The organism is Neobacillus sp. NRS-1170, from assembly GCF_050468025.1.
Genome location: NZ_JBITPF010000089.1, coordinates 1 through 40,798 on the forward strand (window position 1 = coordinate 1; position 40,798 = coordinate 40,798).

Below are 40,798 nucleotides of genomic sequence, written 5' to 3' on the forward strand. Positions count from 1 at the left end.
ACTCCTGCGGGAGTACGGGGAAGGGGAGACCCAGCAGGCGCCAAAGCGCCGAGGAGGCTCCCCGGCACGCCCGCGAACCGCAAGCGCCTGGAGCGTAAATCAACAACAAAGCCTATATTTAAATAAACCTTCGTTTAAAATATATTTCCTTGAGGAGAAATGTCGCTTACGGTATACTTTTTCTATAATATTATTTTCTCCATTTAATAAACTAAGGGGATTCTAGATGAAAACGGTTTATGAAATTCAACAATTTTTAAAGAGATTTGGAACGATTATTTATATCGGGGATAGAGTAGCAGACCTAGAACTCATGGAAGCGGAATTAACGGAGTTGTTTCAAGCCCAGTTAATCGAGCAAAGGGAATATCAAACAGCCCTTTTAATTTTAAGACAAGAAATACAATTTCAAAAAGAAAAAAGTCAATCATAAAGATAGGTGAGATAAATGTCAGGTCAGTGGATCGCAGGTGTTGATTTGGGTGGAACAACGACTAAAATTGCTTTTATATCAATGGATGGAGTTATCGTACATAAATGGGAAATTCCAACAGATAATTCGAACGAAGGTCAAAACATCACTTCCAATATTGCAAAATCAATCAATGAAAAACTGAATGAGCTTGAAGCCAACCTAGAACAATTAGTTGGAATCGGAATGGGAGCACCAGGTCCAGTAGATTATGAATCTGGAATCATTTTAAATGTTGTCAACCTTGGCTGGAAGGATAACTACCCGCTTAAAGAAAGCTTAGAGGCAGCAACTTCCTTGCCAGCAGTAATTGAAAATGATGCAAACTGTGCGGCATTAGGAGAAATGTGGCAGGGTGCAGGTAATGGAGCGAAGGACCTGGTTTGTGTCACCTTAGGAACAGGTGTTGGCGGAGGCGTCATTGCAAACGGAAATATTGTTCAAGGGGTTAACGGTGCTGCAGGAGAGATTGGTCATATTACCGCCATTCCATTTGGCGGGGCTCCTTGTAATTGTGGAAAAACAGGCTGTTTGGAGACCGTTGCCTCAGCAACTGGCATCGTTCGTTTGGCTAATGAAGCACTTTTAAAAGGCGAATCAAATGGAGAATTAGCTGAAAAGCATGCAGCAAATGGAAATATTACGGCAAAAGATGTTTTTGATTCTGCCCGAAATGGAGATTTATTGGCTAAAAAGGTATTAGAAGATGTTTCATTCCATTTAGGATTTGTTTTGGCAAATATAGCAAACACCCTTAATCCTGAAAAGATTGTTCTGGGCGGCGGTGTATCAAAAGCTGGTGATATTTTATTAAAGTCTGTCAGAGAAAACTTTGAAAAATATGCTTTCTCATCTGTAAAAGATTCTACTAAGCTAGCGGTTGCTACATTGGGAAATGATGCTGGAGTACTTGGAGCGGCATGGCTCATAAAAAATAAATTAAACCTATAAGATAATTTGGATTAAGCCTGCATATTTTGCAGGTTTTTTCTTTTGAAATCATTTTTTCTAATCTCTTTCATATGTTCATATAAAATGGAGGGAGATATTATGGAGATAATTGTACGCTCCGGAGATACCTTGTCATATTTGAGTAATTTGTTTATGGTACCGCTCGACCTCATAATCGATTCCAACCGGGGTGTTGACCCAGTTCATTTAAAAGTCTCTGAAAAAATACTTTTGCCGGGATTTATTTCTGTACCATATACCATTAAAAAAGAAGATACCTTTTGGAAAATAGCCCAATCTAAAAATTTAGCCTTTGATGCCATTCTTTTATTAAATCAAAACCTGGATTCTAAACAGTTAATAGTGGGTGAAACGATTTACTTGCCTGAAAGGATTACTAAACCCTATTTATCAGCAAAAGCAGGCTGCGATTATAAGAGTTTAGTTAAAATAATTAATCATTTTCAAAAGGTATACCCATTTATAAACGTTTCTGCAATTGGAAGCAGTGTACTTGGAAATTCGATTAAGGAAATCCGGATTGGAAAGGGTACTAAAAAAGTACATATGAATGCCTCTTTCCATGCGAATGAATGGATTACTACTATAGTGCTGATGCATCTGTTAAATCAGTATCTTCTTTCATTAACAAATGGAAGCTTAATGGGAGGAAGGAATACTCTTGAATTATATCAAAATGTTGAATTGTCTATCGTTCCAATGGTTAATCCTGATGGCGTGGATCTGGTTTTAAACGGAGCTCCTACTGGTTTAAGGGATGAAGTCATCAGCATTAATGAAGGTATTGATGATTTTATTCATTGGAAAGCAAATATTCGAGGCATTGATTTAAATAATCAATTTCCGGCTAACTGGGATATTTGTAAACAAAACAAGCGGCCCAAATCACCAGCGCCAAGGGACTATCCAGGCAATTTGCCGTTAACGGAACCAGAAGCCATAGCCATGGCTGATTTGGCAAAAAATAACCTATTTAATCGTGTATTAGCGTTCCATACCCAAGGTGAGGAATTTTATTGGGGCTATGAGGGCTTTGAACCTGCTGAATCAGAGACGATTGCTAAAGAATTTGAAAAAGTCAGCGGATACAAGGCGATTCGCTATGTAAATAGCCATGCAGGTTATAAGGACTGGTTTATCCAGGAGTTTAAACAGCCAGGTTTTACGTTGGAGTTAGGAAAGGGAATAAACCCCCTGCCGCTATCGCAATTTCCAGAAATATTGAAACGTACCGAAGCAATATTTTTAGCAGCCCTTTATTTATAAAATTAATAAGCTCAATACTTGTATTGTCCGTTTATTCTCATTAAAATTAATAACATTAATAAAAAAGCCGAAGAGAGATACAAGGAGGGGGAAGATGATTCAGTTAAAGCGAATAAAGTCCTATCAAAACCATACTTTGTTCATTATATTGATTGTGATGACCCTCCTTGTAAGTGCCTGCACGAATAAGGGCCCGCAGAAATCAAAAACTTCAGCCAAACCTAATAAGAGCCAAACTCCTACTACTGAGCAAAGAACAGAATGGAAGTTGCCAGTATCACCACCAGAAGGTGAATTTTACAAGTTTGCCGGGTGGTTCTCAGATACCGAAGTCCTCTATATAACAAACGTCGAGCAGACTTCCAATGTCTACCGATATCATTTATTAACAGGCAAAAGTGATTTAATTTATAAAAGTGAGCATCCAATCGTTACAGTTGAAATAAGTCCATCAAAAAATTATATATTGATTCATTCCTCTCCATCTTCGTATGAGGGCTTAGTAACAATAATCGATGCTAAGGGTACACAAAAACTAAATAAATCATTTTCATCCCATGAGTTAGAGTTTGATTGGAATCCTTATAACGAATCACAAATACTCGTTACCAAATTTGCTGAAGATTGGACTTTCTCAGTTTCATTACTAGACTTCGAAAATTCAAAAACAAAAGAGCTGTCCATACCACAGCCATTTATAAAATGGATGAATGAGAAGGAGATTGTTTTCTTAAATTGGGATGAAAATAATCCTGCTTTATTTGCTCCACTAATCAGGATGAACCTGGATAATAAAAGTGAGAAACCTATATTTCCATCAGCCATTCATTTTTCAACATTTCGCAATTTACTTATGACCATCACGGTGAATAAGCAGGATCAATCGAGGGCTGTCTATTCCTTCTATGACCAAAGGAATAAAGAAATATATTCATTCTCAATTCCGCAATTGACTAAGTTTTCTGATTGGCTAGTTCCTTTTTATGATTACAATGAGAGTAAAAGACAATTTATTACTCTCCAACCGCTGAGCAGTGGTGAAATTGATTCTTATTCGAGTGGTTTTCAATTAGCATTATATGATGTTAAAAAGGGGAGCAACAAAGTAATTATGGAGGGTTTAGATAACGAGCCCATCACTATTTCACCATCAGGCGACGCCTTGTTATTTGGAAACAGTTTTGAAAATATTATCGATTTAAAAGCAAAGAAAATATATAAGATGATAAAAGAATGACACAAAAAAAGACTGTCGAATGACAGTCTTTTTTTAATGTGTTCCAGTTGGGAAACCGTGTTCAACAATAGTCATAACGGTAAACCAGCCGAAAACAAGAAAGGATGCTACACCCCAAAATGCAGCTAGCATATTTTTATCCTTTAGTGACCTTAATCCTCCAAATGCAGCGAGCAAGGTAACAAGAGCAAAAATGATAACCAAACCCATGAGAAATCCCCCTTTATAAGTAATAAGCAGGCATGAAGCCTAAGTTTGAAAGAAAATTATGTAACAATATTATATACATTCGATACCTATTTTATATTTTTTTCTTTCATTTGTCGAGGGCAAAAGTGACAACAATCTGATATGCCCTGGCAATTTTCTGAATCAGTTCAATATTGTTCTTCTCAATAAAGAATAAGGCAGATCCATTTTCCATTGTTTCAAACACCAAATGCTCCTCAAATTGATACATCGCCATTTGAATGTCATTTTGATTTCCCCCGGTAATAAAGAAGGGAATAATATCAGACGCAAATAGACCGCAATGGTCTTCGTCAAATACAAGTGCATAATCCTCAAAAGTTGTGCTCTTTTTACCATTTGCCACAACGAGTATCGGGTGAATATGTTCAAAAAGAACAGCAACCTCTAATAATTCTTTAGCAAGGTTCGCCTCCTCATCTTTAAGGTAAATAAAAAAGTTTCCAACATTCCAATCAATGTTGGTCTCTTGAAATAACAAATCATGAAATTCTGGGAAATCAGCAATTTCAGAGTTAGCTTCGACTGCCAACGCTCTTATCATTTAAGTATCCCCCTTTTTAAGGCAATTCTTCCGCCTTCCTAATTAATAGTGTAAAATAATTGTATCTCAATTCCAATTTGGAGGAACAATGAAAATGAAATGGCAGCAAATACCCTTAGGAAGTATTCAGACCAATTGTTATATTGTTGAAAATTCGGATCGTAATTGTTTAATTTTCGACCCAGGCGGTGAAGGGAAAAAACTGATCAATGTATTAACAAAGAGAGGCTTAAAGCCTGCTGCAATCCTGCTTACCCATGCGCACTTTGACCATATTGGCGCAGTAAATGAAGTAAGAGATTTTTATAACATTCCCGTATATGTCCACAAACAAGAAGAAAAATGGCTCGGAGACCCTGGGCTAAATGGATCAGCTTTCTTTAGGCTAATTGAAGAAATTCGGGTAAATCCCGCCGACCATCTTATAAAAAATGAAGGCGTAATGAAAATCGATAATTTTGAGTTTACTGTTTTTCATACACCAGGTCATTCACCAGGAAGTGTTTCTTATTATTTTGAAAAAGACGGATTTGTCATCTCAGGCGATGCTTTATTTCAAGGCAGTATCGGTCGTACAGATCTTCCAGGGGGAAATCAGGACCAACTGCTAAAAAGTATTCATGACAAGCTCTTATCATTACCCGAAGAAACCTATGTATTATCCGGACATGGGCCAGCAACAACGATTGTTGATGAAATGGACGGTAATCCGTTTTTGAATGGCTTCTAACTAAAGAATTGTAAATAGTCATCGTTAATTTTGATAATCTGTTGAATGGAGCGAAGCGTCTGGAGCGCAAATCAACAGCCAAGTTTAACCTAAATAGAAAGACCCTTCTCCTTAGGAGAAGGGTCTTTCTGGGGGATGCTCTATTCATAATAATGGGAGGGGATATTGTTAAGCTACTAACTTTACAATATAATAAAGTTTTCACTATGTCAATAGTGTTAATTTAAAGGAGCAAAGATGGATACATATTTAAAGCATCTAATTTCTAATTCACCAAGTCGTCTTATATCCTTTGCTGACTATATAGGTGCAGCCCTTTATCATCCGCAATTCGGATATTATATGAAAGATAAACAAAAGATTGGGCGGCAAGGCGACTTTATTACCACGAGTAATATCTCAGATGTATATGGCAGATTAATCGCCAACTGGTTTTCGCGATTATGTAAGACAGCGATCATCGAACCTATATTTTGCGAAATTGGGGCAGGTAATGGCCGATTTGCTCAATCTTTTCTGAAGGAATGGCATGACACAATCAATACACCATTACAATACATCATTGTGGAAACAAGTCCCTTCCACCGAAACTTGCAAAAGGAATTATTAAAAAATTATCCATCGGTGATCCAAATAGAGAACTTGATGGAGCTTCAAGCCTTTGAAGGGGTGATTTTTTCCAATGAACTCTTTGATGCACTACCGGTCCACGTCATTGAAAAAAGGCATGGACAGTTATTCGAAGTTATGGTCGGTTATCAAAGTGAGGGTCTTGTAGAGCAAATGATACCTTTAGAAAATGAAGATATTCTCCGCTTTTTACAAGAAAGCGATATGATGCTGAGAGATAATCAACGGATGGAGATTCCCATAGTGATGGAAAAAATGTTGCAGAATATCTCGAATGTACTTACCAAAGGATTTGTTGTGACGGCGGATTATGGTTATACAAATGAAGAGTGGATGAACCCCCGGAGGGCTGAGGGAAGCTTGAGAGGATATCATCAACATAGGATGATAGATAATGTCCTAGAAAATCCAGGTGAAATGGATATTACCACGCATATCCATTTTGATTATCTTATCCAAAAAGGGGAACAAGTAAGTTTACAATTGTTAACAAAACTTAGGCAGGATGAATTTTTAGTTAAATCCGGTATTCTTAAGGAACTAGAAGACCATTATGACCCCAATCCTTTTTCAGAGGTTAGCAAAAGGAATAGGGCTATACGCAGTTTGATAATGCCATCGGGAATGAGTTCTTACTTTCATGTTATTATTCAACAAAAAGGTCTTCATATGAGTGAAAGTGAACTATTCTCCTTATAAAAAATAAAAACGCCGGTTTTAACGGCGTTTTTATTTTTTCTTATTCTCCTCCACCAAGTGGCATCATGAACGTTGTCCAATATGTAAAGCCAGCGAAGAAAATAGTTAAATATGCTCCGAAAACATACAAATACATACGCTCGGAAAGTTTAAGATAACTTAACAGAACGAAGAATCCTGTTTGGGCTAAGAAAAGCAGAGCTGTCTTATCCAAATCACCAAGATATAACATAACGGTGAAAATGCCCGTCCAGAAACCACAAACTCTGAACATGCGATCCATATGTATCCCTCCTTTTACCCTACGATACCATCATTACAATATTATAAAGAAAAGGAGGTGCAATGTAAATAATGGTTTCGAATTAGTTTGTAACAAATGCTTGATAAGAACAGGTTTCACAACCGGAAATCATATTTTCTCTTTCAATTAACTCTACCGATTCAAAAAGAGCTCCAAACATTCCTTTTAAAAATTCATGGTGCATACTGCAAACTGTTTCCGTATGCTCTTCAGCCACTTCTTTAAAAGGACAATTGAAAATTTGGAAGTATATTTTGGTTTTTTCACCATTTGCTTCAAATTCCGGATAGAAACCTGCGAGTGTTGCTGCACTCTTTAATATATTTAGCTTTTGCTCGAATTCTAATTCTTCACCAATTGATCTTTTTGCCATTTCCTGCTCAATAATTTCTGCACCAAAGCGTTTTCCTGTTAAGAAAAGGGCTTCTCTGCCAGCTTCCCCAAGGGAAATCATGGTTTGAATCGCCACCTTCGAAAGGAGCATATAGTCCCGGTATGGAAAATGCAGCTGAATGACATCATCAGATAAGCGATATAATCTGCTTGGTCTGCCGCCTTTGCCCGTTTTTTTTGTTTCAGATGCCAACATGTTTACATCTTCAAGCTTTGATAAATGCAACCTTGCCACATTTGGATGAATATTAAAATTATCCGCTACTTCTTGGACAGTTACTTCTTGATGACGTTTCGTAATGTATTGATAAATGTAGTACCGCGTTGGATCTGACAAAACGTTTGTAATCTTTAAAGTTTGTTCCATCTCTTGTTCACCTCGGACCCCCATAATTTATTCCATTATAATACAGCAATAATAAACAGGGAATGAGGTTAACAAGGTAAACACTATATGTTTAGAAAATGTTCACAATTATGGACTTTATATTGTAACAATATAGATATTTGGGTTGAATTTGAAGGGGAAGGTATAAAGTCAATGTGATTTTATTGGAATGCTTGGTAAAAAAGAGAAGCGGTCATGAACGACCGCTTCTTACATTTTCCTTCTTTTCTTAACTTCGGAGTATAGGATATAAGGGAGAATTCCAAACCATCGATACCAAAAGGAAGCCCTTCCGTCTTTACGCTCTTGACGTATACGTTGCCTTTCCTCTTTTGGCTGGTCTGCATATTTAACAATGGTTTGTGTCATATATTTTACATAATCATTCGTTTTCATGGACACACCTGCCTTTTTGTACACATATAAGTATGTCCAAGATTTATTTTTTCAAACAAATTAATTCATTTCTATCCATTTTATTAACTTTTTTGTTCTCGTCTCAAAATATCCTATCCCATATGCAGTTTCTCCAGAGTATAGGGTAAGCGTAAAATTGACCTTTTGAACATACCCTGCTGGCGTTTCGGCCTGATATCCCATATTGCCCTTTTGATAAACGAGCGTTCCTTTTAAAGGAATCGCTCCGACAGATTGGAACAGATTCTCCATTTTTTTCACAGCTGAAAGGAAATAATATTCTTCCTGCAGGATTGTGCCCGTTTCATGAACCATTTTTCTTTCGGTTAGTAATTGTTCAACATGGATTGAGAAAAAAATAAGAAAAAGGATGAGCAGGCAAAGTGTTAAAGGATAAGTAAATCCACTTTGACTATTTTTCATGGAGCCGCATTCCAAGTTACTAAGGAATAAGCAATCACCGAATAATCTTTTCCTGAAAGATCCTTAACCGTTACTTTTACCGAATTGTTTTGGATGGTAAAGGAATACTGAGCTACATTTTGCAGAAGAATTTCATGTCCGGTGGAATTGACCCTCCTGCGCAGATCGGAGTCATATTTCTCATACTGAATCGTATCTGCGTCCTTTGTCAGGATTAATCGGCCAGAAATTACTTGGGCCTTTGTGGACAATCGGATTTCTTTTTTTATCTGACTGCAAAAAACTTCCCACTCCATTGTTTGTAATTCTGCTTTCGAATCGTTACTGTTAAGCAAAATTTGAAAAATAGGCATCATAAAAAAAGCAAGGACAGAAAAGATGGAAAGGGCAATGAGCACTTCGATGAGCGTAAAAGCTTTATCATTCAAGTTGGCTGCATATTTCGGTTTGTTTATGGAGTGAACTGTCATCAACTCTTACGCACACCTCCTTGGACTTGCTGTTTTCAGTCCAATTGATTTGGTACTCAATGCTATTGTGATTAATTGAATAATTTACAAAAACTGGATTATCGACTAATTTTGCTTGTAGTTCCTCAAACATGATTTGCCTGGCCTTTTTTTCAATTTCCAGTGTTCTAGATTGAGCTCTTATATCAATGAATAACGGTATAAAAAACAGACAAATCATTAAAAGGGCTGAAAGCGATAATAATAGTTCCAGCAAAAAAAATCCATTATTGTTCCGTAACATAAAACCGTCCCTTTCCAATCAAAACGGTCATGACATAATCATTTTTTTGAGTGTGGATCACGAAGGAACCAAATTTATTTACATTTCCGTCTGGAAGGAATTTGAAATATAAAGGGAGAGTTCCTTTCGTAAGATAAATGTTGTTTGAATATGTTCTCTCAACTATGGGCGGGATCTCGGTCCGCAAAAACATAGAATACTCATACCCACTTGGGATAAAAACTACCGAAACCTCATGTTGATGGGAGATGGCATAGTTCTGAGCATAATATAAGTCTGCCTTCAATTGGGTAAAAAACGCCGCCTCTTCTAATACAGCCTGCTGTGGTTTTAAAGAAATGGTTGTAATTAAGGAAAGGATCATAAAGATGGAGAGAACGACCAAGGACTCAGCTAATGTAAATCCTCTTTGGTTGTTCATCATGATGAGGCAACTGAAACATTTCCTTCTGCATCGATGACAACATTCTTGCCGTTAGGACAGCCTTGAACTTCTTTTAAATATCCTGCTGTTTCCAGTTTTGCAAGGGTAGGAACTTCGTTATGTTCCATTTCGTATGCCTGAACCTGGGCTTGAACCATTTTTACATAAGCTTCACAGCCTTTGTTATTGATATTCGAATTATGTTTTGTGACATTCGGAATCGTAATCATTAATATTACTGATATGACGAGCATAACAATCATCATTTCGATTAAGGTAAATCCCTTTTCGTTTTTTATTTTTTTAATGACCATTTTCATAACCTCCATTTGTTAAATTCCATCCATTAGATGAAACATTGGTAATAAAATTGACAGATACATTGACACAACAAGTAGTCCAATAAATAAGTAAAGAATTGGTTGAATGGTTTTTAAGCTTTTTTCAATTATTTCCTCCATGTTGGACACGCAATGCTTGCTGAAAAAAAGCAACTCCTGTTCTAATTTTCCATTTTCTTGGCCATGTTTCACAATCATTGGAAATTCTTTTTCAAAAAACGAAAAAGTGGCAATAATCGTCTCTAATTTTTCTCCGGTAACAAGCTTTAATTTAATCGTTTTACCGAGCTCGCTATAAAAGGGCTGTTTTTCATTTTGTTCAAAAAGTATAAGAGCTTCTGAAACTGAGATTCCGCCGGATAAAAGGAAACTTAATTGAATGGAAAAGTAGTGGGTAAACAGCAATTTGAGGATTCTGCCAGCAATAGGAATCTGAACAAGAAGTTTCCGTTGTTTTAGGATAGAGTACTTTCGGAAGATGAAGAAGTAGTAGATTGCTGTTAGGAATAATAGGACGAGCAATGTCTCAATAAAGACAGGGAAATAATGGTCAAAGGTGTAGATAACCTTTGTAAAGAAATTCTCTTCAAGGCCAAGTGATGTAAACAGGGTTGTAAATCTTGGAAGTAGGGTATTCTCTACAAACACAAAGAGAAACCCAGTAATCAAGATTAAGACAAAAGGATATTGAAGTAGTGTTATCAACTTATGTAAATCCTTATTCTTTAATTGTGCAAGACTGCTTCCTTCAAGCAGGGCTTCCGCGAAGCTTCCATGCTGTTCAGCAAAATAAACATAACCAATTAAGTCTTTGTGAAATCCTAGTTTGTCCAGTGCATCATGAAAAGGCAAACCTCTTTTTAACTCTACTAAACAATCATATAATTCCTCCTTTCTAGACTTAGGTAAATGTAATGATATGGACTCAATTGCAGCTGCAATTGGATACCCCCTGGCTAAAAGTTCACCGATTCTCTTTAAAAAGGCGGCTTGTTCGTTAACTGACCATTTACGTTTTTTCATGATCGTATACCAGCCGGTCATATTCAGATTCTTGTATATAACCAAGGGCAATGCCCTTTTTAATCACATCTTTAATTGTCCGATAATGTGTTTCAATACTCTCACCTTTTGCCGCTTTCATGGTATTGCTTAAATTTCTTCCTGATAACAGTTCAAACACGCTGGCTCTTTTCCATCTTCCATCTGTATAACATAATGGGGAACAATCTCCCTCACAATAGGGGCAGGTTAGCTCAACTAATCTTTGCCCGGTTATGGCAATTAATGTTTGCTCCACCTCTAACCAATTGACACCGAATTCTCTGAGGCGGTAAACCGCACCTCTGGCATCCCTTGTATGCATCGTGCTGAGAACCAAATGCCCAGTGAGTGCTGCTCTTACGGCAATTTTAGCTGTTTCGGCATCCCTGATTTCACCAACCATGATAATATCAGGGTCATGACGAAGAATGGCCTTTAAACCGGCTGCATAAGTGACGCCGGCTTTTTCATTGACCTGTACCTGCAGAACGGAGTCGTAGTTTTTTTCTATTGGGTCTTCAAGGGTGATGACATTGCGATGAAATAGGTGGGCAGTTTCATTCAAAAGGGAGTAAAGTGTGGTCGTTTTGCCGCTGCCAGTTGGACCTGTGAAAATAATTAATCCATGAGCATGTTTGAGAAGTGCTAGCAGTTTTCTAGTCATAGAAGGGAAGAGTGAGAGCTGATGAAAAGGAATTTGTTCCTGCTGGGGTAATAGCCTGATCACAAGACTTTCTCTGTTGTTAGATGGAAGAGTGGAAAGTCTAAGGCCCATTAATTTTCCGTCGACCTCGCAAAAAATGGCTCCGCTTTGCGGGCGTCTTCTTTCTCCGATATCCATATTGGCTGTAAATTTAAAGTGTGAAATTAATCTGTCGCATTCTTCTTTTGGAAGTGATAATCGGGGAATGAGCTTGTTAGTTAAACGAATCTGGACAAGAGTGTCTTTCTTCCGTGGAATAATATGTATATCTGTCGCCTGGTTTCGGGCTGCATCTGTGATGATCCTGTTTGCTAAAATTTCAATTGAGCTAACAATGGGTAACACCACCTTTTTATTTTGTCTTTGCAAATATTTCGACATGGTTCTCTCTTTTCCTTCTAAAATTTTTAAAAAAAAAATTTTTTTGTAAAAATATTTAAATAGGGTGTCAGGCATGTGAAATTTTCACATGGTGCCTGACACCCCAGGATTAAATTGCTTTTTCAGTTAAGTAGAAAAGCCCGCCGTTGATGAATGAAATGTTTATTTTTGGTTCGTATTGCTCCTTTAATGCCTGTTTTTCTGTTTCGTAGCTTTCATTTTCTTCTTCGGCATCTTCATAGAAGTGGTCTAAAAGACGTAAATCCTTTTCCCAGCGTTTTTTCGCGTCATCGGCCCAGGAATGGTCATCATCCTCAATCATCGCTTTAAGGTAATTTTCGATTCTTGACATCCCACTTTTCGGCTTTACTAATGGTGATAGTGTAAAGGAGTAATCCGGTATTTTAGGGGTCAGCGGAATTTTCTGCAGTCTGTCATGGAAATCCTCCACCATCTGCCCATTTATCAGCTGCAAACCAATAGACTTAAAAATATCTCGTTTCCGATCACATTGATAAGAAATTTTAACATTCATACAGAGCCAAGGCATCAAAGGTGTTTGGCTGCTGCCATATTGATGGTTTTCATAAAGCCGAATATAACTGGCCAAATTTTTCGTCGATTCAAATATTTGATGGAGCCGAGGGGAGCCGAAATGAATAATCTCCCCTCTCATATTCTCAGGGGCCGCTTTTTGATTAGTAATAAACGTCAGCTTCATCGGATTCGGAATTCCGCCCGTTTTTTCTAAATAATGCCAGTAAAAAGGGCGGTTCATTAAAGCTTTATCAAGTTCAATTGTAAGCTGAACGGTTAAATACCCCGGCTTATTCTCGACAATCGGACAATCATTTGCTTTAAAATAGTTCAAAAGAAAGCTATGAATTTCCTGCTGCTGCATGTGAATCTCCTTTCTTCATACTTTCTGCAAATTCGATCATTGATGATAAATTTTCCATTTTGATGCGCATTTCACCTTCTGATGCGGACTGTCCAAAAATATCAATTAAATGATCCTCAATATTGCCGAATTCCAGTTTCGTGAGAATATCATCGAGCTCGCCGATAACCTTCTCAAACAAATGAATTTTTTCATACAATAGCTTGAGAATATGCTCTTCGACCGTGTTCTTTATCGCAAAATTATAAATCATAACATCCTTTTCCTGCCCAAGGCGATGAATCCGTCCAATCCGCTGCTCCAGTTTCATCGGGTTCCAAGGCAAATCAAAGTTAATGATATGATTACAGAACTGCAGATTAATTCCTTCGCCGCCTGCTTCCGTTGCAATTAACACCTGGGCGTGCTTTTGAAATAATTCACGCATCCAGTCTTTTTTACCGCGCTTAAACCCGCCGCGAAAAGGGACTGAGGAGATTCCATGCTGCTTTAAATACCATTGCAAATACAACTGGGTTGCCCTGTATTCCGTAAAAATAATGACTTTGTCATTCACTTTTTGAATTAACTCGAGTGCTTTTTCTGCCTTCGAATTTTGCTGAACAGCTTCCACCTTTTTAATTAAATACTGGATTTGTTCTTCAAAGGCCTGTGAAGGATTTTCCTTTTTCTGCAGCATGTTTTTAAGCGTATAAAAAACAGCTTCTCTGCTGCTGCAAGCTTCCCGCTGTAGGGTCATGACCGAGAAAGCACTTGTCTGGACCCAGTCACCTTCGCTTTTTAGGTCTGTAATCGACATATACAGTTCTTTTTCCGGTTGTGTAAATTCGATGGGAATTGTTTCAACATGTCGTTTCGTCCATTCAATTCCCGTATCGGCACGGCGGTTCCGAATCATAACTTTATTGACCAGTTCTTTTAAATGCTCATCATCATTTAAGGAACGGGAATCGCGTTTGTATTTTTCGTAGAATGCGGTTTCGCTGCCCAAATGACCTGGCTTAAGGAGTGAAACAAGGTTAAAAATTTCCTCGATTCTATTTTGAATCGGAGTGGCGGTCAACAATAAACAAAATTTCTTTTTTAAATTCTGAACAAATTCATAGTTTTTCGTTTTATTATTTTTCAATTTATGGGCTTCATCGATAATGATGAGGTCATAATCCTGCTGGTAAATAATGTCCCGATGCGGATTTCGCTTCGCTGTATCAATCGAGGAAACCACCACATCGCACTGTTCCCATACATAGCTTTTCCTTTGGGTGATGGCAGGAATAAAAAACTTGCTATTCAGTTCAATAGCCCATTGGGTAACTAATGAAGCGGGAACAAGGATCAATACTTTTTTTACCAGTCCTCGAATCATGTATTCTTTTAAAATCAACCCGGCTTCAATCGTTTTCCCAAGTCCGACTTCATCGGCAAGAATTGCTTTTCCATTCATGTTTTCGATAACTTGCTTAGCGGTTTCAAGCTGGTGAGGCAGTGGTGTTAAATTAGCCAGATGATTCGGTGCCTGAAGGCCCTCGAATTCAGGAATGACAAGGTGTTTTTCAACCCCAATAGCCAGTTTAAAAAGCTCCCAATTTCCCCATGGACCATCGTTGTCAATTCTATGCAAAAAATCATCCTGCCATGAGGAATCAAATTCAATTTCGACAGACATCGTTTCAGCTCCTGTTCCTGCAAAAGTTCCTTACAAAAGTTATTGCTCAATGTAATGTTTTAATGGTAGGATGATAATAGCTTTGAAAGTTTTAAATATTTTAATAAGGTAATTTATTTTAGAAGTATAATTAGTATGACCAAATTGGAAAATATTATAAATGCGAATGATAACAAGGGGAGAGACTACCTTTGTAGCGCCGAAGGAGCAAGCAGTCCATGTGAATCTCTCAGGCAAAAGAACTCTTGTTTGACGCGGCTCTGGAGAGTGCTGTATAAATTTGGGCAGCCACCAAAGGGGAAAGCCATTCCAGGTTAAACTTTCAGGTGCAAGGACAGAGACCTTCTTACGTTTAAAGGGAGGTTTCTGTCCTTTTTTATGTTTTCCTTTGTCAAAATACTTTTTTAAATGCGAAATCAGAATAATATTTTTCCTGATTTTGTTAATGGGTTAATCTCTGTTAAAGAGTCAATTTTTACGAATAATGAACATGTAAAAGATTGAAGGGGGATTTTAGATGACTGAATTGAAACGTACTCCACTGATTGACGTTTATAAGGAATACGGCGGGAAAACGATTGATTTCGGTGGCTGGGAGCTGCCTATCCAGTTTTCAAGCATTAAGGAAGAGCATGAAGCCGTAAGGACAAGAGCTGGATTATTCGATGTTTCCCATATGGGGGAAGTAGAAGTAAAAGGTGCTGACAGCTTAAATTATTTACAAAAAATGATGACAAACGATATTTCAAAAATTAAAAACGGCGGCGCCCAGTACACAGCAATGTGCTATGAAAACGGCGGTACTGTTGATGATCTGCTCGTTTATAAAATCGAAGATAATCACTATTTATTGGTTGTGAATGCATCCAATATTGAAAAGGATTATAAATGGCTTGCAGATCATTTAGAGGGCGATGTCAGCATTGAAAACCTTTCTGAAAAAACGGCACAGCTCGCCGTTCAGGGACCTCTAGCTGAAAAGGTACTGCAAAAGCTTACGGATACTGATTTAAGTGGAATTGGCTTTTTCAAATTCCAGCAGGAAGTGCTCATAAATGGAAAAAAGGCACTAGTATCTAGAACCGGATATACTGGTGAGGATGGCTTTGAGGTATATTGTGATTCTGCAGAAGCCGCAATGCTTTGGAAAGAAATTTTAAAAGCAGGAGAAGAAGAGGGGATACTCCCATGCGGATTAGGCGCACGCGATACTCTTCGTTTCGAAGCGGTATTAGCACTCTATGGCCAAGAGTTATCAGCGGAAATTTCTCCACTGGAAGCCGGTATTGGGTTTGCGGTGAAATTAAATAAAGAAGTAGATTTCATCGGGAAAGAAGCTTTAAAGCAGCAAAAAGAAAGCGGCCTCCCACGAAAATTGGTTGGTATCGAAATGATTGACCGAGGAATTCCTCGTCACGGCTATCCAGTCTATAAAGGTGAAGAATTAATCGGAGAGGTTACGACTGGAACTCAGTCTCCAACCTTAAAGAAGAATATCGGTCTTGCCCTAATTAAGACAGAATTTGCTGGTCTTGAATCAGAGGTAGAAGTGGAAATTCGCGGTAAACGCCTGAAAGCAACAGTAGTTCCAACACCTTTTTATAAAAGAGAAAAGAAATAACAGAAGGGAGCTAGTTTTATGAAACATCGTTATTTACCAATGACTGAACAAGATAAGAAGGCTATGCTTGAAACGATTGGTGTTTCCTCCATTGATGAGCTGTTTAGTGATATCCCTGAAAAAGTGAGATTTAAAGGTGAATATAATATAAAAGCAGCAAAATCAGAAACGGCATTAATGAAAGAACTTTTTAACATGGCAAGCCGTAATGCAGACCTAAAAAGAAATGTTTCTTTCTTAGGTGCCGGAGTTTATGACCATTACATGCCTGTAATTGTAGACCATGTCATTTCTAGGTCAGAATTCTATACAGCCTATACACCATATCAGCCAGAGATTTCACAGGGTGAACTCCAAGCCATTTTTGAATTCCAAACGATGATTTGTGAATTAACAGGAATGGATGTTGCTAACTCTTCAATGTATGATGGTGGAACTGCTCTTGCTGAAGCAGCGATGCTAAGTGCGGGTCATACAAAGCGCAAGACGATTGTTGTATCAAGTGCGGTACATCCAGAGTCCCGTGAAGTATTAAAGACTTACGCAAAGGGTCAATATCTTGACGTAGTAGAAGTTCCTTTAAAAGACGGTGTCACTGATGTTGAGGCTTTAAAAGGATTAGTGAATTCCGATGTTGCTGCTGTTATCGTTCAATATCCGAACTTTTTCGGAAGAATCGAACCTATGACAGAACTGGAAGAAATCATTCATGAACATAAAGCGTTGTTTGTTGTTTCAAGCAATCCATTATCACTTGGAGTATTGACACCACCTGGGAAATTCGGTGCTGATATCGTGATTGGTGATGCACAGCCGTTCGGAATTCCAACTGCCTTTGGTGGACCACACTGCGGATTTTTCGCTGTAACCACTAAATTAATGCGTAAAGTACCTGGTCGTCTTGTTGGACAGACAACCGATGACCAAGGCCGCCGCGGTTTTGTATTAACCCTTCAGGCACGTGAACAGCATATCCGTCGTGATAAAGCAACTTCTAACATTTGTTCTAACCAAGCGCTGAATGCACTTGCTGCGTCAGTTGCCATGACGGCTCTTGGTAAAAAAGGCGTTCGAGAAATGGCTGCAGCCAATTTACAGAAGGCGCATTATGCGAAAAATGCCTTTAAAGAAGCAGGGCTTGAAGTTATTTATGATGGCCATTCATTTAACGAATTTGTGGTCAAATTAAATAATCCTGTTAAAGAAGTCAATCAACAGCTCTTACAAAAAGGAATCATTGGCGGTTATGATTTAGGCCGTGATTATCCTGAGTTGTCTAACCATATGCTTATTGCGGTTACGGAGCAAAGAACGAAGGAAGAAATAGATACACTAGTGAAAGAATTGGGGGATTTGCATGCATAATCAAGATCAAGCGCTCATTTTTGAACTAAGCACACTTGGCCGAATTGGATACAGCCTGCCGGAAATGGATGTTCCGGAAGCAGATCTAAATGGCCTTCTCCCAGAAGGATATTTACGTGTTGATGAACCAGAGCTTCCTGAAGTATCTGAGCTTGATATCATGCGCCATTATACTGCTTTATCAAGAAGAAATCACGGGGTAGATTCCGGCTTTTATCCGCTTGGCTCCTGTACAATGAAATATAATCCAAAAATCAATGAAAATGTTGCCCGCTTTAATGGTTTTGCCCATGTGCATCCATTGCAGGACGAAAGCTCTGTCCAAGGCGCTCTAGAGCTTTTATATGACTTGCAGGAACATTTAATTGAAATTACCGGAATGGACGAAGTAACCCTTCAGCCGGCTGCAGGTGCCCATGGTGAATGGACAGGATTAATGATGATCCGTGCTTATCATGAAGCAAATGGCGACTTGAAGCGTACCAAAGTAATCGTTCCTGACTCAGCGCACGGAACGAACCCAGCATCTGCAACAGTTGCAGGTCTTGAAACCATCACAGTTAAATCGAATGATAATGGTCTTGTTGACCTTGAGGATTTAAGAAGAGTAGTTGGTGAAGATACGGCAGCTTTAATGTTGACCAACCCAAATACATTAGGCCTATTTGAAGAAAATATCCTTGAAATGGCTGAGATTGTGCACGAAGCTGGTGGTAAGCTTTATTATGACGGTGCCAACTTAAATGCGGTTTTATCTAAGGCTAGACCTGGAGATATGGGCTTTGACGTCGTTCACTTAAATCTTCATAAGACTTTTACCGGCCCTCATGGAGGCGGCGGCCCAGGTTCTGGTCCTGTTGGGGTTAAGGCTGACCTAATTCCATTCCTGCCAAAACCTGTAATCGCGAAACGCGGTGAAGAGTATGTATTAGATTATGACCGTCCACAATCAATCGGACGTGTAAAGCCATATTACGGAAACTTCGGCATCAACGTTCGCGCCTATACTTATATCCGTTCAATGGGTCCAGACGGCTTAAAGGCGGTAACAGAATATGCAGTTTTGAATGCGAACTATATGATGAGAAGGCTTGCTGAATATTATGATCTTCCGTTTGATAGACATTGTAAACATGAATTTGTCTTAAGCGGCCGTCGTCAGAAAAAATTAGGCGTGCGTACTCTTGATATCGCGAAGCGATTGCTTGATTTCGGCTACCATCCGCCAACCATTTACTTCCCGTTAAATGTGGAAGAGTGTATTATGATTGAGCCGACTGAAACCGAATCAAAGGAAACCTTGGATTCATTCGTTGATATCATGATCCAAATTGCCAAAGAGGCAGAAGAAAATCCAGAGGTTGTTCAAGAGGCACCGCATACGACTGTGGTCGGCCGCATGGACGAAACTACTGCAGCGCGTAAACCAGTATTGAAATATCAAAAGGCATAATAAGTTTAGGGATGATTCGTTTGAGAATCATCCCTTTTTATTGGAAAAAAATGTTTGAATGTCCAAAGCAGTGATAAAAATGTCCAAACACTTCTTAAAAATGTCCGAAGTGGTTTAAAAATGTCTAAAACCCATAAAAAATTGTCCATTCATAAAAAAAGGAACCGGAAACTAATTCCGGAACCTCAAATTTATTTCTTCGCTTTTACTTTTCCAGACCATTTTTTAAATCCACCTTGGAGCTGAGTTAAATCTTTATAGCCTTTGCGGTGTAAAAATTGGGCTGCACGGGCGCTGCGCATGCCGCTTTGACAATAAAGATAAACAGGCATGTCAGAGCGAATTTCTTTCATGCGCATTCTCATTTGTGACATTGGAATATTACGTGCGCCTAGAATATGACCGCCTTCGAACTCGTTCGGTTCACGAACATCTATTAGCTGTGCCTTCCGATAACCTGCACGAAAATCTTCTTCAGTTATCGTTTTGACAATCCTTTTTTGGTAGAAATACGTGAAAACGGTGTAAATAATAACTGCTGCGATAACGATTAATAAGAAATAAAGTGAATTCAATTCCTTTTTGCTCCTTTCAAGCTTTGCTGCACTAGTATTTATTATATAAGCCAAACTCGGAAAGATAAAGATGAATGGAAAAAAATCTTTAAAGAGTGCCTAAAAATATTATAGCAGAATCATCTCATTTTGAATTCCTATCAGATTTTGGTAGACTTAATATCGAAATAATTTTACAAAAATGAGGTTTTTGCATGGAAAAAGAAGTTTGGCGTTTTATTGATACGGGAAATAGTTCACCATCCTTTAATATGGCATTAGATGAGGCACTTCTTGACTGGCACAGCGAAGGGAAAATCCCGCCGGTCATTCGCTTCTATGGCTGGAATCCGCCAACGCTATCTGTTGGTTATTTTCAAAAAGTAGAAAAAGAAATCGATATGGAGGCAGTGAAGGCACATCAGTTAGGCTTTGTCAGAAGACCAACCGGCGGACGCGGCGTCCTTCATGAGCATGAGCTTACATATAGTGTAATCGTATCAGAAGACCATCCAGAGATGCCGAAAACGGTCACAGAGGCTTATCGGGTGATTTCAGAAGGTATTTTAAAAGGATTTCAACATTTAGGGTTAGAAGCCTATTTTGCTGTTCCGAAAACAGCAGAAGAACGAGATGCCTTGAAAAATCCCCGCTCGGCAGTCTGCTTTGACGCCCCGAGCTGGTATGAACTGGTGGTTGAAGGCCGTAAGGTAGCTGGCAGTGCACAAACTAGACAAAAGGGAGTCATTCTCCAGCATGGTTCGATATTATTAGATTTAGATGAAGATAAGCTGTTTAGCTTATTCAAGTATCCGAATGACCGTGTAAAGGAACGGATGAAGAAGGCTTTCAAAGATAAGGCCGTCGCGATTAATGCGATTAGTCCAAGAAAAATAACGCTAGAAGAGGCCAAGGAGGCTTTTTATAAAGGCTTTGCCGAAGGACTGAATATTGAGCTTGAACCATATCAGTTAACAGAAGAAGAGCTTGCCTATGTTGAAAAAATTGCAAAAGAACGCTATGAGAATGATGAGTGGAATTATAAACGATAAAAATCACTTATTGAGATAACCACAAAAATAAAGGCGAACCTACTTTTAATTTGGTTCGCTTTTACATTTATTAATGTGCAATTTTCTCGACTGACTCTGAATATTTATCATACCATTTCTGCCACTCATCTTTTCGAGATTCAATAGTCCGTCCATCGAGCAGGGCATGGATGACATCTAAGCATACATGCCATCCGGCAAGGTCCCGTGGTGTATGGGCGGTAATCTTAGTTAATTTTTCATTTAAGACTAACTTACAGCCCTCATTCTCAGGATAAAGTTCAAACCGAACTAGATCCTCTGCCCAAGTATATTCCAATATCGATTGCATTTTTAGCTCTGTAATCTTCATCTCGATAAAAGTGCCATCGCCCATATTAAATTTAATGACTCCGCCCTCACGAAGCTCATCTACTCGAAGCTCTGGGAACCATTTTGGCAGTTTGTCATTATCGGTTAAATATGACCATACATCTTCCACCGAATGGTTTAAATGACGTTCAAAATTTGCTATATAGCCGTTTCCGTCCTTTTTTATTTCAGCCAGCATTTTTAGCCCTCCCAAAAATCTATTGCTTTATAATATCATTTTGGACCACGCAAATAAATTTGTATGCCTGTATTTGGATAAAAAAATAATTCTCAAACCGCAAAATATGTTAAAAAATGCTGTTTTTTGCCGAAAAACCAAAGAAATCTTTATTTTGCTCAAAAATCTAGTGTATTTTAAGTTTGACAAAATAATTGTTTTTTGTCTAATCTACAATATGTAGTAGTGTCGAAAATATTTTCGGTACCATATATTGAGTTTTAGTTGATTTGTTCAGTAATTCTATGTTAACTTATGTTTATTAAGACAACTAGATATAGCATAGCTTACTAGAATCTAACACAATATACAGAATTTATAAATTGAAGGAGTTGTTTTCATGTCTATAGTTTTTAGACAAAAAATGAATATCGATTTTGAGAGGTTAAATGAGGACATCCGCTTGTTTCCCCAGGTGCACCCAGTAACCCCAGATATGAAAATAACCCACAAGGGCGTTTCTCGATTGGTCATGCTAGACCGCTATACCTTTAAAGATACTGCAAAAATTACCCTGACGAATGGTGACTTTGTTGTTTTAACGATTAAAGAGGATCCGAAATTTCCAGCTAGAGGGCTTGGTACAATAAAGGAAATAGATTGGGAAAAGAAAAAGGCAAAGGTTTTGGTGGAGGAGGAATTCAGAGGCGTCTTGGATGATCAGCAGGAATCTGAAACAGGAATTATCTGGCGCTCTCTCGATGTAATCGAGAAGCCGCTGGAGCTTTTTTATGAGCAGATTGCAAAAAGGAATGCTACAGGTCTTGCTTCTGTTGAAGAAACGGAAGAGAAGCGGATTGAGTGGACAGAGAAGTTTTATCAGGAGCTTGTGAATATGAACTTCATTCCTGCCGGGCGTGTCCTTTACGGAGCAGGATCAGGCACTGAGGTAACATTCTTTAATTGTTACGTAATGCCTTTTGTACCAGACTCCCGTGAAGGTATTTCTGACCACCGGAAACAGGTCATGGAGATCATGAGCCGCGGCGGCGGTGTTGGAACTAATGGTTCGACATTAAGACCGCGAAACACCCTTGCAAGAGGCGTTAATGGAAAATCATCTGGTTCGGTTTCGTGGCTGGATGATATTGCGAAGTTGACTCACTTAGTCGAACAAGGAGGCAGCCGCAGGGGCGCGCAGATGATCATGCTGGCTGATTGGCATCCAGATATCATTGAATTCATTATTTCAAAAATGCAAAACCCTAGAATTCTACGATTCTTAATTGAAAATACAAACGATGAAACAATTAAAAAACATGCTAAAGATAAGCTAAAGTTCACACCATTGACTCTTCAGGAAACGGCGATGTACCAAGGAATTGTCAATTATAAAAACATCCCTGGATTAGGCGGTTTCAGTGATTCCATAATTGCTGAGGCAGAAGAAAAGCTTTCAACGGGCGGTAATTTTACAGTTCATAATTCTGAATTCTTAACGGGTGCAAACATCTCTGTTTGTTTAACAAAAGAATTTATGGAAGCTGTTGAAAACAATAGTGAATATGAACTACGTTTCCCATATGTTGAGCACTATAATGAAGAGGAAATGAAATTCTACAACGAAGAATGGCATAAAGTTGGAGATGTTCGTGAGTGGGAAAAGCTCGGTTATAAAGTGCGTGTTTATAAAAAGATCAAAGCAAAAGAGCTATGGAATCTAATAAACATCTGCGCAACCTACTCTGCTGAACCAGGAATATTCTTTATTGATAACGCAAACGACATGACAAATGCGAAAGCATATGGTCAGCAAGTAGTAGCGACAAACCCGTGTGGTGAACAACCTCTCGCACCGTTTTCAGTATGTAACCTTGCAGCAGTTAATCTTGCTGAAATGGCTGATAAGGAAACAAGAACAGTTGACTTTGAAAAATTAAAGAGTACCGTAGCTGTTGGTGTCCGCATGCAGGACAACGTCATCAATGCTACTCCATATTTCTTGGAAGAAAATAAAAAGCAAGCTCTAGGTGAACGTCGTGTTGGTCTTGGAGTTATGGGTTTACATGATCTACTTATCTACTGTGAAACAGAGTATGGTTCACCAGAAGGTAACAAACTAGTTGATGAGGTTTTTGAAACAATAGCAACTACTGCATATAAAACATCAGTTGAATTGGCGAAAGAAAAAGGAAGCTTCCCATTCTTAAACGGTGAAACATATGAAGAAACAAATCGTTTACGACATGCTTTCATTGAAACTGGGTATATGAAAAAAATGCCTGAAGACATCCGCGTTTCTATTTTAGAAAGCGGAATTAGAAATTCTCATTTGCTGACTGTTGCTCCTACAGGATCAACTGGAACAATGGTTGGTGTTTCAACCGGATTAGAGCCTTATTTCTCATTCTCCTACTTCCGAAGCGGACGTCTAGGCAAATTTATTGAAGTAAATGCAGATATTGTTCAAGAATATCTTGAGACGCATCCTGAAGCAAATCCAAACAATTTGCCAAAATGGTTTGTTACAGCAATGGAGCTTGCTCCTGAAGCCCATGCTGATGTTCAATGCGTCATCCAGCGCTGGATTGACAGTTCTATCAGTAAAACAGTTAACGCGCCAAAAGGCTACAGTGTAGAACAAGTTGAAAAGGTATATGAGCGTCTCTACCGCGGCGGTGCAAAAGGCGGTACTGTCTATGTAGACGGTTCACGTGATTCTCAAGTACTTACACTGAAAGCAGAAGAGAACACTAATGAGCAGTTATCCATGTTTGATGAAAAACCAAAGCAGCATGTCGTTCTAGTTGATACGATCAGTGATCTTCGTTCAACTGACGTGACTATTGGATCTGAAGTTGGCAACACATGCCCAGTCTGCCGAAAAGGAAAAGTAAAAGAAATTGGCGGCTGTAATACTTGTACAAATTGTAATGCCCAATTAAAATGTGGATTATAGAACATTTCGGAGCGAATGGATGGTAATTTCCATTCGTTCTTTTTATTTAGACAGCATATAGAGCATATTGATCCTCTAATTCACACTCGAAACAAAGTTATTTTAGAATAACTTTTGTAACGCAACTGTAATCTGGCTGTGACCTCGCTGTTACTCTTTCCTTGTATAGTATGAGTATCAAATCACTCCAAGGGGGACTAACAAATGTTGAAGAATCTTATCGCAGCTTTAGTAATTACAGCTACAATAACAACTTCTTTGTTTGCCACTGCGGGTGATAAAGCAGAAGCGGCATATTATCATACAAAAGCAATTTCGGTAGCAAAAGCCAATCTCGGCGTTCCATATCGATATGGCGGCATTACACCAAGAGGCTTCGACTGTTCTGGTCTAGTTAAATATTCGTTCGGACAAGCAGGTAAAGTATTGCCAAGAACAGCGGCTGACATGTATTACACAAAAGGGTACCGCGTTAGTTCATTACAAGTTGGGGACCTAATGTTCTTTGCACCAACAAAAGCAAGCAGACCAGATCACGTTGCGATTTATATTGGAGCAGGGAAAATGGTTATGGCATCATCATCTAAAGGTGTAATCATTACCTATACAAGCAACAGCTATTGGAAGCCAAGATACATTGGAGCAAAACGAATCTAATTAAACACAAAAGAACATCGTCCAAGGCGATGTTCTTTTTTAGCTCTTAAATGTCAATCCATTTTCCTTTAATTCAGACCTAAGTTTAGGAATAGATGATGGCCCCATTCCATGAAAGTGCAAAATTTCTTTTTCACTATATTTTGATAACGTCTGTAACGAAGTTATCCCATTGTTTTCCAAAGCTCGCCTTGCTGGAGCTGAGAGCAATGAAAGAAATCCACTTTCAGGTTTACGTTCTTGCTCACAAGTCGGGCAGGTTGGACAATCGCTGCTTTTATAATATTTGTGTCCTTGGCTGCAAGTCCGTAAATTCTTTTCCGAAGCTGCCATATAAAAATCTCCTTTCTTTTAAAACTTTTCTACACCCTTCACAAAAAATTTTTTCTTTGTCCGTCGTACTATTTTGCTAACAAGCCGATTAAAAATGTAACAATGACTTCATCTTGGGAGTGGCTGCCATGAAAATAGACGGCGTTTTTTCTGGGGGAGGAATGAAAGGCTTTGCACTTGTAGGAGCCTGCGAAGAAATTGAAAGCAGAGGAATACAGTTTGTCAGGGTTGCAGGGACCAGTGCAGGATCAATCGTGGCAGCACTAATTGCTGCCGGCTACACAAGCAAAGAAATTTATCAAATGATAGATGAGCTGGATATATCAAAAATGCTTGATGCCCGCAAAACATTCATTCCAATACCATTTATTAAATGGCTATCTGTTTATTGGAAGCTCGGTCTTTATAAAGGGAAAAAGTTTGAAAACTGGATGAAAAATAAGCTGGAAGCTAAGGGAATAAGTACCTTTTCCGATTTACCTCCCCAATCTTTAAGAGTAATTGCTTCGGACTTATCAAATGGTCAAATGGTCGTTTTGCCAGATGATTTAGTAAAATACGGAATCGACCCTGGTTCCTTTCAAGTCGCAAAAGCAATTAGAATGAGCTGCAGCATTCCATATTTTTTTGAACCTGTTAAAATGCGTTCGAACATTTTAGTGGATGGTGGGGTCCTAAGTAATTTCCCGATGTGGCTGTTTGATAAGGAAAATATTCAAAAAGTAAGGCCTGTCCTGGGAATCAAGCTAAGTCCAGATGAATACGAACATAAAAAACACAAAATAAACAATGGCATTCAATTAATGGGAGCCTTGTTCGAGACCATGAAGGATGCCCATGATGCAAGGTACATTTCCAAAAAACATGCAAAAAATATCATCTTTATTCCAACTGATGGATTTTTCTCATTGGAGTTCCATTTAACAGATGAGAAGAAACAAAAACTGTTTGAGTTAGGAAAAGAGCAGGCTAATCAGTTTTTGAAGACATGGTGTTATTAAAAAATCGAGCATCTAAAAAGATGCTCGATTTTTCTTTTTATTCTTTTTCCCATCAATGACAGTGAGATGAGCAGGAGATTTCTTTTTCGTCTTGCTGCTTTTCTTTAATGAGGTTAAAGTCCCATGGGCAGAGCCTTTAACAGAGGCATCTCCACCCTTCTGCTGCAATCGTTTCTTCGATTGTTTTGCTGCTTTAAGAAATGCCCTCTGCTCTCTTTTCTGGGGGCTCGAATTTGAAAATTTCCGCACAACGAAATATATGATTAAACCGATCAATGCGATGACAGCTATTCTCTGAATGAAACCGGCAGGATTAGCTGTAAAAGAGCCATAAATACCCAATAAAGCAAGAATGATAAGACCGCCAACAACAAACACGGATGTCCGATTTTTCAAGAAAGCCACCTCCCTAAGAGCATCATAAGCATTTTTTTAACCTTTTAAACCCGTTAAATCAAAGATTAAACAATTTCTTCCTTTTCAAAAGAGATCTCAGATTCCTTTTCTCTTCTTAACAATTCATTAAAGGAAAGGATTGCCACTTCCACCTGATCATCATTTGGTTCTTTAGTCGTTAAAAGCTGTAACCAAAGTCCCGGCAGACCTAGGTATTTCAGTACTGGAATATCTCTGAGTTTGTTGGTAATTTGCAAGACTTCAAACGCAATACCTAATACAACTGGTATTAAAAGAAGTCGGTCGACAATGCGTAACCAAAGCGGCGATGTTGGTACAAGTAAATAGACAAAAACGCCGACAATGACTGTAAATAGGATGAAACTGCTGCCACATCGATAATGAAGTCGTGAGTGTGACTGAACATTTTCAATTGTCAATTCGACCCCAGCTTCGAAGGTATTAATTACTTTATGCTCAGCCCCATGATATTGAAACACCCTTTTAATAAGAGGAGTAAGTGAAACAAAATAAATATAGGAAAGGAGCAGTAGAAGCTTAAACAACCCTTCTACTAATACTTGAGCAACATCTGATGGGAAGATGGGTTTCGTTAGTTCTGCTAAGAAAACCGGAATTAGAGTGAAAGCGAATTTACCAAATAAAAATGAAATGACTCCTATCACAGCAACTCCAAGATACATCGTTAATTTGGAGACTTCTTTTTCTTTTATTTTCGCATCTTCTTTTGGGTCTAAATCAAATCTTTCCGTGGAAAAGTTTAAGTGTTTGGAGCCATTCGCACTTGCCTCAATTATGGCAATAATCCCTCTAATAAACGGTATTTTTTTCAAAAATGAAAAATAAGGGTTGCTTTTTCGGGGCAAATGGAAATATTCTACAGAATGATCTTTTCTGCGAACCGCGGTCACATAATGATGTTTTCCGCCAAACATGACTCCTTCTACAACGGCTTGACCGCCATATACGGGTTTTTGAGTATGGGACATAAGTGAACACCAACCTATTACAAAAGTTGCACAATAGCAGAAATGATAAATCTGTATGTACTTAAATGTATTCTACTAGAAAAATGAAAAAACCTCTAGGAATGACATAATTTTTCCATCTAAATTTAGTAATTTTTTTTTTGCATGCAAGGGAATGAAACCCTAGGGACATAATAAGGTGGAATTTATTCAAGTGCATACATGTTTTGTAAAAAAAGCTTTTGTTTGAAAGTTAAAATTGGAGGTTTATGGTAATGGCTAATATACTTAAGACAGATGATTATCCAAAACCAATGTCTTTTCCTGTAATGGTCTTTTGGACTGGTTTATTTGGTGGTATTTTTTGGGGGTTTATTGGATATCTCGCGAATTATTTAAGTTTTACGGAAATTAATCCTAATGTAATCCTAGAGCCTTGGGCTTTTGGGGATTGGAAGACACAATGGCAGGGAACGATAATTTCCATTTTATTACTAGGAATTATTTCAGTCGTGGCAGCATTTATATACTATTTCGTTTTAAGGAAACTGAAAGGATTCTGGTTTGGCATCGTTTACGGGCTTATTTTGTACCTATTGGTATTCTTTGTCCTAAATCCTCTTTTTCCTGGGATAAAACCATTTTTTGATTTAAGCAGAGATACCATTATTACGTCTATTTGTATTTATATCGTATATGGAATCTTTATTGGATATTCGATTAATTATGAGTACCAAAATAATATAGCACAAGAGAATGAGGCATCATCTTAATTTGTAATTAGTCGGATTCCGCTGGTTGTGATAAAATATTTGTGTCTTCGTTTGGATTTGAAAAGGAGAGTGGGAACGATGGAGAAATTAGAAAAATTACGATCAAGCTTTGGTGCATATGGGATTGATGGAATCTTAATTACAAGCTCGTATAATCGCCGGTACATATCAAATTTCACAGGTTCTGCAGGGGTTGTTTTAATCAGTGCAAATAAAGCTCTTTTTATCACTGATTTTCGCTATATTGAGCAGGCTTCGAAACAATGCGACGGTTTTGAAATTATTAAGTTTTCTGGTTCCATTCCTGAGGAAGTGGCCCAGCAAGCAAAAAATTTAGGCATTCAAAAGCTTGGAATTGAAGAGGATTATTTAACTTACTCTTCCTTTAAAGTATATGACAAAGAAGTTGAAGCTGAACTTGTTCCGGTTTCAGGGGTAGTGGAAAAATTACGCTTGATTAAGGCCGATGCAGAGATTAAGATATTAAAGGAAGCAGCGGATATTGCTGATGCTGCATTTAAACATATTTTAGATTTTATTCGTCCAGGGAAAACTGAACTGGAAGTATCGAATGAGTTAGAATTCTTTATGAGAAAAGCTGGAGCAACTTCATCTTCTTTTGATACCATTGTTGCGTCTGGACATCGCTCTGCACTTCCGCATGGTGTAGCAAGTGACAAAGTAATCGAAAAAGGTGACATGGTAACACTTGATTACGGTGCGTATTACAAGGGATATGTTTCCGATATCACAAGAACAGTTGCTGTTGGTGAGCCTGATGCAAAGCTGAAGGAAATTTATAATATCGTTCTTGAGTCCCAATTACGTGGTATGGATGGTATTAAACCTGGGATTACTGGAAAGCAAGCAGATGCTTTAACGAGAGACTACATCACCGAAAAAGGTTATGGAGAATATTTCGGGCATTCAACAGGTCATGGAATTGGTTTAGAGGTCCATGAAGGTCCTGGTCTATCCAGCAAATCTGATCTCGTTTTAGAACCAGGAATGGTCGTTACTTGTGAACCTGGTATATACATTCCAGGTCTTGGCGGGGTTCGGATTGAAGATGATACCTTAATTACCAAGGATCATAACGAAGCACTTACTCATTCAACGAAAGATCTAATTATTTTGTAACGAACATAGGAGGATTTAAACATGATTTCTGTTAACGATTTTCGTACAGGATTAACTATTGAAGTAGATGGCGGCCTTTGGCGCGTCATTGATTTCCAACACGTGAAGCCAGGGAAGGGAGCGGCGTTTGTTCGTTCCAAACTGCGTAACCTTCGCAATGGAGCTATTCAAGAAAAAACATTCCGTGCGGGTGAAAAGGTTGAAAAAGCACAAATCGATAACCGCAAAATGCAATATCTTTATGCAAGCGGTGACCAACATGTGTTTATGGATATGGATTCCTACGAACAAGTGGAACTCCCTGCTAATAACATTGAATATGAATTAAAGTTTTTAAAGGAAAATATGGAAATTCATATTATGATGTTTAATCATGAAACTCTCGGTGTAGAATTGCCAAACACTGTTGAACTAGAAGTAACGGAAACAGAACCAGGAATTAAAGGTGACACTGCTTCCGGCGGTACGAAGCCTGCAACACTAGAAACTGGTTTAACTGTTCAAGTACCTTTCTTCGTTAACCAAGGCGATCGATTAATTATCAATACAGCAGAAGCTTCATACGTATCAAGAGCATAATAAAAGAGAAAAAAAGCTTTAGACCGCAAAAACGGTTCTAAGGCTTTTTTATTTTTAACAAATTCTCCAAAGTTTCTCCTAAGTTTCTGCACACTTTTTATTTAGATTAAGAGTGTAATCAACCTAAAGGAGAAGATAAAAATGAACATGACGCATTATATGGGAATATTAGCAGACAATCAGCCCTGGAATTTAATCATTTTTATGGCGATTCCAGTCATCTGTGCCGAAACCATAGCGATTACAGAATTAGGTATCCTTTTTACCCGAAATTTAAATGGGGGCTTAAGAAAAGTTAATAAGATAGTAAGTATTATAGCTGGTTTTTATTTCACAGGAATTTTCGTTTACTTAATGAAGACAGCGTACATTCCATTAACCGTAAATGGAGAATGGAAAGGCTGGATTGATGTAATAGGGGTGACCTTTTACTTGCTTGGAATTGTACCATTATTAGGGATGGCCCTCTTAGATTTGGGGCTTATTTACAAAAACAAAACCGCAGAGGAAAAGTTGAAAATTCATGCCTTTTTCGTTGGGATGTTCTTAGTGGTTGCCCACGTGGCCATGATTTTTGGGATGGTCGATCCTTCAATTGGAACTGTAAGTCATGATGGTCATGACATGATGAATATGTAGATTGAAATCGCTGAAGATACCGAAAAGGGATTTTCAGCGTTTTACATTTAATTATCTTTAAAACTTCACGAAATAGTAAGAATTAATAACAATTCAGCCATTTTCTATTTGCTAAAATGAATTTGAAAAAATAAATGAAAGGGAAGGGGGTATACAGAACATGAAACGAATAACATCTCTTTTATTTCTAGCCATTGTAATGGCTATCATCGCGGCTGGCTGTAGTTCAAAAATAGAAGATCTAACGCTTAATAAAAAACATAAGCCGCTCCCTGATTATGTGTTAAATTCTTCAGAGAAAATTCAAGAGACCTATATAATGGCAGCAAGCTATCCAGAGGTGGTAGCGCAAGTTCCTTGCTATTGCGGCTGTGTGAGCGATGGACATAAGAGCAATCTAGATTGCTTTGTTGGACAAATGGGTGGAGAAAATGCCGTGGAAGAATGGGATTCACATGGTATAGCATGAGACACATGTGTCAATATCGCCCGGGAGGCGGTAGAAATGCATCTTGACGGAAAAAGTCCAAGTAAAATATATGATTTAATCACAAGAAAATACGAAGATTTTGGGGAGCCAACTCCAACACCGGAACCAAAGTAAAGGAGTAACCCATGAAAAAAATATTAATCGGAAGTTACATTTTGATTATTATTGGAATTACTTTTTGTATCGAGAATAGCGATCTTTTTAATGCCAAGAACTCTAAGTCAATCGCTGCGGGGGAAAAAGTATACAATAAAAACTGTCTTATATGTCATGGTAAAACCGGAAAAGGTGAAGGTTCAAAAGCTGGGACAGCAATAAACAATCAACATTTTTTAAGTTCTGTATCTGATAAAGATCTTTATAATTATGTTAAATTCGGCAGAGAAGCGACTGCGATGAGGGCTTTTGGATCAGGGGTATCGGAAAAGGATTTGAAAAATCTTGTTGCATTCATGAGGGAATGGCACACCGAGGAGATTAAATTTGATACTCCAAAAACGGTTTCTGGTAATCCGGAAAAAGGCAAAGAAAAATATAATCTGTATTGTTTAACTTGTCATGGAGAAACTGGTTCAGGGAAGCAAAGAATGGGAACTGCATTGTCAAATCCAATGTATTTGAGGTATACAACCGATAAGCAAATTTGGATTGATATTGCCTACGGCCGTGAAGAAACACGAATGGGTCCCTCTTTAAAGAGTCTTGACGGTGCAAGACAGCTTAAAGAAAAAGATATTTCTGATATTGTTTCCTATATTCGATCTTGGGAGAAAAAATGATGAAAGTGTAACCTTAAATCTACTTGGTAGATTTAAGGTTTTTTTCTTTTTTTTTCAAATGTGTCTAATTTGTGGTTGTTTTTTGACGAAAACGCAACGTTTTTTGTCCTTTAACAAAATGTTCAAGAGTGGTTCAACAAAGAGGATTCACTAACGATTATATTTGTTTCAAAGAGGACTATAGTAAAAATTACTCAGCTTTTCAAAGGTCAAGGAGGATTAATATGCTTAAAAAGAGGTTGTTGGCATTTTTAGTAATTGGAGCATTTTTTACAAACTTTATCATTCCAAAGGCTAGTGCCGAAACAGTGTTTCAAGCCGAAAAATTTCCTTTTAAGGAAATGCAGATACAAGTAATGCCAGAATTTGATTACCCAGAGGATTGGGGATCCCGAGATATTCCTTCATTACTAGTAGGCCAGTACGGCACGATTACAAACAAAAGCGGCCAAGATTATGATGGGAAAATTGAAATACCAGTTCCCGCTATGGAAAAAGGTTTCGAAGCCTATTTGGTTGCAGAATTTCCAGAAGAAAATAAGCCAGAGGTCCAGCGGCCCTATGATGTTGATAAAGAAAATGGGCTTATCACCTGGAATCCAGCGAAGCCGATAAAGAGTAACGAAACATATAAATTTGTTATCGAATATTATTCCAAGTCTGTTGACGTAAAGGACAACAAAAGCTTTACATACGAACTTCAAAAAAATGCTGATATAGAGCTGTTGGATGTTATCTTTTATGCTCCCATGAATGCAAAAGATATCAAGCTTGAACCGAAGCCGCAAAATAATTCAAAAAGTGAATATGGAGAAGAACTATATTACTACCAATATAAAAATGTAAAAGCAGCTGATAGTTTAATATACTCCTTCACATATAAAAAAGGTGGGACAGAATCAACGATGGAAGTGATAAACAAGCAGCAGCCCCCAAATGATGAAAACCATTCAGGTGTTATTGGAACAGCGACAGATCAAGTTAAAAAAGGCGGAAGCGATAATTCTAATCAGCCAATTATCGGAGTCGGAGGAGCATCAATTATTGGGATTGCAATTATAATTGCCGGTGCCTTTGTTTTCTTAGGACTAAAAGGGAACTTACAAAGACCAACAAAGATAACCAAACATAATAAACAACAACCGAAAAAACCAACAAATGGAAAAAATGAGCATAAAACTGCAAATGAAGAAGAGAAAAAAGAACTTCGTAAAAAGCTTTTAACCGGAAAGATTGATCAGGAAATGTACGAAGAAGAAATGAAAAAATTAATTTAATGAGGTGAGAAGGATGAAAAAGAACACACTTGTAATGCTCGGCGGCTTTATTATTGCAGGAGCCATTGTTTTTCTATTAATGGCAGCTACCCCAGGTTCAAGTGGAATCGAATTGACCATGAAAGAGCTTCTTGCAACCCAAGATCAACATAAAGACGATTTTGTTACGGTAGAAGGGCTATTAATTGAGGACTCTATTAAATGGAATCCTGACAAAATTGAATTGAATTTTGATGTAAAGGACAACGACGGTAATATCATGCACGTGATTCACAAAGGGCCAAAACCGGATAACTTCTCAGAGGGAGTCATCACCATTCTTCAAGGTGCTCCAACAAAGAAAGACACATTCGTCGCAGAAACGGTCAAAACGAGATGCCCTTCTAAATATGAAGGAAAAGATATGAAGAACTATGATCCAGAAACACATAAGGATAAGCTAAATCAACCACCGAAAGAAAAATAACAGGCAAACATAAGAAGGTGACGAAATGTATTTATTTGCAAACGCAACAATTTATATAGGATTAGCTGTTTCCATATATTCACTGCTTATTATTACTTTGGGAATTAGTACGAAAAATCAGAGGCTGGTTAACAGTGGTAAAGGCGGAATGATAGCATTATTTGTTTGTGCTTTAATGGCGATGCTTTCCCTTTTCTACCTTTTAGCAACATCACAATTCCAATATGAATATGTAACTGATTATACGAGCAGTGAGCTTCCAATCATCTATAAACTGACTGCGCTTTGGGCAGGTAATGCTGGCTCTCTGTTACTGTGGACATTCTTCCTTACCCTTTACTCCATTATGATTGCTTTTTCAAGGAAAATGAAGAGTAACCCGATGGTTCCATACATCTCAGCTATTCTTTTAGCAAATGCGGTTTTCTTCTTCTTTATCCTAGGATTTGTCGCAAAACCATTCGTTCTGTTAGATACAATTCCGATTGAGGGTAAAGGCTTAAACCCTATGCTTCAAAATCCTGGAATGATCATCCATCCAGTTACTCTCTACCTTGGTTATGTGGGTCTTGCTGTACCCTTTGCGTTTGCTATGTCTGCGTTAATTCTCAAAAACGTTGATGATTTCTGGATTAAAATGACTAGGCGCTGGACGATTATTGCTTGGTTATTTTTAAGTCTCGGAAATATTTTTGGTGGTCAATGGGCATATGTTGAGCTCGGCTGGGGCGGATATTGGGCATGGGATCCGGTTGAAAATGCTTCGTTTATGCCATGGCTGACAGCTACTGCATTTCTGCACTCCGTCATGATTCAAGAACGAAAAAACATGTTGAAAATATGGAATATTAGCTTAATCATCGTTTCTTATGCTCTTACATTATTTGGAACTTTCCTCGTCCGCAGTGGTGTTCTGACATCTGTCCATGCTTTTGCCAATTCGAATTTAGGATTATATTTCTTAATATTTATGGGCGTTGCTGTAATTCTTGCATTATACGTTTTAATGAGCCGTTACAACATGTTGAAGCGCAGTGCCGGTGAATTCCAATCCTTTGTTTCAAAAGAAAGCAGTTTCTTAATAAATAATCTATTGCTAGTAGGAGCAGCCTTTGCTGTTTTCTGGGGAACGATTTTCCCGCTGGTATCAGAAGCGGTTCGCGGTACGAAAGTAACTGTCGGACTTCCATTTTTTAATAAAGTAGAAGCACCAATCCTTTTATCGATGATGTTTGTTATGGCCGTTTGTCCAATGCTTGCTTGGCAAAGATCAACAATAAAAAATCTAAGGAAAAATTTCTTAATACCTTCTATTCTTGCCGTAGCCGGCATGGTACTAATGATTGTACTTGGTATTCAAAAAGCATGGGCTGTTATTGGCTATGGAGTTATTATTCTACTATTAATCACTCACTTCCTAGAGTTTTATCGAGGAGTTAAAGCAAGAAGGAAGATGACAAAAGAAGCGCCAATTACGGCTTTATTCCGTTTAATGATTCGTAATCGCCGCAGATATGGGGGATATATCGTCCATCTTGGAATTGCCTTTATTACAATGGGGATTATCGGTTCACAAAACTATGATTTAGAAACAATGAAAACAGTCGCGTTAGGCCAATCGATTGAATTAAAGGATTACCGAATTAATTACGATCGCCTTGATCAGAAAAAAGAAGGCATAAACGATATCGTTTATGCAGACGTGACTGTATTTAGAGATGGAAAAAAACTTGGTACTTTCCAGCCGGAAAAAGTTTTTTATGGAAACTGGGAACAGCCATCATCAGAAGTAGCCATAATTTCATCGATTAAAGAAGATTTATATATTGTATTGAGTGCTTGGGAAGATGATGGCAAGGCAACGTTCGTTGTTAAGGTTAATCCAATGATGAATTGGTTATGGTTTGGTTCCATTATGATAGTAATTGGTGCTCTATTCGCCGTATGGAACGGAAAATATGGCAATGTCACTCCAAGATACACTGGAATTCGCAAAGAGGTGTCTTAATATGAAAAATAAAATTTATCTAGGGCTCCTAATTATAGCATTTATTTTTCAAGGATCATTTTTTCGTGTAGAAGCAAAAGAGTTTGACTATAAATCAGCTGAATTTAAAGCAGTAGCCTCTCAATTCGCCTGTACTTGCGGATGCGGTCAAGATCATTATGAATGTGATCCCAATACCTGCAATCTAACTACTGAATTTAAAAAGGATTTAGTCGGCATGATGAAAAAAGGCTGGGATAAAGATAAAATCCGTGAGTACTATGTCAATATTTATGGAGAAGAAATCTTAACTGCTCCGGAGAAAAGCGGTTTTAGCTTAACTGCCTGGGCTATTCCTTTTGCGGTATTGGGCGTTGCAGCGATAGCATTATATTTTATCATTCGTAAATGGGTGAAGAGAAAAGGAAAAGTAGAACTAATCACTGATTTTCTGAACACGGAAGATGAAGTTGAAGGAGAAATTCTTTCTTCCATGATCGATGAAGAACGCAAAAAGTATCTTTAGGATGTGAATATAATGCACGATATCTCAATTATTTCGATGATCTTTACGGCCTTATTAGCGCTTACTTGCCTGTTTTTAATATTATCACCTTATTTTATGTGGGATACATATTTAAACGTCGGTGGAAAAGGTCAAGATTTAGTTTCCACAAAGGAAGCACTGCTAACGACCTTGAATGAATTAGAGTTTGAATACAAAATGGATAAAATCTCACAGGCTGATTATAAAAATTTAAAGAAACAATATGAAGCAGAAGTAGCAGGAATTATGAAAGAAGAAGAACTTACAATCGCAGCACAAATTGATAAAGATTTAATGGCTGAAGTGGAAAAAGAAATTGAGGCTCAAATGAAAAACTATCAAGAGAAAAAGGGGGAAGGAAAGTGATAAAAAAAATCACCATTCTCCTCCTTGGACTAGTGCTGCTTATTCCAATAAACGGTTTAGCAGGATCTGAATCAAAAGTTTCCATTGATATGCATTACATTGTTGTCAGCCCAGCTGAAGATGGGTCAACAAATATGATGAATATGGTAAATTACACGAATACATCATCTGAAGAATATAAAGGTGACGGTTCAGATGAGGCCGTTTTAAAGGTAACTCTGCCTAAAGGAGCAAAAGACCTAAATTTTTTAGATCATAAAATTGCCTTTAAACAGGTAGAAGAGGGCTTTATTACGACAACTCCTGTCCAAGCCAATCAAACACAGGTGCTCCCTTACAGCTATCGAATGGAAAAAAGCAAGGAGATTTCACTAACGGTAGATTATCAAGTTCAAATGATGCAAATTCTTGTTCCTGAAGGAATGGGAAGCATTGAAACAAAAGGCGTCCAAGCTACAAGTCAAGGACGATTTAAATTCGATGATCAAAACTATTTTGGCTATAGCATTGAAGGTCTTAAGGCAGGTCAAAGCTTCTCGCTAGTATATAACAAAGATGTACAGCCTGCAGCGGATGAGACAAAACAAGCTCAAACAACAAGTGACAGTTCAAAAAATAGTGCCGTAACTCACACAGCACCGGCTTTTCATAATCCAGGTCATCTTAGAATGTGGGCACAATCGCCATTACACCGCTTTAATCCACATGTTTTCTTAATTATTTTAGGAGCCATCATCATCGCCGGAATCTCCTATTTTGCCTATTTCAAAAGAAAGGCGAGATTGGAGGAGGAAAGACTTGACGCAGATAAGGAAGAAAAAGCTTTCAAACTATTAATGGCTAAACAGAAGGCCATTATGGATAAAATTATTGAACTCGAAGAGACCTTTGGGGATGGAATGCTTTCAGAGGGTGAATATCATGCCAAGCTGGACGCGTATAAACAGCATTTAGTTCAAGTGAAATTAAATTTACGTCATTTCATAGAGTAGCGCTGGCAGGGGGAGGAACTCGAATGATAGATATAAAGAATCTGACGAAGCAAGCTGATAATAAGCTAATCTTACGTGGTGTAGACCTCCAGGTAAAAGAAGGGGAAACGGTAGCCATCCTTGGACCAAATGGTGCTGGTAAAAGTACCTTACTAAAGGTGCTGGCAACTCTAATTAAACCGACATCAGGTATTGTCAGAATAAATGGTTTAGATCTTAAAAAGAACCATATTGAAATAAAAAGGTTAATTGGATATTTACCCCATTCCAGTTTGCTATATGATCATTACTCTCCATTAGAAAATCTTGTATTCTTCGGAAATGTATATGGGATGAAGGATGTAGAACAAAGAGCGATGAAACTTGTGAAGGACGTTGGGCTATCCTTTTTCTTAAATGAACCGGTTAAGAATTTTTCTCGGGGAATGATCCAAAGAATTGCCATTGCAAGGGCAATTGTCCATGACCCTGAGGTTCTCCTTTTGGATGAGCCCCATACCGGTTTGGATCAAGGCGCTATATCAATCTTAAATAATGTTATTCATTCGATGAAAGAAAATGGTGCGACCACATTAATGGTAACTCACGATTTCAAACAGGCATCTGAAATTTGTGACCGAATTATCATTGTGAAGAACGGAAAAATTGTCGATGATTTTAAAATCAAGAATCGTAATTTAGACCTTGTTTCAGAAAAATATGAAATGCAGGTGGAGGGAGTTTCATGAATTTATTTCGAACAGCTCTCCTTCTTGCCAAAAAGGATTTATATTCAGAACTTAAAACAAAACAAATTTTAGTTACCCAAATTATCTTTGCAGGACTTGTTATTGTTGTATTCAGTTTTGCTTTTGATCCTGCTAATAACACAACTAAAGCAGTTATTCCAGGGGTTATCTGGGTCATTATTGTGTTTGCAGGAATATTAGGACTAAATCGGTCATTTATAGCTGAGCAGCGAAATGATACCATGCAGGGTTTATTAGTTGCTCCAATGGAGGCTGCGAGTATTTATATTGGGAAATTCCTCGCAAATTTCTCCATGATTCTTGTAGTCGAACTTGTTGCTATTCCGTTTTTATTCTTATTATTTGATTTTAAGTTTTTTGGCAGCCTTCCGTATTTTATTTTAGTCGTTTTCTTAGGGAGTTTTGGATTTATCGCCATTGGTACTTTTTTAGCAGCTCTCGCTGCCAATTCAAAAAGCAGTGAAATGCTGCTGCCGTTATTGTTATTTCCCATAACAACTCCTATCTTAATTGGTGTTGTTCAGGCAACGAAAATTATTTTAACCAATATGGAAAAACTCCCTAGTGCAATAGCATGGATTCAATTGGTTTCTGCTTACGATGTGATTTTCTTTGTAGTTTGTTTCTTATTAATCGATTATGTGCTGGAGGTTTAAGTGATGAGTATAAATCTCGAACGAGAAAAAGCGGTGCTTTCTGAGTCCCGCCTGACTGACACTAGAGGAGTATATCTATCGAAAGTTTTGTTTGGCGCATCCGTTATTTCTATGCTGGTTTCCCTTTATTTTATCTTTATTTTTGCAGCCGAAGAAACAACCATGCGTGCTGCACAAAAAATCTTTTATTTCCATGTGAGTTCTGCATGGCTTGCATTTCTAGCCTTTTTTGTAACCTTTGTGTTTAGTATTTTGTTTTTAATCAAACGGAAAAGAATATTTGATACCTATGCCTATGTTTCTGCAGAAATCGGTGTAGTCTTTACCATCATCGTATTAACAACAGGGCCGATCTGGGCTAGGTCCGCCTGGAATACTTGGTGGGTATGGGAACCACGGTTGATTACGACGTTAATTCTTTTCTTTATATACGTTGCCTATATTATGATTCGTCAAATGGATGGTGTTTGGGATAAGAAAGCTCGTCTTGCTTCGGTTTTTGGCATCATTGGGTTTGCGGACGTTCCGATTGTGTTTTTCGCGATTCGCTGGTGGCAGACAAAATTCCATCCAATTGTGTTTGGTGAAGGCCCGTCGCAAAAGGGCGGCGGTATTGAGGATACGATGTTAGTCGCACTGCTTGTTACCATCACGGCTTTTACGATTCTTTATTCTTATCTTCTTCATAAAGGTGTTTCATTTGAAAATATGAAAATTAAAGTGGATCAGTATAAAGAAAAATTAAGAGAAACATTAGATAAATAGGAGGAATGAAGCATGAATTATGAATATATGTTAGGTGCGTATTCCGTTGCTTGGGTGGTCATTTTTAGTTATATGTTTATCATTGGAAAAAGGCATGACAAACTTAAGAAGGAAATCGAATTCTTAAAGCAGCTTGATAAATAAATGTTGAACTGCGTCAGGAGGAAGTCCGATGAACAAGCAAGTTAGCAAATTGCTCGTAATGATTCTTATTGTAGGGATGTTTGGCTTTTTTGGTTATAGTTTAGTAACGAAGGGCAAACATACAGATGTGGGAGATAAGGCTTATAATTTCAAACTGCCCAATTTGGACGGCAGCAAAACGAAACTTACAGATTATAAGGGCGAAGTGGTTATATTGAATTATTTTGCCAGCTGGTGTGCACCTTGTAAGGAAGAATTCCCAGAGCTGGCGGCCTTTCAAAAAGATTATAGTAATAAGTATCCGTTAATCATGATAAACCGCGGAGAAACGATGGATAGAATCAATAAGGTTACCAAAAAAAATCAAGAGGGAATGACCTATTTATTTGATTATAATGCCAAAGTTTCCAAATTATATAATGTTACGGGGCAGCCTGAAACATTTGTTATTGATAAACAGGGAATTATTAGAGAACATTATAACGGTCCGGTAACCGAAATGCAGTTATATAATTGGGTTAAGAAATATGACAAATAAACAAATAATAGAAAAGGATTGAGCCATTTAGCCATGGCTCAATCCTTTGTGCGCTTGGCAGCGCT

48 protein-coding genes and 1 riboswitch are annotated in these 40,798 nt (G+C 38.0%); of the genes, 30 read left to right on the plus strand and 18 right to left on the minus strand.

Features of this window, described 5'->3' with window-relative positions; all coding sequences use genetic code 11:
* Nucleotides 1-226 precede the first annotated feature (226 nt).
* The 4 genes from ACIFOT_RS29525 (at nucleotide 227) to ACIFOT_RS29540 (ending at nucleotide 3,947) form a co-directional block, all read left to right on the plus strand.
* Complete coding sequence (locus tag ACIFOT_RS29525) at nucleotides 227-433, plus strand: YqgQ family protein (protein WP_430071707.1); 207 nt, start codon at nucleotides 227-229, stop codon at nucleotides 431-433.
* A gap of 15 nt (nucleotides 434-448) precedes the next feature.
* Nucleotides 449-1,423 (plus strand): ROK family glucokinase, encoded by a 975-nt coding sequence (locus tag ACIFOT_RS29530; protein ID WP_430071710.1) that lies wholly within the window; start codon nucleotides 449-451, stop codon nucleotides 1,421-1,423.
* A 99-nt stretch (nucleotides 1,424-1,522) separates the two neighbouring features.
* Complete coding sequence (locus ACIFOT_RS29535; RefSeq protein WP_430071712.1) at nucleotides 1,523-2,710, plus strand: M14 family metallopeptidase; 1,188 nt, start codon at nucleotides 1,523-1,525, stop codon at nucleotides 2,708-2,710.
* A 94-nt stretch (nucleotides 2,711-2,804) separates the two neighbouring features.
* The gene (locus ACIFOT_RS29540; protein WP_430071715.1) at nucleotides 2,805-3,947 is read left to right on the plus strand and encodes a hypothetical protein; all 1,143 of its coding nucleotides are present in this window, start codon (nucleotides 2,805-2,807) and stop codon (nucleotides 3,945-3,947) included.
* A gap of 33 nt (nucleotides 3,948-3,980) precedes the next feature.
* Here the strand turns inward: ACIFOT_RS29540 and ACIFOT_RS29545 are convergent, their stop codons facing one another.
* Nucleotides 3,981-4,157 carry a DUF2759 domain-containing protein gene (locus ACIFOT_RS29545; RefSeq protein WP_430071717.1) on the minus strand — a complete coding sequence of 59 codons (177 nt, stop codon included), beginning with the start codon at nucleotides 4,155-4,157 and terminating at the stop codon, nucleotides 3,981-3,983.
* Nucleotides 4,158-4,263: 106 nt separating this feature from the next.
* A complete protein-coding gene (locus ACIFOT_RS29550; RefSeq protein WP_430071720.1) occupies nucleotides 4,264-4,740 on the minus strand; it encodes a hypothetical protein in 477 nt (158 codons plus the stop codon).
* A 94-nt stretch (nucleotides 4,741-4,834) separates the two neighbouring features.
* Between ACIFOT_RS29550 and ACIFOT_RS29555 the strand changes: the two genes are divergently transcribed.
* Entirely contained in the window at nucleotides 4,835-5,470 is a 636-nt protein-coding gene (locus tag ACIFOT_RS29555) for an MBL fold metallo-hydrolase (protein ID WP_430071829.1), read from the plus strand.
* Nucleotides 5,471-5,707: 237 nt separating this feature from the next.
* Nucleotides 5,708-6,799, plus strand: a complete 1,092-nt coding sequence (locus tag ACIFOT_RS29560) for a class I SAM-dependent methyltransferase (RefSeq protein ID WP_430071723.1) — start codon at nucleotides 5,708-5,710, stop codon at nucleotides 6,797-6,799.
* A 40-nt stretch (nucleotides 6,800-6,839) separates the two neighbouring features.
* Here ACIFOT_RS29560 and ACIFOT_RS29565 read toward each other — a convergent pair whose 3' ends face one another.
* The 11 genes from ACIFOT_RS29565 to ACIFOT_RS29615 all read right to left on the minus strand — a co-directional run bounded on the left by ACIFOT_RS29565 (nucleotide 6,840) and on the right by ACIFOT_RS29615 (nucleotide 14,937).
* Entirely contained in the window at nucleotides 6,840-7,082 is a 243-nt protein-coding gene (locus tag ACIFOT_RS29565) for a DUF2626 domain-containing protein (RefSeq protein WP_430071726.1), read from the minus strand.
* An 82-nt stretch (nucleotides 7,083-7,164) separates the two neighbouring features.
* Nucleotides 7,165-7,863: a helix-turn-helix transcriptional regulator gene (locus ACIFOT_RS29570; protein ID WP_430071728.1), complete on the minus strand. Its 699-nt coding sequence runs from the start codon at nucleotides 7,861-7,863 to the stop codon at nucleotides 7,165-7,167.
* 231 nt (nucleotides 7,864-8,094) lie between these two features.
* Nucleotides 8,095-8,280 carry a YqzE family protein gene (locus ACIFOT_RS29575; protein WP_430071731.1) on the minus strand — a complete coding sequence of 62 codons (186 nt, stop codon included), beginning with the start codon at nucleotides 8,278-8,280 and terminating at the stop codon, nucleotides 8,095-8,097.
* A 60-nt stretch (nucleotides 8,281-8,340) separates the two neighbouring features.
* A complete protein-coding gene (gene comGG, locus ACIFOT_RS29580; protein WP_430071733.1) occupies nucleotides 8,341-8,724 on the minus strand; it encodes a competence type IV pilus minor pilin ComGG in 384 nt (127 codons plus the stop codon).
* A complete protein-coding gene (gene comGF, locus ACIFOT_RS29585) occupies nucleotides 8,721-9,194 on the minus strand; it encodes a competence type IV pilus minor pilin ComGF (protein ID WP_430071832.1) in 474 nt (157 codons plus the stop codon). The genes comGG and comGF overlap by 4 nt, the downstream gene beginning before the upstream one ends.
* Nucleotides 9,195-9,460: 266 nt before the next feature.
* Nucleotides 9,461-9,901: a competence type IV pilus minor pilin ComGD gene (gene comGD, locus ACIFOT_RS29590; protein WP_430071736.1), complete on the minus strand. Its 441-nt coding sequence runs from the start codon at nucleotides 9,899-9,901 to the stop codon at nucleotides 9,461-9,463.
* Complete coding sequence (comGC, locus tag ACIFOT_RS29595; RefSeq protein ID WP_430071835.1) at nucleotides 9,898-10,221, minus strand: competence type IV pilus major pilin ComGC; 324 nt, start codon at nucleotides 10,219-10,221, stop codon at nucleotides 9,898-9,900. The genes comGD and comGC overlap by 4 nt, the downstream gene beginning before the upstream one ends.
* Nucleotides 10,222-10,233: 12 nt before the next feature.
* Nucleotides 10,234-11,265, minus strand: coding sequence for a competence type IV pilus assembly protein ComGB (gene comGB, locus ACIFOT_RS29600; RefSeq protein ID WP_430071738.1), 1,032 nt, complete (start codon nucleotides 11,263-11,265; stop codon nucleotides 10,234-10,236).
* A complete protein-coding gene (comGA, locus tag ACIFOT_RS29605) occupies nucleotides 11,252-12,370 on the minus strand; it encodes a competence type IV pilus ATPase ComGA (RefSeq protein ID WP_430071742.1) in 1,119 nt (372 codons plus the stop codon). Before comGA ends, comGB begins: the two co-directional genes overlap by 14 nt.
* 109 nt (nucleotides 12,371-12,479) lie before the next feature.
* Nucleotides 12,480-13,271, minus strand: coding sequence for a YqhG family protein (locus ACIFOT_RS29610; RefSeq protein ID WP_430071745.1), 792 nt, complete (start codon nucleotides 13,269-13,271; stop codon nucleotides 12,480-12,482).
* Entirely contained in the window at nucleotides 13,249-14,937 is a 1,689-nt protein-coding gene (locus ACIFOT_RS29615) for a DEAD/DEAH box helicase (RefSeq protein ID WP_430071748.1), read from the minus strand. Before ACIFOT_RS29615 ends, ACIFOT_RS29610 begins: the two co-directional genes overlap by 23 nt.
* 166 nt (nucleotides 14,938-15,103) lie before the next feature.
* Nucleotides 15,104-15,192: riboswitch (glycine riboswitch) on the plus strand.
* A 262-nt stretch (nucleotides 15,193-15,454) separates the two neighbouring features.
* On the opposite strand from ACIFOT_RS29615, the gene gcvT reads away from it, so the two are divergent.
* The 3 genes from gcvT to gcvPB are packed head-to-tail and all read left to right on the plus strand — an operon-like array spanning nucleotide 15,455 to nucleotide 19,376.
* Nucleotides 15,455-16,558: a glycine cleavage system aminomethyltransferase GcvT gene (gene gcvT, locus ACIFOT_RS29620; RefSeq protein WP_430071751.1), complete on the plus strand. Its 1,104-nt coding sequence runs from the start codon at nucleotides 15,455-15,457 to the stop codon at nucleotides 16,556-16,558.
* Between the two features lie 18 nt (nucleotides 16,559-16,576).
* Complete coding sequence (gene gcvPA / locus ACIFOT_RS29625; protein ID WP_430071754.1) at nucleotides 16,577-17,923, plus strand: aminomethyl-transferring glycine dehydrogenase subunit GcvPA; 1,347 nt, start codon at nucleotides 16,577-16,579, stop codon at nucleotides 17,921-17,923.
* Nucleotides 17,916-19,376 carry an aminomethyl-transferring glycine dehydrogenase subunit GcvPB gene (gene gcvPB / locus ACIFOT_RS29630; RefSeq protein WP_430071757.1) on the plus strand — a complete coding sequence of 487 codons (1,461 nt, stop codon included), beginning with the start codon at nucleotides 17,916-17,918 and terminating at the stop codon, nucleotides 19,374-19,376. Before gcvPA ends, gcvPB begins: the two co-directional genes overlap by 8 nt.
* 191 nt (nucleotides 19,377-19,567) lie before the next feature.
* On the opposite strand, the gene ACIFOT_RS29635 is transcribed toward gcvPB, so the two are convergent.
* The gene (locus ACIFOT_RS29635; RefSeq protein ID WP_430071760.1) at nucleotides 19,568-19,951 is read right to left on the minus strand and encodes a rhodanese-like domain-containing protein; all 384 of its coding nucleotides are present in this window, start codon (nucleotides 19,949-19,951) and stop codon (nucleotides 19,568-19,570) included.
* A gap of 194 nt (nucleotides 19,952-20,145) precedes the next feature.
* Here ACIFOT_RS29635 and ACIFOT_RS29640 point away from each other — a divergent pair, with 194 nt between their 5' ends.
* Nucleotides 20,146-20,982 carry a lipoate--protein ligase family protein gene (locus tag ACIFOT_RS29640; protein ID WP_430071763.1) on the plus strand — a complete coding sequence of 279 codons (837 nt, stop codon included), beginning with the start codon at nucleotides 20,146-20,148 and terminating at the stop codon, nucleotides 20,980-20,982.
* 70 nt (nucleotides 20,983-21,052) lie between these two features.
* Here ACIFOT_RS29640 and ACIFOT_RS29645 read toward each other — a convergent pair whose 3' ends face one another.
* Nucleotides 21,053-21,532, minus strand: coding sequence for an SRPBCC family protein (locus ACIFOT_RS29645; RefSeq protein ID WP_430071766.1), 480 nt, complete (start codon nucleotides 21,530-21,532; stop codon nucleotides 21,053-21,055).
* 379 nt (nucleotides 21,533-21,911) lie between these two features.
* On the opposite strand from ACIFOT_RS29645, the gene ACIFOT_RS29650 reads away from it, so the two are divergent.
* Nucleotides 21,912-24,470 carry a vitamin B12-dependent ribonucleotide reductase gene (locus tag ACIFOT_RS29650; protein ID WP_430071769.1) on the plus strand — a complete coding sequence of 853 codons (2,559 nt, stop codon included), beginning with the start codon at nucleotides 21,912-21,914 and terminating at the stop codon, nucleotides 24,468-24,470.
* Nucleotides 24,471-24,674: 204 nt separating this feature from the next.
* On the plus strand, nucleotides 24,675-25,127 hold the full coding sequence (locus ACIFOT_RS29655) for a C40 family peptidase (RefSeq protein ID WP_430071772.1): 453 nt from the start codon (nucleotides 24,675-24,677) through the stop codon (nucleotides 25,125-25,127).
* Between the two features lie 39 nt (nucleotides 25,128-25,166).
* On the opposite strand, the gene ACIFOT_RS29660 is transcribed toward ACIFOT_RS29655, so the two are convergent.
* A complete protein-coding gene (locus tag ACIFOT_RS29660; RefSeq protein ID WP_430071775.1) occupies nucleotides 25,167-25,460 on the minus strand; it encodes an RNA polymerase alpha subunit C-terminal domain-containing protein in 294 nt (97 codons plus the stop codon).
* 128 nt (nucleotides 25,461-25,588) lie between these two features.
* Between ACIFOT_RS29660 and ACIFOT_RS29665 the strand changes: the two genes are divergently transcribed.
* A complete protein-coding gene (locus tag ACIFOT_RS29665) occupies nucleotides 25,589-26,461 on the plus strand; it encodes a patatin-like phospholipase family protein (protein WP_430071778.1) in 873 nt (290 codons plus the stop codon).
* 12 nt (nucleotides 26,462-26,473) lie between these two features.
* Here the strand turns inward: ACIFOT_RS29665 and ACIFOT_RS29670 are convergent, their stop codons facing one another.
* Together ACIFOT_RS29670 and ACIFOT_RS29675 are read right to left on the minus strand one after the other, a co-directional pair.
* Nucleotides 26,474-26,866: an SA1362 family protein gene (locus ACIFOT_RS29670; protein ID WP_430071780.1), complete on the minus strand. Its 393-nt coding sequence runs from the start codon at nucleotides 26,864-26,866 to the stop codon at nucleotides 26,474-26,476.
* Nucleotides 26,867-26,922: 56 nt separating this feature from the next.
* On the minus strand, nucleotides 26,923-27,867 hold the full coding sequence (locus ACIFOT_RS29675; protein WP_430071782.1) for a DUF1385 domain-containing protein: 945 nt from the start codon (nucleotides 27,865-27,867) through the stop codon (nucleotides 26,923-26,925).
* 254 nt (nucleotides 27,868-28,121) lie between these two features.
* On the opposite strand from ACIFOT_RS29675, the gene ACIFOT_RS29680 reads away from it, so the two are divergent.
* The 17 genes from ACIFOT_RS29680 (at nucleotide 28,122) to ACIFOT_RS29760 (ending at nucleotide 40,733) form a co-directional block, all read left to right on the plus strand.
* Nucleotides 28,122-28,619, plus strand: a complete 498-nt coding sequence (locus ACIFOT_RS29680; RefSeq protein WP_430071785.1) for a YqhR family membrane protein — start codon at nucleotides 28,122-28,124, stop codon at nucleotides 28,617-28,619.
* 78 nt (nucleotides 28,620-28,697) lie between these two features.
* The gene (locus ACIFOT_RS29685) at nucleotides 28,698-29,759 is read left to right on the plus strand and encodes a M24 family metallopeptidase (RefSeq protein ID WP_430071788.1); all 1,062 of its coding nucleotides are present in this window, start codon (nucleotides 28,698-28,700) and stop codon (nucleotides 29,757-29,759) included.
* 21 nt (nucleotides 29,760-29,780) lie between these two features.
* On the plus strand, nucleotides 29,781-30,338 hold the full coding sequence (gene efp / locus ACIFOT_RS29690; protein ID WP_430071790.1) for an elongation factor P: 558 nt from the start codon (nucleotides 29,781-29,783) through the stop codon (nucleotides 30,336-30,338).
* Nucleotides 30,339-30,479: 141 nt separating this feature from the next.
* The gene (locus ACIFOT_RS29695) at nucleotides 30,480-30,977 is read left to right on the plus strand and encodes a DUF6803 family protein (RefSeq protein ID WP_430071793.1); all 498 of its coding nucleotides are present in this window, start codon (nucleotides 30,480-30,482) and stop codon (nucleotides 30,975-30,977) included.
* A gap of 160 nt (nucleotides 30,978-31,137) precedes the next feature.
* Nucleotides 31,138-31,581 carry a PCYCGC motif-containing (lipo)protein gene (locus ACIFOT_RS29700; protein WP_430071796.1) on the plus strand — a complete coding sequence of 148 codons (444 nt, stop codon included), beginning with the start codon at nucleotides 31,138-31,140 and terminating at the stop codon, nucleotides 31,579-31,581.
* Nucleotides 31,582-31,592: 11 nt separating this feature from the next.
* Nucleotides 31,593-32,246 carry a c-type cytochrome gene (locus ACIFOT_RS29705; protein WP_430071799.1) on the plus strand — a complete coding sequence of 218 codons (654 nt, stop codon included), beginning with the start codon at nucleotides 31,593-31,595 and terminating at the stop codon, nucleotides 32,244-32,246.
* 224 nt (nucleotides 32,247-32,470) lie between these two features.
* Entirely contained in the window at nucleotides 32,471-33,523 is a 1,053-nt protein-coding gene (locus ACIFOT_RS29710; RefSeq protein ID WP_430071802.1) for a hypothetical protein, read from the plus strand.
* Between the two features lie 13 nt (nucleotides 33,524-33,536).
* Nucleotides 33,537-33,989 (plus strand): cytochrome c maturation protein CcmE, encoded by a 453-nt coding sequence (locus ACIFOT_RS29715; protein ID WP_430071804.1) that lies wholly within the window; start codon nucleotides 33,537-33,539, stop codon nucleotides 33,987-33,989.
* A gap of 25 nt (nucleotides 33,990-34,014) precedes the next feature.
* The gene (locus tag ACIFOT_RS29720) at nucleotides 34,015-35,997 is read left to right on the plus strand and encodes a heme lyase CcmF/NrfE family subunit (protein ID WP_430071807.1); all 1,983 of its coding nucleotides are present in this window, start codon (nucleotides 34,015-34,017) and stop codon (nucleotides 35,995-35,997) included.
* A 1-nt stretch (nucleotide 35,998) separates the two neighbouring features.
* A complete protein-coding gene (locus ACIFOT_RS29725) occupies nucleotides 35,999-36,502 on the plus strand; it encodes a cytochrome c-type biogenesis protein (RefSeq protein ID WP_430071809.1) in 504 nt (167 codons plus the stop codon).
* Nucleotides 36,503-36,514: 12 nt separating this feature from the next.
* Complete coding sequence (locus tag ACIFOT_RS29730) at nucleotides 36,515-36,889, plus strand: hypothetical protein (RefSeq protein WP_430071812.1); 375 nt, start codon at nucleotides 36,515-36,517, stop codon at nucleotides 36,887-36,889.
* A complete protein-coding gene (locus ACIFOT_RS29735; protein ID WP_430071814.1) occupies nucleotides 36,886-37,881 on the plus strand; it encodes a hypothetical protein in 996 nt (331 codons plus the stop codon). The genes ACIFOT_RS29730 and ACIFOT_RS29735 overlap by 4 nt, the downstream gene beginning before the upstream one ends.
* A 23-nt stretch (nucleotides 37,882-37,904) precedes the next feature.
* Entirely contained in the window at nucleotides 37,905-38,609 is a 705-nt protein-coding gene (gene ccmA, locus ACIFOT_RS29740; protein ID WP_430071816.1) for a heme ABC exporter ATP-binding protein CcmA, read from the plus strand.
* On the plus strand, nucleotides 38,606-39,286 hold the full coding sequence (locus ACIFOT_RS29745; protein WP_430071818.1) for a heme exporter protein CcmB: 681 nt from the start codon (nucleotides 38,606-38,608) through the stop codon (nucleotides 39,284-39,286). The genes ccmA and ACIFOT_RS29745 overlap by 4 nt, the downstream gene beginning before the upstream one ends.
* Nucleotides 39,287-39,289: 3 nt before the next feature.
* Nucleotides 39,290-40,051 carry a cytochrome c biogenesis protein gene (locus ACIFOT_RS29750; protein ID WP_430071821.1) on the plus strand — a complete coding sequence of 254 codons (762 nt, stop codon included), beginning with the start codon at nucleotides 39,290-39,292 and terminating at the stop codon, nucleotides 40,049-40,051.
* 12 nt (nucleotides 40,052-40,063) lie between these two features.
* A complete protein-coding gene (locus ACIFOT_RS29755; RefSeq protein ID WP_430071824.1) occupies nucleotides 40,064-40,195 on the plus strand; it encodes a CcmD family protein in 132 nt (43 codons plus the stop codon).
* 28 nt (nucleotides 40,196-40,223) lie between these two features.
* Nucleotides 40,224-40,733, plus strand: a complete 510-nt coding sequence (locus tag ACIFOT_RS29760; protein WP_430071827.1) for a TlpA family protein disulfide reductase — start codon at nucleotides 40,224-40,226, stop codon at nucleotides 40,731-40,733.
* Nucleotides 40,734-40,798: the final 65 nt, after the last annotated feature.

Excerpts from the sequence above, each read along its gene's own strand:
- ACIFOT_RS29710 (WP_430071802.1), top strand. The coding sequence starts at position 32,471 with ATGCTTAAAAAGAGGTTGTTGGCATTTTTAGTAATTGGAGCATTTTTT.
- ACIFOT_RS29705 (WP_430071799.1), top strand. The coding sequence starts at position 31,593 with ATGAAAAAAATATTAATCGGAAGTTACATTTTGATTATTATTGGAATT.
- comGC (WP_430071835.1), bottom strand. The coding sequence starts at position 10,221 with ATGAAAATGGTCATTAAAAAAATAAAAAACGAAAAGGGATTTACCTTA.
- ACIFOT_RS29725 (WP_430071809.1), top strand. The coding sequence starts at position 35,999 with ATGAAAAATAAAATTTATCTAGGGCTCCTAATTATAGCATTTATTTTT.
- ACIFOT_RS29525 (WP_430071707.1), top strand. The coding sequence starts at position 227 with ATGAAAACGGTTTATGAAATTCAACAATTTTTAAAGAGATTTGGAACG.
- ACIFOT_RS29755 (WP_430071824.1), top strand. The coding sequence starts at position 40,064 with ATGAATTATGAATATATGTTAGGTGCGTATTCCGTTGCTTGGGTGGTC.
- ACIFOT_RS29760 (WP_430071827.1), top strand. The coding sequence starts at position 40,224 with ATGAACAAGCAAGTTAGCAAATTGCTCGTAATGATTCTTATTGTAGGG.
- ACIFOT_RS29730 (WP_430071812.1), top strand. The coding sequence starts at position 36,515 with ATGCACGATATCTCAATTATTTCGATGATCTTTACGGCCTTATTAGCG.
- ACIFOT_RS29545 (WP_430071717.1), bottom strand. The coding sequence starts at position 4,157 with ATGGGTTTGGTTATCATTTTTGCTCTTGTTACCTTGCTCGCTGCATTT.
- comGG (WP_430071733.1), bottom strand. The coding sequence starts at position 8,724 with ATGAAAAATAGTCAAAGTGGATTTACTTATCCTTTAACACTTTGCCTG.
- ACIFOT_RS29575 (WP_430071731.1), bottom strand. The coding sequence starts at position 8,280 with ATGAAAACGAATGATTATGTAAAATATATGACACAAACCATTGTTAAA.
- ACIFOT_RS29560 (WP_430071723.1), top strand. The coding sequence starts at position 5,708 with ATGGATACATATTTAAAGCATCTAATTTCTAATTCACCAAGTCGTCTT.
- ACIFOT_RS29570 (WP_430071728.1), bottom strand. The coding sequence starts at position 7,863 with ATGGAACAAACTTTAAAGATTACAAACGTTTTGTCAGATCCAACGCGG.
- comGF (WP_430071832.1), bottom strand. The coding sequence starts at position 9,194 with ATGACAGTTCACTCCATAAACAAACCGAAATATGCAGCCAACTTGAAT.
- comGD (WP_430071736.1), bottom strand. The coding sequence starts at position 9,901 with ATGATGAACAACCAAAGAGGATTTACATTAGCTGAGTCCTTGGTCGTT.
- ACIFOT_RS29695 (WP_430071793.1), top strand. The coding sequence starts at position 30,480 with ATGAACATGACGCATTATATGGGAATATTAGCAGACAATCAGCCCTGG.
- ACIFOT_RS29610 (WP_430071745.1), bottom strand. The coding sequence starts at position 13,271 with ATGCAGCAGCAGGAAATTCATAGCTTTCTTTTGAACTATTTTAAAGCA.
- ACIFOT_RS29640 (WP_430071763.1), top strand. The coding sequence starts at position 20,146 with ATGGAAAAAGAAGTTTGGCGTTTTATTGATACGGGAAATAGTTCACCA.
- ACIFOT_RS29535 (WP_430071712.1), top strand. The coding sequence starts at position 1,523 with ATGGAGATAATTGTACGCTCCGGAGATACCTTGTCATATTTGAGTAAT.
- ACIFOT_RS29715 (WP_430071804.1), top strand. The coding sequence starts at position 33,537 with ATGAAAAAGAACACACTTGTAATGCTCGGCGGCTTTATTATTGCAGGA.
- ACIFOT_RS29565 (WP_430071726.1), bottom strand. The coding sequence starts at position 7,082 with ATGGATCGCATGTTCAGAGTTTGTGGTTTCTGGACGGGCATTTTCACC.
- efp (WP_430071790.1), top strand. The coding sequence starts at position 29,781 with ATGATTTCTGTTAACGATTTTCGTACAGGATTAACTATTGAAGTAGAT.
- ACIFOT_RS29660 (WP_430071775.1), bottom strand. The coding sequence starts at position 25,460 with ATGGCAGCTTCGGAAAAGAATTTACGGACTTGCAGCCAAGGACACAAA.
- ACIFOT_RS29675 (WP_430071782.1), bottom strand. The coding sequence starts at position 27,867 with ATGTCCCATACTCAAAAACCCGTATATGGCGGTCAAGCCGTTGTAGAA.
- ACIFOT_RS29665 (WP_430071778.1), top strand. The coding sequence starts at position 25,589 with ATGAAAATAGACGGCGTTTTTTCTGGGGGAGGAATGAAAGGCTTTGCA.
- ACIFOT_RS29550 (WP_430071720.1), bottom strand. The coding sequence starts at position 4,740 with ATGATAAGAGCGTTGGCAGTCGAAGCTAACTCTGAAATTGCTGATTTC.
- ACIFOT_RS29650 (WP_430071769.1), top strand. The coding sequence starts at position 21,912 with ATGTCTATAGTTTTTAGACAAAAAATGAATATCGATTTTGAGAGGTTA.
- ACIFOT_RS29720 (WP_430071807.1), top strand. The coding sequence starts at position 34,015 with ATGTATTTATTTGCAAACGCAACAATTTATATAGGATTAGCTGTTTCC.
- ACIFOT_RS29530 (WP_430071710.1), top strand. The coding sequence starts at position 449 with ATGTCAGGTCAGTGGATCGCAGGTGTTGATTTGGGTGGAACAACGACT.
- comGA (WP_430071742.1), bottom strand. The coding sequence starts at position 12,370 with ATGTCGAAATATTTGCAAAGACAAAATAAAAAGGTGGTGTTACCCATT.
- gcvT (WP_430071751.1), top strand. The coding sequence starts at position 15,455 with ATGACTGAATTGAAACGTACTCCACTGATTGACGTTTATAAGGAATAC.
- gcvPA (WP_430071754.1), top strand. The coding sequence starts at position 16,577 with ATGAAACATCGTTATTTACCAATGACTGAACAAGATAAGAAGGCTATG.
- ACIFOT_RS29750 (WP_430071821.1), top strand. The coding sequence starts at position 39,290 with ATGAGTATAAATCTCGAACGAGAAAAAGCGGTGCTTTCTGAGTCCCGC.
- gcvPB (WP_430071757.1), top strand. The coding sequence starts at position 17,916 with ATGCATAATCAAGATCAAGCGCTCATTTTTGAACTAAGCACACTTGGC.
- ACIFOT_RS29555 (WP_430071829.1), top strand. The coding sequence starts at position 4,835 with ATGAAATGGCAGCAAATACCCTTAGGAAGTATTCAGACCAATTGTTAT.
- ACIFOT_RS29680 (WP_430071785.1), top strand. The coding sequence starts at position 28,122 with ATGGCTAATATACTTAAGACAGATGATTATCCAAAACCAATGTCTTTT.
- ccmA (WP_430071816.1), top strand. The coding sequence starts at position 37,905 with ATGATAGATATAAAGAATCTGACGAAGCAAGCTGATAATAAGCTAATC.
- ACIFOT_RS29645 (WP_430071766.1), bottom strand. The coding sequence starts at position 21,532 with ATGCTGGCTGAAATAAAAAAGGACGGAAACGGCTATATAGCAAATTTT.
- comGB (WP_430071738.1), bottom strand. The coding sequence starts at position 11,265 with ATGAAAAAACGTAAATGGTCAGTTAACGAACAAGCCGCCTTTTTAAAG.
- ACIFOT_RS29615 (WP_430071748.1), bottom strand. The coding sequence starts at position 14,937 with ATGTCTGTCGAAATTGAATTTGATTCCTCATGGCAGGATGATTTTTTG.
- ACIFOT_RS29540 (WP_430071715.1), top strand. The coding sequence starts at position 2,805 with ATGATTCAGTTAAAGCGAATAAAGTCCTATCAAAACCATACTTTGTTC.
- ACIFOT_RS29745 (WP_430071818.1), top strand. The coding sequence starts at position 38,606 with ATGAATTTATTTCGAACAGCTCTCCTTCTTGCCAAAAAGGATTTATAT.
- ACIFOT_RS29655 (WP_430071772.1), top strand. The coding sequence starts at position 24,675 with ATGTTGAAGAATCTTATCGCAGCTTTAGTAATTACAGCTACAATAACA.
- ACIFOT_RS29685 (WP_430071788.1), top strand. The coding sequence starts at position 28,698 with ATGGAGAAATTAGAAAAATTACGATCAAGCTTTGGTGCATATGGGATT.